The sequence below is a fragment of the Actinophytocola sp. genome, assembly GCF_050699935.1.
Classification (GTDB): Bacteria; Actinomycetota; Actinomycetes; order Mycobacteriales; family Pseudonocardiaceae; genus Actinophytocola.
Genome location: NZ_JBOHGB010000009.1, coordinates 57672 through 101658, shown reverse-complemented (window position 1 = coordinate 101658; position 43987 = coordinate 57672). Strand labels below are relative to the sequence as shown.

Annotated in this window: 38 protein-coding genes, 3 tRNA genes and 1 pseudogene (1 of these 42 running past the window's edge); 28 read left to right on the top strand and 14 right to left on the bottom strand. The window is 71.0% G+C overall.

Features of this window, described 5'->3' with window-relative positions; genetic code table 11:
• Positions 1-92 precede the first annotated feature (92 nt).
• Both ACRDTB_RS06185 and ACRDTB_RS06180 read right to left on the bottom strand, forming a co-directional pair.
• Positions 93-165, bottom strand: a tRNA-Arg gene (locus ACRDTB_RS06185).
• Positions 166-275: 110 nt separating this feature from the next.
• Positions 276-1352: a LacI family DNA-binding transcriptional regulator gene (locus ACRDTB_RS06180; RefSeq protein WP_431428987.1), complete on the bottom strand. Its 1077-nt coding sequence runs from the start codon at positions 1350-1352 to the stop codon at positions 276-278.
• Between the two features lie 97 nt (positions 1353-1449).
• Here ACRDTB_RS06180 and ACRDTB_RS06175 point away from each other — a divergent pair, with 97 nt between their 5' ends.
• The 9 genes from ACRDTB_RS06175 to ACRDTB_RS06135 all read left to right on the top strand — a co-directional run bounded on the left by ACRDTB_RS06175 (position 1450) and on the right by ACRDTB_RS06135 (position 17689).
• Positions 1450-2652, top strand: coding sequence for an MFS transporter (locus ACRDTB_RS06175; RefSeq protein WP_431428986.1), 1203 nt, complete (start codon positions 1450-1452; stop codon positions 2650-2652).
• A 13-nt stretch (positions 2653-2665) separates the two neighbouring features.
• Positions 2666-4651: a cytochrome c oxidase assembly protein gene (locus ACRDTB_RS06170; protein WP_431428985.1), complete on the top strand. Its 1986-nt coding sequence runs from the start codon at positions 2666-2668 to the stop codon at positions 4649-4651.
• Positions 4652-4863: 212 nt separating this feature from the next.
• Positions 4864-5283: a single-stranded DNA-binding protein gene (locus ACRDTB_RS06165; RefSeq protein WP_431428984.1), complete on the top strand. Its 420-nt coding sequence runs from the start codon at positions 4864-4866 to the stop codon at positions 5281-5283.
• Between the two features lie 122 nt (positions 5284-5405).
• Positions 5406-7082, top strand: a complete 1677-nt coding sequence (gene ettA / locus ACRDTB_RS06160) for an energy-dependent translational throttle protein EttA (RefSeq protein WP_431428983.1) — start codon at positions 5406-5408, stop codon at positions 7080-7082.
• 18 nt (positions 7083-7100) lie between these two features.
• Positions 7101-11069, top strand: coding sequence for a hypothetical protein (locus tag ACRDTB_RS06155; RefSeq protein ID WP_431428982.1), 3969 nt, complete (start codon positions 7101-7103; stop codon positions 11067-11069).
• A gap of 120 nt (positions 11070-11189) precedes the next feature.
• Entirely contained in the window at positions 11190-16172 is a 4983-nt protein-coding gene (locus ACRDTB_RS06150; protein WP_431428981.1) for an NAD-glutamate dehydrogenase, read from the top strand.
• Positions 16172-16630, top strand: coding sequence for an acyl-CoA thioesterase (locus ACRDTB_RS06145; RefSeq protein WP_431428980.1), 459 nt, complete (start codon positions 16172-16174; stop codon positions 16628-16630). The genes ACRDTB_RS06150 and ACRDTB_RS06145 overlap by 1 nt, the downstream gene beginning before the upstream one ends.
• Positions 16623-17258 carry a hypothetical protein gene (locus ACRDTB_RS06140; protein ID WP_431428978.1) on the top strand — a complete coding sequence of 212 codons (636 nt, stop codon included), beginning with the start codon at positions 16623-16625 and terminating at the stop codon, positions 17256-17258. The genes ACRDTB_RS06145 and ACRDTB_RS06140 overlap by 8 nt, the downstream gene beginning before the upstream one ends.
• Before the next feature lie 65 nt (positions 17259-17323).
• A complete protein-coding gene (locus ACRDTB_RS06135; RefSeq protein ID WP_431428977.1) occupies positions 17324-17689 on the top strand; it encodes a hypothetical protein in 366 nt (121 codons plus the stop codon).
• Positions 17690-18016: 327 nt separating this feature from the next.
• On the opposite strand, the gene ACRDTB_RS06130 is transcribed toward ACRDTB_RS06135, so the two are convergent.
• Genes ACRDTB_RS06130 through ACRDTB_RS06120 form a run of 3 tightly spaced genes read right to left on the bottom strand, consistent with a single transcriptional unit; the run spans position 18017 to position 21083 of the window.
• A complete protein-coding gene (locus tag ACRDTB_RS06130) occupies positions 18017-19597 on the bottom strand; it encodes a glycoside hydrolase family 13 protein (RefSeq protein ID WP_431428976.1) in 1581 nt (526 codons plus the stop codon).
• Positions 19598-19654: 57 nt separating this feature from the next.
• Positions 19655-20068 carry a globin gene (locus tag ACRDTB_RS06125; protein ID WP_431428975.1) on the bottom strand — a complete coding sequence of 138 codons (414 nt, stop codon included), beginning with the start codon at positions 20066-20068 and terminating at the stop codon, positions 19655-19657.
• Positions 20069-20096: 28 nt separating this feature from the next.
• Positions 20097-21083, bottom strand: coding sequence for a mechanosensitive ion channel family protein (locus ACRDTB_RS06120; RefSeq protein ID WP_431428974.1), 987 nt, complete (start codon positions 21081-21083; stop codon positions 20097-20099).
• A 129-nt stretch (positions 21084-21212) separates the two neighbouring features.
• On the opposite strand from ACRDTB_RS06120, the gene ACRDTB_RS06115 reads away from it, so the two are divergent.
• The 3 genes from ACRDTB_RS06115 to ACRDTB_RS06105 all read left to right on the top strand — a co-directional run bounded on the left by ACRDTB_RS06115 (position 21213) and on the right by ACRDTB_RS06105 (position 23229).
• On the top strand, positions 21213-21854 hold the full coding sequence (locus ACRDTB_RS06115; protein ID WP_431428973.1) for an HNH endonuclease: 642 nt from the start codon (positions 21213-21215) through the stop codon (positions 21852-21854).
• Between the two features lie 639 nt (positions 21855-22493).
• A complete protein-coding gene (gene ctaJ, locus ACRDTB_RS06110; protein ID WP_431428972.1) occupies positions 22494-22745 on the top strand; it encodes an aa3-type cytochrome oxidase subunit CtaJ in 252 nt (83 codons plus the stop codon).
• Positions 22732-23229 carry a DUF5130 family protein gene (locus ACRDTB_RS06105; protein WP_431428971.1) on the top strand — a complete coding sequence of 166 codons (498 nt, stop codon included), beginning with the start codon at positions 22732-22734 and terminating at the stop codon, positions 23227-23229. Before ctaJ ends, ACRDTB_RS06105 begins: the two co-directional genes overlap by 14 nt.
• A 107-nt stretch (positions 23230-23336) precedes the next feature.
• Here ACRDTB_RS06105 and pepN read toward each other — a convergent pair whose 3' ends face one another.
• Positions 23337-25910 (bottom strand): aminopeptidase N, encoded by a 2574-nt coding sequence (gene pepN, locus ACRDTB_RS06100; protein WP_431428970.1) that lies wholly within the window; start codon positions 25908-25910, stop codon positions 23337-23339.
• A gap of 129 nt (positions 25911-26039) precedes the next feature.
• On the opposite strand from pepN, the gene ACRDTB_RS06095 reads away from it, so the two are divergent.
• Positions 26040-26654, top strand: a complete 615-nt coding sequence (locus ACRDTB_RS06095) for a DsbA family oxidoreductase (protein ID WP_431428969.1) — start codon at positions 26040-26042, stop codon at positions 26652-26654.
• Positions 26655-26781: 127 nt separating this feature from the next.
• Entirely contained in the window at positions 26782-28212 is a 1431-nt protein-coding gene (locus tag ACRDTB_RS06090; protein ID WP_431428967.1) for an aldehyde dehydrogenase family protein, read from the top strand.
• Positions 28213-28236: 24 nt separating this feature from the next.
• Here ACRDTB_RS06090 and ACRDTB_RS06085 read toward each other — a convergent pair whose 3' ends face one another.
• Positions 28237-29163, bottom strand: coding sequence for a 2-phosphosulfolactate phosphatase (locus ACRDTB_RS06085; protein WP_431428966.1), 927 nt, complete (start codon positions 29161-29163; stop codon positions 28237-28239).
• A gap of 33 nt (positions 29164-29196) precedes the next feature.
• Between ACRDTB_RS06085 and ACRDTB_RS06080 the strand changes: the two genes are divergently transcribed.
• Together ACRDTB_RS06080 and ACRDTB_RS06075 are read left to right on the top strand one after the other, a co-directional pair.
• Positions 29197-29667, top strand: a complete 471-nt coding sequence (locus ACRDTB_RS06080; RefSeq protein WP_431428965.1) for a ribose-5-phosphate isomerase — start codon at positions 29197-29199, stop codon at positions 29665-29667.
• Positions 29667-30479 (top strand): Fpg/Nei family DNA glycosylase, encoded by an 813-nt coding sequence (locus tag ACRDTB_RS06075; RefSeq protein ID WP_431428964.1) that lies wholly within the window; start codon positions 29667-29669, stop codon positions 30477-30479. The genes ACRDTB_RS06080 and ACRDTB_RS06075 overlap by 1 nt, the downstream gene beginning before the upstream one ends.
• Here ACRDTB_RS06075 and ACRDTB_RS06070 read toward each other — a convergent pair.
• Positions 30476-31249, bottom strand: coding sequence for a hypothetical protein (locus ACRDTB_RS06070; protein WP_431428962.1), 774 nt, complete (start codon positions 31247-31249; stop codon positions 30476-30478). The two genes, ACRDTB_RS06075 and ACRDTB_RS06070, sit on opposite strands and share 4 nt — an antisense overlap.
• A gap of 164 nt (positions 31250-31413) precedes the next feature.
• On the opposite strand from ACRDTB_RS06070, the gene ACRDTB_RS06065 reads away from it, so the two are divergent.
• Entirely contained in the window at positions 31414-31938 is a 525-nt protein-coding gene (locus ACRDTB_RS06065; RefSeq protein WP_431428961.1) for an N-acetyltransferase family protein, read from the top strand.
• On the opposite strand, the gene ACRDTB_RS06060 is transcribed toward ACRDTB_RS06065, so the two are convergent.
• Both ACRDTB_RS06060 and ACRDTB_RS06055 read right to left on the bottom strand, forming a co-directional pair.
• Entirely contained in the window at positions 31935-32330 is a 396-nt protein-coding gene (locus tag ACRDTB_RS06060; protein ID WP_431428960.1) for an acyl-CoA thioesterase, read from the bottom strand. The genes ACRDTB_RS06065 and ACRDTB_RS06060 overlap by 4 nt on opposite strands.
• The gene (locus tag ACRDTB_RS06055) at positions 32327-33112 is read right to left on the bottom strand and encodes an SDR family NAD(P)-dependent oxidoreductase (RefSeq protein WP_431428959.1); all 786 of its coding nucleotides are present in this window, start codon (positions 33110-33112) and stop codon (positions 32327-32329) included. The genes ACRDTB_RS06060 and ACRDTB_RS06055 overlap by 4 nt, the downstream gene beginning before the upstream one ends.
• Before the next feature lie 154 nt (positions 33113-33266).
• On the opposite strand from ACRDTB_RS06055, the gene ACRDTB_RS06050 reads away from it, so the two are divergent.
• Positions 33267-33923: a DUF6875 domain-containing protein gene (locus ACRDTB_RS06050; RefSeq protein WP_431428958.1), complete on the top strand. Its 657-nt coding sequence runs from the start codon at positions 33267-33269 to the stop codon at positions 33921-33923.
• A 299-nt stretch (positions 33924-34222) separates the two neighbouring features.
• Entirely contained in the window at positions 34223-34627 is a 405-nt protein-coding gene (locus ACRDTB_RS06045) for a DNA-binding protein (protein WP_431428957.1), read from the top strand.
• Positions 34628-34633: 6 nt separating this feature from the next.
• Here the strand turns inward: ACRDTB_RS06045 and ACRDTB_RS06040 are convergent, their stop codons facing one another.
• Positions 34634-34855 carry a hypothetical protein gene (locus ACRDTB_RS06040; RefSeq protein WP_431428956.1) on the bottom strand — a complete coding sequence of 74 codons (222 nt, stop codon included), beginning with the start codon at positions 34853-34855 and terminating at the stop codon, positions 34634-34636.
• Positions 34856-35308: 453 nt separating this feature from the next.
• Positions 35309-35382: transfer RNA gene (locus ACRDTB_RS06035), tRNA-Gly, on the bottom strand.
• A gap of 105 nt (positions 35383-35487) precedes the next feature.
• On the opposite strand from ACRDTB_RS06035, the gene ACRDTB_RS06030 reads away from it, so the two are divergent.
• The 5 genes from ACRDTB_RS06030 to clpX all read left to right on the top strand — a co-directional run bounded on the left by ACRDTB_RS06030 (position 35488) and on the right by clpX (position 39972).
• A tRNA-Pro gene (locus tag ACRDTB_RS06030) sits at positions 35488-35564 on the top strand.
• A gap of 112 nt (positions 35565-35676) precedes the next feature.
• Positions 35677-37044, top strand: coding sequence for a trigger factor (gene tig, locus ACRDTB_RS06025; RefSeq protein ID WP_431428955.1), 1368 nt, complete (start codon positions 35677-35679; stop codon positions 37042-37044).
• 131 nt (positions 37045-37175) lie between these two features.
• Entirely contained in the window at positions 37176-37766 is a 591-nt protein-coding gene (locus tag ACRDTB_RS06020; RefSeq protein ID WP_431428989.1) for an ATP-dependent Clp protease proteolytic subunit, read from the top strand.
• Positions 37767-37791: 25 nt separating this feature from the next.
• Positions 37792-38424, top strand: a complete 633-nt coding sequence (locus ACRDTB_RS06015; protein WP_431428954.1) for an ATP-dependent Clp protease proteolytic subunit — start codon at positions 37792-37794, stop codon at positions 38422-38424.
• Between the two features lie 246 nt (positions 38425-38670).
• A complete protein-coding gene (gene clpX, locus ACRDTB_RS06010) occupies positions 38671-39972 on the top strand; it encodes an ATP-dependent Clp protease ATP-binding subunit ClpX (RefSeq protein WP_431428953.1) in 1302 nt (433 codons plus the stop codon).
• Here the strand turns inward: clpX and ACRDTB_RS06005 are convergent.
• Positions 39969-40814, bottom strand: coding sequence for an alpha/beta fold hydrolase (locus ACRDTB_RS06005; protein ID WP_431428951.1), 846 nt, complete (start codon positions 40812-40814; stop codon positions 39969-39971). The genes clpX and ACRDTB_RS06005 overlap by 4 nt on opposite strands.
• Positions 40815-40850: 36 nt before the next feature.
• Between ACRDTB_RS06005 and ACRDTB_RS06000 the strand changes: the two genes are divergently transcribed.
• Positions 40851-41450 carry an RBBP9/YdeN family alpha/beta hydrolase gene (locus tag ACRDTB_RS06000; RefSeq protein ID WP_431428950.1) on the top strand — a complete coding sequence of 200 codons (600 nt, stop codon included), beginning with the start codon at positions 40851-40853 and terminating at the stop codon, positions 41448-41450.
• On the opposite strand, the pseudogene fdhD reads toward ACRDTB_RS06000, so the two are convergent.
• Positions 41437-42181 (bottom strand): annotated as a pseudogene (fdhD, locus tag ACRDTB_RS05995) (formate dehydrogenase accessory sulfurtransferase FdhD); the annotation flags it as partial. The gene ACRDTB_RS06000 and the pseudogene fdhD sit on opposite strands and share 14 nt — an antisense overlap.
• Before the next feature lie 82 nt (positions 42182-42263).
• Between fdhD and ACRDTB_RS05990 the strand changes: the two are divergent.
• From ACRDTB_RS05990 to ACRDTB_RS05980, 3 genes are all read left to right on the top strand, one after another.
• Positions 42264-42833: an ArsR/SmtB family transcription factor gene (locus tag ACRDTB_RS05990; RefSeq protein WP_431428949.1), complete on the top strand. Its 570-nt coding sequence runs from the start codon at positions 42264-42266 to the stop codon at positions 42831-42833.
• Between the two features lie 70 nt (positions 42834-42903).
• Entirely contained in the window at positions 42904-43080 is a 177-nt protein-coding gene (locus ACRDTB_RS05985) for a hypothetical protein (RefSeq protein ID WP_431428948.1), read from the top strand.
• Positions 43077-43987, top strand: partial view of a phytoene desaturase family protein gene (locus tag ACRDTB_RS05980; protein ID WP_431428947.1) — the 5' portion only. Its footprint extends 610 nt past the window's final position; the window shows 911 of its 1521 coding nt (coding positions 1-911); it begins with the start codon at positions 43077-43079; its stop codon lies off the right edge, out of view. Before ACRDTB_RS05985 ends, ACRDTB_RS05980 begins: the two co-directional genes overlap by 4 nt.

Below are 43987 nucleotides of genomic sequence, written 5' to 3'. Positions count from 1 at the left end.
GGCCGACGGGTTCGTAAGTGGTGCGTTTGTGGTCTCTTCGGCCGTTTCGGTTCGGCCGGCCATGGTCAACATGGCGTTGACCTGGGTGTTTGCGCCCCCGGCAGGACTCGAACCTGCGACCCAGAGCTTAGAAGGCTCCTGCTCTGTCCGCTGAGCTACGAGGGCATGGTGGGCCGCGCCTGCCGAGTGGCAGGATGCTGCCCTTGGGTCTGATCGTTCGGGACCGCTCGGTCGTTTCCGAATCGGCTCAGATCGGGGGTGTGATTTGGTCCGGCTCAGTTCTCGGCGTGCCCCGTCGAGCCGCGGACCTGCAGGTCCACCCCAATGGTGACCGGTCTGCCCGGTCTCACCCCATCGAGCATCCGCAGCGCCAGTTCGCCGGCCCGTCTGCCCTTCTCGACAAGATCCTGCCGCACCGTGGTGAGGTCGGCCCAGGACGCGGCGGGAGTGTCATCGAACCCCACGATCGACACCTCCCCGGGCACGGACAGCCCAAGCTCCTCGGCCGCTCGCAGCGCGCCCAGCGCGAGCTCGTCGGACATGCACAGCACCGCGGTCGGCCTCGGCCGTAGCCCGAACAGCCACCTGGCGCCCTCCCTGCCCAACTCCCGGACACTGCCCGGCGCCTCCCAGAGCGGCACCTCACTAGCGACGATACCGTGTTCAGCCAGCCCTTTCAGGTAACCACCGATCCTGTCGAGGGCCACCCGAAAGGTGCCCTGCTCGATCCTTTGTGGACCAACGGGCCCGCGGTGGCCGTCCGCCCGCAGGCCGATGCACAGGATCGCCACTCGCCGGTGACCCAGGGAAGCCACGTGCCGGGCGGCGAGTAGTGCGCCGCCATGATCGTCGACCTGCACGCGGGCCGAACCGGTCAGCTCGGGCTGGTCCACGACCACCAGCGGCAGGTTTCGCTCGGCGACTGCCGCGAGCGCGGGCGCGTCGTCGGGCAGCGAGTAGGCCACCACCACGTCCGTCTGCGCGCGCATCACGTTCTCCGCCCGCGGTCCGCCGTCGCCCACGCCCGGGAGCAGCAGCAATGCCCGGTCCGGACTGTCCACCGTGGACGCCAGGCTGTCGAGCATGATGCACAGCGCGGGATCGGAGAACGCCGAGGACAGCCCGTCGCACAGCATGATCGCCACCGAGCCCGCGCGCTTCGTGGCCAGCGACCGCGCCACCGGGTCCGGGCCGGCGTACCCGAACTCCTTCGCCGTCCGGATGATCCGCTCGCGCAACCGCGCGGAGAGCTGGTCCGGCCGGTTGTAGGCGTTCGACACCGTCGCCCTGGACACCCCGACCTCGCGGGCGATGGTGTCTAGGGTGGGTCGCCGCATCCGGTCCGGACTCACCAGCCAAGCCTAGTTCGTGCCCACTCGCAAATGCGTGGCGACCGCTGAAGCGCTTCAGTTACCCTCGAACTAAGGGGCGAACGGGAGGGAGGCCGGGGTGCTCGCCGGACGGCTGTCGGTGTTCATCGTCTTCGCGCTCAACGGCATGGTGATCGGCTCGTGGGCGCCGCGAATGCCGACCGTCGCCGACCAGATCGACGCGAGCCCGGGGGAGCTGGGGCTCGCCCTGCTCGGCGCCAGTCTCGGCATGATCGCCGCCGCCTCGCTGACCGGCCGCTGGTGCGCCCGCTTCGGCGCCCGCGCGCTGGTGCTCGTGTCCGCCCTGGCCACCGTGGGGATCCTGCCGCTGATGGCCATCGTCACCTCGCCGCTACAACTCGGCATCGCGCTGATCCTGCTCGGCGCGAGCGTCGGCATGCTCGACGTGGCGATGAACGTCGCCGCGGTGACGGTCGTGCGCCGCACGGAGCGGCCGATCATGCCCGTCTTCCACGCGGGGTTCAGCTTCGGTGCGCTTGCCGGCTCGATCGGCGCCGCGTTCGCCGCCGGCCACGGCACCGCGCTGCTCGGCCACTTCCTCGCGATGTCGATCTTCGCGGTCGTGGTGACGCTCGCGGTCATCTGGTTCGTCCCGCGCGAGGAGCCGGCCGCCGACCCCGCCACGCACGCGTCGGCCGACCGCCGGATGCTGCGCCGGCCGGTGCTCTGGCTGCTCGGCGTGATCGCGCTCTGCTCGGCGATCGTCGAGGGCGGCAGCGGCGACTGGTCCGCCCTGTTCGCGGTGCGCGAGCGCGGGATGGACGAGGCGTCCGCGGCCATCACGTTCTCGGTCTTCTGCGTGGCCATGGGCGTGGTCAGGCTGTTCGGCGAGCGGGCGGAACGACGCTTCGGCGCGGACCGGATGCTGGTCGGCGGCGCGCTCGTGGCGGGCATCGGCCTGCTGGCGACGGCCATCGTGCCGAGCGGGCCCCTCGCGTTCGTCGGATTCGGGCTCGCCGGCGGTGGGCTGGCCTTCGCGTTCCCGGTGGCGCTCAACATGGCCGGCGCGGTGGGCCGCCGCGGCGACGGGACCGGCGGCGAGCGCGAGATCGGCTTCGTCACGACCATCGCCTACAGCGGCTTCCTGGTCGGACCGCCCATGCTCGGCGGGATCGCGCAGATCACGAACCTCGAAGTCGCCGTCGGGTTCACCGGTGTCGTCGCCATGCTGATCGTCCCCGCGGCGCTCGCGGCGGCCGCGGCCCGGCGCCGGGAGGAGAACGAGGCACCCGATCGGGTACCGGCCCTGAATCGTCGATGACTACGCTCTCAGCGTGTCCGTCGACAGTGCGCCCAAGCCCGCCCGGACCAGCGCGACGACCGCGGGCATCCTGCCGCTCATCGTCATCGGGATGCTGCTCGCCGCACTGACCGCGGTCGCGCTGCTGTCCATCACGGCGGGCGACGCGAGTGTCGTCAACGTCTACGGCCTGACCGTCGTGCGCGTGCTCGCCGAGATCGGCAGCGTGCTGACCGTCGGTTCGCTGATGTTCGCCGCGTTCATGGTGGCGCCGCAGAAGTCGGGCGTCATCGACGTCAGTGGGTACGCGGCGCTGCGGACGGCGTCGTGGGCGGCCGTCCTCTGGTCCCTCGCGGCGCTCGTGTCGGTGGTCTTCAACGAGGCCGACGCGATCAACAAGCCCGTCTCCGAAGTGTTGCGCTCGGACCTGCTGATCACCCTGTTCAGCGAGCTCGAGCAGCCCAAGGCGTGGTTTCTGACGTCCGTCGTCGCGCTCGTCGTCGCGGTCGGCTGCCGGTTCGCGCTGTCCTGGGGCGTGACCGCGACCCTGTTCGTGGTGGCGGTCTTCGGGATCATGCCGGTGGCCGCGACCGGGCACTCCTCGTCCGGCGGCCAGCACGACCTGGCCACCAACAGCCTGCTGTTCCACCTGGTCGCCGCGTCGCTGTGGGTTGGTGGGCTGGTGGCTCTGCTGGTGTTCGGCCGGCGGGTCACGACCGGCCCGGCGTTGCGGCTCGCCGCCACCCGGTTCTCGGCTACCGCGCTGGTCTGCTGGCTCATCATGGCCGCCTCGGGCGTGATCAACGCGTTGGTGCGGGTGCCCGTCTCCGACCTGTTCACGACGTCGTACGGCCTGCTCGTGGTGGCCAAGGTCGCGGCCCTGGTCGTGCTCGGCTGCTTCGGCTTCGCCCAGCGGCAGAAGGGCGTGCGCGACATCGTCGACGGCGCCACCAGCGGCGCGCTCGTGCGCCTGGCGGCGGTCGAGATCGTGGTCATGTTCCTCACGATCGGCATCGCCTCAGCCCTCGCCAGGACCCCGCCGCCGGGCCTCGACTACGTGCCCGACCCGATCGAGATCCAGCTCGGCTACACGCTCGAGGGCCCGCCCACGCTGCTGCGGCTGCTGACCGAGTGGCGGTTCGACCTCGTCTACGGCACGTTGGCGATCGTCCTCGCGGTGCTCTACCTGCTCGGTGTGCGCCGGCTGCGAGCCCGCGGCGACGCCTGGCCGGTCGGCCGGACCATCGCCTGGCTGCTCGGCTGCCTGACCATCCTGATCGCCACCTCGTCCGGTTTCGGCCGCTACGCGCCGGGCATGTTCAGCATCCACATGGAGACCCACATGATGCTGTCCATGCTGGCGCCGGTTTTCCTGGTGCTCGGCGGAGCGGTGACGCTGGCGCTGCGCGCGTTGCCGGTCGCCGGCCGGACCGGGCCGCCCGGTCCGCGGGAGTGGCTGCTCGCGATCGCGCGGTCGCCGGTGTCGCGGGTGCTCACCCATCCGGTGGTCGCGCTCGTGTTGTTCGTCGGCTCCTTCTACGTGCTGTACTTCTCCGGCTTGTTCGACGCCGCCCTGGAGAAGCACTGGGCACACCTTCTTATGAATGCTCACTTCCTGCTTGTGGGCTACGTCTTCTACTGGCCGGTGATCGGCATCGACCCGACGCCCCGGCGGCTGCCGCACCTGGCCCGGCTCGGCATGGTGTTCGCATCGCTGCCGTTCCACGCCTTCTTCGGCGTGATCCTCATGAGCACGCAGACCGTCATCGGCGAGCGGTTCTACCAGGCGCTGGGCCTGCCGTGGGCCGCCGACCTGCTCGGCGACCAGCAACTCGGCGGCGGCATCGCGTGGGCCGCCGGCGAGCTGCCGCTGGTGATCGTGCTGATCGCGCTGCTCATCCAGTGGGCCCGCGCCGACGATCGGGAGGCCAGGCGCGAGGACCGAAAGGCCGACGCCGAGGGCGACGCCGACCGGGCCGCCTACAACGAGATGCTGCGCAAGCTCTCGGAGCGTTCCTGAGCCGCTGACGACCGGGACACCCGCCCGTGCGGCGCTAGCACCACCCACCGACATTTCCTCCCGCCCGTGGCCTCGTCGCCCGCCGGTTGTCCACAACGAGCCGGTTGTCCACAGCTCGGCCACTCGCCGTCCCACGCGTCGTCCCGCCACGGCACTGTGGTCCATGTCAGCGGCGCCCGGCGCGCCGAGACGTCGACCGAGAGGAACCGGAGATGTTCGAGACGAGCCTGACCGTGGCCGGCAAGGTGGTCACCGAGATCACCCGCCACACCTTCCCCAGCGGTGACCGCAAGACCAGCTTCCGGCTGATGGCCCGGGAGCGCAGGTTCGACCGCGAGGTACAGGACTGGATCGACGGCGACAAGGTCTTCGTCCACGTCAACTGCTGGCGCCGACTCGCCGAAGGGGTGGCCGTGTCGCTGGTCAAGGGCGACAACGTCGTGGTCACCGGGCGGTTCTACGTGCGCGAGTACTTCACCGATAGCGGCGAGCGGCGCATCAGCAACGAGATCGATGCCCGCTCCGTCGGCCCGGACCTGGCCTGGTGCACGGTCTCGGTCGAACGACCGTCGCCGGGGCTGGTCTCCGCGAGTACCGGCGCCGCGACCGAGGAGGTGGTCGCCGCCGCCTGACGCGGGCGGATCCCTTGGGCGGCGGGTATGCGCCCGGTTGACGGCGATCCCGGCAAGATCGTCAGCCTTGTTGCGCCCCACCGCGGTCAGGGCCTGGCACGGGCCGCTCTACGATCGCGGTCATGGCCGAGTTCATCTACACCATGAAAAAGGTGCGCAAGGCGCACGGGGACAAGGTCATCCTCGACGACGTGACCATCATGTTCTACCCCGGAGCGAAGATCGGGGTGGTCGGTCCCAACGGAGCCGGTAAGTCCAGCGTGCTCAAGATCATGGCCGGATTGGACCAGCCCAACAACGGCGAGGCCTACCTGTCCCCCGGGTACACCGTCGGCATTCTGCAGCAGGAGCCGTCGCTCAACGAAGACAAGACCGTCCTCGGCAACGTCGAGGAGGGGGTCGGCGAGATCAAGCAGAAGCTCGACCGCTTCAACGAGATCGCCGAGAAGATGGCGACGGAGTACTCCGATGAGCTCATGGAGGAGATGGGGAAGCTTCAGGAGGATCTCGACCACGCCGACGCATGGGACCTCGACTCCCAGCTCGAGCAGGCGATGGACGCGCTGCGGTGTCCGCCGCGGGAGGCGGACGTCACGGTGCTCTCCGGTGGTGAGCGCCGCCGGGTGGCGCTGTGCAAGCTGCTGCTGTCCAAGCCCGACCTGCTGCTGCTGGACGAGCCCACCAACCACCTGGACGCCGAGAGCGTGCTGTGGCTCGAACAGCACCTCGCCCAGTACTCGGGCGCTGTCCTGGCCGTGACCCACGACCGGTACTTCCTGGACAACCTGTCGCAGTGGATCCTCGAGCTGGACCGCGGGCGCGCCCACCCGTACGAGGGCAACTACTCGACCTACCTGGAGAAGAAGGCCGAGCGGCTCGCGGTGCAGGGCAAGAAGGACCAGAAGCTGCAGAAGCGGCTCAAGGACGAGCTCGCGTGGGTGCGGTCCAACGCCAAGGCGCGCCAGACCAAGTCCCGGGCACGCCTCGAGCGCTACGAGGAGATGGCTGCGGAGGCCGAGCGCACCCGCAAGCTCGACTTCGAGGAGATCCAGATCCCGCCGGGGCCCCGGCTGGGCAACGTCGTGGTCGAGGTCGACAAGCTGCGCAAGGGGTTCGGCGACCGGGTGCTGATCGACGGGCTGTCGTTCGACCTGCCGCGCAACGGGATCATCGGCGTGATCGGGCCGAACGGCGTCGGCAAGACCACGCTGTTCAAGACGATCGTCGGCCTCGAGGAGCCGGACGAGGGCGAGGTCCGGGTCGGCGACACCGTGAAGCTGTCGTACGTGGACCAGGAGCGGGCCGGCATCGACCCGAGGAAGAACGTGTGGGAGGTGGTTTCCGAAGGTCTCGACTACATCCATGTGGGACATGTCGAGATGCCCTCCCGGGCCTACGTCAGCGCGTTCGGCTTCAAGGGTTCCGACCAGCAGAAGCTGGCGGGCGTGCTGTCCGGTGGCGAGCGCAACCGGCTCAACCTGGCGATGACCCTCAAGCAGGGTGGCAACCTGATCCTGCTCGACGAGCCGACGAACGACCTGGACGTGGAGACTCTCGGCTCGCTGGAGAACGCGCTCGAACAGTTCCCCGGGTGCGCCGTGGTCATTTCCCACGACAGGTGGTTCCTTGATCGCGTCGCTACCCATATCCTCGCGTGGGAAGGCACCGAGGAGAATCCCGCCAAGTGGTTCTGGTTCGAGGGCAACTTCGAGGGCTACGAGAAGAACAAGATCGACCGTCTTGGTGAGGAAGCCGCACGTCCCCACCGAGTCACCTACCGCAAGCTGACCCGGGACTAGGTTGGGGGCTCCGAGTAAGTGGCGGCCTGGAACGAACCACCGGCGGCCGGCGGGCTCGGCGAGTGCGCGGCACTCGTCCGCTCGGCCGAGGCGCTGCGCTTCAGTGCACCGGAGCTTGCCGTCCAGCTGGCTCGCCGGGCGCTGATCATCGGCGCCGAGTCGTCGGGAACCGGTGACGTCGGCCAGGCCAAGGTGCTGTCGATGCGGGCGCAGGCGGTGCTCGCCGCCGGGCTCGTCCGGATGAGCCACTACACCGACGCGGTCGAGCCTGGCTTCGCGGCCCTCGCCCTCGCGGAGGTCGAGGGTGTGGCCGACGTGGCCATGTCGGTCCGGCTCGATCTCGCCGCCTGTTCGCGAGAGGTCGGCGAGCCACTGCTGGGCTGCGCGGTGCTGCGGCCCGTACTGGACATGGCGCAGCCGAAGCCCTCGGTGCGCGCCGTCGCGCTCGGCCGGCTCGTGGGCTGCGTCGCACACGTCGGCCGCCGCGACGACATCGAGGACGTCCTCACCGAGGCCGACCGCCTCCTCGCCGCCGACGACGGGCTGAGCCCGGACCTGCTGCGGCTGGAGCGCGCCCGACTTTCGGTGCGGGCGGCGGTGTACCACCGCTGGTACGGCGACACGGAGGACGCGGCCGAAGCCGCCCGCGAGGGCCTCACGCAGCTGAACCGGCTGCGTGGCCTGCGGTCCGAGACAGCGCGGTTGCGTGCACAGCTGGTGCTCGAGCTGGCGTGTGCCCTGCTGGACGAGGGGGCGCTGGAGGAGGCCGCGTCGGTCTCGGAGGCGGTGCTGGCCGAGCCGGTCCGCGCGACGTCCGCGGCCGCGGTGGGCCGGCTGATGCTCGCCGTGTCGACGAGGGTGCACCTGCCGGCGGGCCGGGTGGACCGCGGCCGGGGACTGCTCGACCAGGCGGTGTGGGTGGCCGGGCGGCACGGCCTGGACGGTCTGCAGGCCGACGCGCTGACCGCGGTGTCCCAATTGGACGAGACGGCCGGCCACCCGGTGGCGGCGCTGGAGTCGTTGCACGGTGCCCGGGCGGCCGAGCAACGCCGCCTGCGGGCCGTGTCCCAGGCGGCTCGGCGCGTGCTGATCGAGGCGAATCCGGCGCAGTGGAACGTCAAGGCCGTCAACACGCTGCTGCGCTCGGTCGTCCGCGCGGCGGGCGAGCAGGCCGAACAGCCGGAGTGGCACCTGGCGGCCAGGCGGGTTACGCAGTCGGCGAGGCAGCATGCCGCACGCCGGCCCGCCGCCGTGCGGGCCGAGCCCCGGCCGGCCGCGCAAGCCGAGCCGACCGCGGCGTCGGAACAGACGCTCGGGAGCGAGCCCGAGACCACCTCACGCGCCAGCGGGCAGGCGGCGCGGACGAACCAGCAGCCGGCCGCGGCGCAAGCACGACCACCCGCGGCCGCCGAACGCGCGGACGAACGGGCCGATACGGACGAGGCGACCGGGCTGCTCAACAAGGAAGGGCTGATCCGCCGCCTGCGTTCGGTCCGCAACGGCGAGCGTCCGGTGGCGCTGACCCTCGTCCGGCTGGACGGCGATGCCGGCCCCGACCGGCTCGCCGTCACCCCTCCGGACACGGCGACCGACTTCGAGCTGAGCGAGCTGGCCGGCCGGGTACGCACGATCGTGCCGGACGACGCGGAGCTGGCCCGGTCGGACGGCGCGGAGCTGGCGGTGCTCCTGCCGCACACGACCCGGGACCAGGCGGAGAAGTTCGCCGCGGCCATCGAGTCGGCGTGGCTGCGCACCGAGAACGGCAACAGCATCAGCACGGGCGTCGTCCAGTCCAACCCGGACATTCCCACCGTCGACGCCCGAGCCCTCATCAACGCCGCCCGCCACGCGCTGACCCCGGCGGTGGCCGCCCCGAGCCACCCACGCCCGGCACCGCAGCCGACGGCGCACGACGAGCTGGCGGACCTGGCGGACCTGGACGCGGGCGACACCCTCCGCATCGGCCGAGCGATCATCGGTTCCCTGAGCATCCCCACAGGCAGCGGCGGCAAGCGCCGGGCCCCGGAACCGCCCGCGAGCCCGAGCCCCAACAACCCGAAGCGCCAGGACGACACCGGGACGGCACCCGCCGACGCCCGCGACAACACGGCCCCCGGCAACACGAACGCGACGGACTCCCCGCAGGACGCTCCCCGCCACGATCCACACAAGACGGAAGCCCTGGCCAAGATCTTCGACACCACGCCTACCGACGACGCAACGCCGGCCCCCCGACCCGACGACCGCACGGCCAACCCACCACACGACGCCACACCAGCTAACGCCGCGTCCAACGGCCCCGCGCACGGAGACGTGGACGCGAACGCCGCGCCCAGCGGCTCCGCGCAGGGCGATGCGGACGTGAACGCCGGGTCCGGCGGGTCTGTTGACGGTGTGGCACATCGTGAGGTCGATGCGATGAACCAATCCGTCGAGCGGTATGGCGGCATGGCCGGCCGGGACGTGAACGCCGGGTTCGGCGGGTCTGTTGACGGTGTGGCACATCGTGAGGTCGACGCGATGAACCAACCCGTCGAGCCGTCCGACAGCACGGCCGGCCGGGACGCGAACGTGACACCCCTGTTCGGTGAGTCCGGCGGCGACTCGGAGCGTCGAGGGACGTGGGCGGAGGCGGCTGAGGCTCCGACCAGCACGGCGCATCCCGACACGACCAAGTCGCCCGATTCGTCTGGTGGTGCTACGTTCCGCGAGACGCGCGAACAGAACCACACCGGCGAATCCAAGCCGGGCGACGCCACCGAACCGGCTGATGCGTCGAGCACATACACCTCCTCGACGTACGAGCAGACCAAGGCTGAGCTGTCGCGCCTGATGTCCGCCTTAGCCACCGGCTCCGTGCACGCGCCGCCGGACGCCACGGACGCCTCGCCGACCTTCGCGTCGACTCCGCTTCCCGCGCCGGCACACCCGGTCGAAGATCGCATGCGCAACGGCACGGCGGTCCCGCGCCAGTCGATCCCCACCCCACCCGACCCGGACGAGATCCCCGAGCCGCCACGCCGCCCGGACATCCCCGACCCGGACGAGCCGGAGCCCATCCCGCCCGCGCCGCCGGACCCCGGCCCACCACCGCCCGACGAGCCGGGCCCCCTCACCCCACCGAGCGCCGGCCGCCGCGTGAGCAGGCTCGCCGCCGCCTTCGGCGCGGGCCCCGACCGAGCCGGGAGCGCACCCCACAGCAGCACCACATTCGGTGGTGGCACGGGCACTTCCGCCGATCAGACCGGCGGGCCAGGCCGTCCGGCGGCCGGCGACACGAGCATCCACACCGAGGCCGCGGACCGCCCGCCGAACACCAGCAACCAAGCCGGCACACCGGACCAAGCGCCGGCAACGGGCGGGACCAACCACACCGCGCCAGCCATCGATGCGCCAGCCAGCTCGTTCGAACGGGACGTCCCGACGGGCCGGGCGCCGACCGCCGGCTCCGCTGACGGAGCCGCACGGGTCGGCGATGCGCTTCCGGCCGGTGCCGAGCGCGTCACCTCGACCGCCGGCGCCGAACGCGCCACCACGCCTGCCGACGCCGAACGGGCGGCTGTGGGCGGGGCGGCCGGCAGGGCTGAGCGGGCCACCGATTCGGGCCGCGTGGACTACTCCGGCGGGCGCGTCGACGCACTGAATCCAACTGGCGACCAGGGAGCCGGGAACGGGGCAGCCAGGGGCCGACGATCGGGTGGGCGGCGGTCCGAGCGGTCCTCGGACTCCACCACGATCGCCGGACTACTGGCCGAGGCGCTCGCCGCATACCAGGAGACCGCCGACGAGCCCTCGCCGAACCAGCGTGCGTCGAACGTGCCTGAGCCGACGCGGTCGACGTCGAACCAGGTCGAGCCGGTACGGCCGGCGACCATGCGGCCCGAGACGAACCAGACCGAGCGCCGGGAATCGGACGACGAGTTCGGGCGGCTCTTCGACTGGCGATACCAGTCGCCGGCCAGCGGGCGGCACCGATCGCCCGAATAAAGGCAGGACCGGTCGTTACCCTTGGTCCGACTCCGAATGCCCGTGACGGGATTCGTGATCAGATTAAGGTGTTTCCTGCATGTGGCACACCGACGTGCCGCCAATCGTGGAGTCGTGTAGATGACCTCGACCGGAACCCGCACCCACACGGGCTCGACCGCCGGCCTCAGAGCTGGTTCCCGCGAGGGGCCGGACAGCCCGGAGCAGGTTCGAGACGACCTCATCGAGCTTGCCGCCGCGGCCGCCGATGACCTCGCCGACCTGATCCGCCTCTACTACCGTCACATCCCGCCCGAGGAGATCATCGACCACGAGCCGGCCGACCTCGTCGGGACCGTGCGCTCGCATCGCCGCCTCGCCGAGCAGCGGGTGCCCGGCCGCCCCGCGGTCCGGGTCTTCAACCCCGACGTCGACACCGACGAGTGGTCGACCGCCGGCACGATCGTCCAGGTCGTCACCGACGACATGCCCTACCTGGTCGAATCCGTCTCCGCCGAGCTCGTCCGCAGCGGGCTGCAGGTCCACCGGGTCGTCCATCCGATCGTCGTCGTGAGCAGGGACGTCGCCGGGGGGCTGCGGGAGGTCCTGCCCAGCGCCGAGGCCGACGACCCGCCGCCGGACGCGCTCGCGGAGAGCTGGATGTCGATCGAGGTCGACCTCATCACCGACGCCGCCCGCGGCCGGGAGATCGTGAGCGGTCTCGAGAGCGTCCTCAACGACGTCCGCGAGGTCGTCGAGGACACCGCCAAGATGGCCGGCACCGCCCTCGCCCTCGCTGACCATCTCGAGGACCGCCCGCCGGTGGACGAGGACCAGGCCCGCGAGGGCGCCGCGCTGCTGCGCTGGCTCGCCGACGGCCACTTCACCTTCCTCGGCTACCGCCACTACGAGCTCGTCCACGACGGCGACAAGCCCGCCCTGCGCACGGTCCTCGCGAGCGGCCTCGGCGTGCTCCGCCAGGACAGCCTCGCCGCCCGCGACCTGACCACCGGCCCGGAGACCGCCACGCACGCGCTGTCGCCGGACCTGCTCGTGCTGACCGAGGCCAGCGCGCCCTCGACGATCGCGCGCAGCGTCTACCCGTACTACGTCGGCGTGAAGACGTTCGACGACGAGGCCAACGTGACCGGCGAGCACCGGTTCCTCGGCATCTTCACGATCACCGCCCTGCACGAGGACGTCCTCGACATCCCGGTGGTCGGCCGCCGCGTGCTGGAGGTGATCCACCGGGCCGGCTTCCCGCTGGACTCCTACACCGGCCAGAGGATGCTCGAGGTCATCCAGAACTGGCCCCGCTCCGAGCTGTTCTCCACCACCGCCGACACGCTGTACCAGACCACCACCGGCGTCATCGCGCTCGCGGACCGCCGGCGGCTGCGCCTGTTCCTGCGCCGTGACCCGTACGGCCGCTTCTACTCCTGCCTGGTCTTCCTGCCCCGCGACCGCTACACGACCTCCTCGCGTCTCGCGATGCAGGAGGTGCTGCTCGACGAGCTCGGCGGCAAGAACCTCGAGTTCTCCACCCGCATCGGCGAGACCTCCCTCGCACAGGTCCACTTCACCGTGCACACGGCCGACCCCGCGCGTGCCGTCGAGGCCGACGTCCCGCACATCCAGGCGCGGATGACCGAGGCCGTCCGCACCTGGGACGACCGCCTCGTCGAGGCCGTGTTCGCCGAGCAACGCGAGCAGGTCGCCGAGGGCGCCGCGCGGCCCGACGGGACGATCACCGTCGGCGCCGAGTCCGCGACCGAGCAGGGCCACCGGTTCGCCAGCGTCTTCCCGGAGGCCTACAAGGAGGATTTCGGCGCCGTCGAGGCGCTCGCGGACCTGCGCCGCCTCGAGGCGCTGCGGTACGACGGCGACATGGACATGTCGTTCTACGTGGCGCCGCACGCCGAACCGGGGGAGCGCCGGTTCAAGCTCTACCTCGCCGGGCACGGGGTCACGCTGTCCCAGGTGCTGCCGGTCCTGCAGCAGATGGGCGTCGAGGTCGTCGACGAGCGCCCGTACGAGCTGCGCCGCGAGGACGGCACGAAGTGGTGGATCTACGACTTCGGCCTGCGCGTCGAGCCGTCCGTGGTCGAGGGCCGCGCCGCCGAGGAGCGCGAGGAGCAGCGCGTCGCGTTCGAGGAGGCGTTCGGCGCGATCTGGCGCGGGGACGCCGAGGCGGACCGCTTCAACTCGCTCGTCCTGCACGCCGGGCTGACCTGGCGGCAGGCCGCCCTGCTCCGCGCGTACGCCCGCTACCTGCGCCAGGCCGGCACGCCGTACTCCACCGAGTACATCGAGGACGCCGTGCTCGGCCACACCGAGGTGGCGACCGCGCTCGTGCGGTTGTTCGAGACGAGGTTCGACACCCGGCTCGCCGCCCGGGAGCGGCAGGAGGCGGTCGACGGCCAGGTCGAGGCCATCACCAGGATGATCGACGAGGTCCACAGCCTCGACGCGGACCGCATCCTGCGCAGCGTCTCGACCCTGGTCTGCGCGACGCTGCGCACCAACCACCGGGTCCGCGACGAGAACGGCGCGCCGCGGCCGTTCCTCGCGATCAAGCTCGACCCGCACGCGGTGCCCGACCTGCCCGAGCCACGGCCGCGGTTCGAGGTCTTCGTGTACTCGCCACGAGTGGAGGGCGTGCACCTGCGGTTCGGCCCGGTCGCCCGCGGTGGCCTGCGCTGGTCGGACCGCCGGGAGGACTTCCGTACCGAGGTGCTCGGCCTGGTCAAGGCGCAGGCGGTCAAGAACGCAGTGATCGTGCCGGTCGGCGCGAAGGGCGGCTTCGTGGTCAAGCGGCCGCCGGTGCCGACGGGCGACCCGGGGCCGGATCGGGAGGCGTGGCTCGCCGAGGGCGTGGCGTGCTACCGGATGTTCGTCTCCGGCCTGCTCGACCTGACCGACGACCTGCGGGCCGGCAGGGTCGTGCCGGCCCCGGACGTGGTCCGCTACGACGACGACGACACCTACCTGGTCGTCGCCGCGGACAAGGGCACCGCGACGTTCTCCGACATCGCCAACGACGTCGCGAAGAGCTACGGCTTCTGGCTCGGCGACGCGTTCGCGAGCGGCGGCTCGGTCGGCTACGACCACAAGGCCATGGGCATCACCGCCCGCGGCGCGTGGGAGAGCGTCAAGCGGCACTTCCGTGAGCTGGGCGTCGACACCCAGACCGAGGAGTTCACCGCGGTCGGCATCGGTGACATGTCCGGCGACGTGTTCGGCAACGGCGTGGTGCTCTCCGAGCACATCCGGCTGGTCGCCGCGTTCGACCACCGGCACGTGTTCATCGACCCGGACCCCGACGCGGCCACCTCCTACGCCGAGCGGCGCCGCATGTTCGAGCTGCCCCGCTCCAGCTGGGACGACTACGACCGCTCGTGCATCAGCGAGGGTGGCGGCGTCTGGCCGCGCACGCTCAAGTCGATCCCGATCAGCGAGCGGGCCCGCGTCGCGCTCGGCCTGCCGGAGGGCACGGACAAGCTGTCGCCGCCGGAGCTGATCAAGCAGATCCTGCTGGCGCCCGTCGACCTGCTGTGGAACGGCGGTATCGGCACCTATGTCAAGGCGAGCACCGAGAGCAACGTCGAGGTCGGCGACAAGGCCAACGACGCGGCCCGGGTCGACGGCGCCGACCTGCGGGTCAAGGTCGTCGGCGAGGGCGGCAACCTCGGGCTGACCCAGCGCGGCCGCATCGAGTTCGCCAAGAACGGCGGCAAGGTCAACTCCGACGCGCTGGACAACTCGGCCGGCGTGGACTGCTCGGACCACGAGGTCAACATCAAGATCCTGCTGGGCCAGCTGGTCACCAACGGCGAGCTGGCCCAGGACCAGCGCAACGAGCTGCTCGAGTCGATGACCGACGAGGTCGGCGACCTCGTGCTCGACGACAACTACCGGCAGAACGCCGTGCTCGGCGTCAGCCGCGCGCACGCGGAGCCGATGCTGACCGTGCTCGCCCGGCTGGTCGCCTTCCTCGAGGAGCGCACGGGTCTGGACCGCGAGCTGGAGGCGCTGCCGTCCTCGCAGCGGTTCAAGGAGATGGACAAGAACGGCGAGGGCCTGACCTCGCCCGAGCTCGCCTCGCTGCTCGCACACGTCAAGCTGGCGCTCAAGGAGGAGGTCCTCGCGAGCGAGCTGCCGGACGCGGACGTGTTCGCCCGCCGGCTGCCCGAGTACTTCCCGACCCGGCTGCGCGAGCAGTTCGCCGAGGCCATCCCGGCGCACCCGCTGCGCCGCCAGATCACCACGACGCTGGTGGTCAACGAGGTCGTCGACGGCGGCGGCGTGTCCTACGCGTACCGGCTCGCCGAGGAGATGAACGCGACCGCCACCGACGCGGTCCGCGCCTTCACGGCCACCACCCGGATCTTCGACCTGCACAGCCTGTGGGACGACATCCGGGCGCTGGACAACATCGTGCCCACCGACGTCGCCGACGAGATGATGCTGGAGAGCCGGCGGCTGCTCGACCGGGCGTCGCGCTGGTTCCTGTCCAACCGCCCGCAGCCGCTCGCGGTCGGCGCGGAGATCAACCGGTTCCACAAGGTGGTCGCCGAGCTCGTCCCGGAGGTCGGCGGCCTGCTGCGAGGAGCCGAGCGGGAGGGCACCGCCAGGCACGCGGAGCAGCTCGTCGACCAGGGGGTGCCGGCCACGCTCGCGGCTCGGATCGCGTCGTTGCTCAACGGCTACTCGCTGCTGGACATCACCGAGGTGTCCGAGCTGGCCGAGCGGGACGCGGGCCTGGACACCGAGCGCAGCCCGTGGGAGACGGCCGAGCTGTACTACGCGCTGTCCGACCACCTCAACATCGACTCGATGCTGACCTCGGTCAGCGCGCTCGAGCGGGGCAACCGGTGGCACGCGCTGGCCCGGCTGGCGCTGCGCGACGACATGTACTGGTCGGTGCGGGCGATCACGCTGGACGTGTTGCGGCAGAGCGATCCGGGGACGTCGGCGGATGTCAAGATCGCGACCTGGGAGCACATCAACGCGTCTCGGCTCGCCCGTGCGCGAATGTCGCTGGAGGAGATCCAGCGGGCCGGCCGGCTCGATCTCGCCACACTGTCGGTCGCGGCCCGGCAGGTGCGCAGTATGGTCCGCTAGTGGGTGTGTTCATAGTCGAGGTCCGGCCGCGCTGGTCGGACATGGACGCGTACGGGCATGTGAACCATGCCAGCACGGTGACCCTGCTCGAAGAGGCCCGGATCGCGCTGCTGTTCGGCGAGGCGGCCCGGCACGGCGCCGTGCAGCTCTCGGCGGGCGTCGTCGTCGTGCGGATCGTCGTGGACTACCACGTGCCGCTGGTCGCCGACGGCGGTGCGGTGCTGGTGGCGGTGTCCCTGCGCGAGATGCGGTACGCCTCCTTCACCCTGGACTACGAGGTCCACAGTGGACCATCAGCTGACGATCCGGTCGCGGTGACCGCGGAGACGAAACTGGTGCCCTACGACGTGACGAGCAACCGGCCGCGGCGGATGTCCGATGTGGAGCGGGACTTCCTCGCCGCGTGGCGGAGCAACAACATCAGTGGGAACGGTATCCGTGGGGGCAGACGTGCCTGAGCTGGAGTTCGCCGACCGCGCCGAGCGCGACGACCTCGGTGCGTTCGTGGCCCGCGCCGTCCGGCTGGACGCCACGTCGGTGGTGCGGCTGCGCGACCGCGAGGGCGGCCGGATCGAGTCGTGGGTGGCGACGCCGTTCGACGTGCTGGCAACCCGGACCGTGCTCGGCGCGGTCGAGCCGGCCGACGTCACGGTGTCCGGCAGCGAGCTGCTCGCCGCGCTGTCGGTGTCGCGTGGGGAGCGGGTCGACCCGGGTCGGGTGCTGGACCTGCAGTGGCGTTCGGCGTTGCCGCCGCAGGCGCACTGGCAGGTCGTCGAGTCCCTGCCGGCGAAGATCGTGAACGACCTCGCGGACCGCGGGCTGGCGGTGGCGCGGGAGAACGTGGGCCCGCAAGGCACCCCGCCCGCGTCGCTGCTCGACCAGACGGTGCTGACCGTGACCGGCGACGGGCTCGAGGTCAAGATCCCGCTGCGGTGCCTGTTCGCCATGTCCGGCATGGGTTTCCTCGGTACCGGCTCGGCCGACGAGCAGGTTCGGGTCACCGCTACGGACGCCTGGCTGCGCATCGACGCCCGGTTCGGCGCGGTGGTCCGCCGACGGCACGCGCTGCTGCCGCTGCTGGTGTAGGTTGCCGAATCCTTACGTCCGCACGTAACGGCGACCGGATCGGGGCTGGAGGGAGTCGGAGGGGCATGAGCGACAGGTACGACCCGGCCGAGCCGGATCCGGCGCGTGGTTTCCTCGACCAGACGGTGCCGCGCGAGGACTACTGGGACGGCCGCGAGCCGGTGGAGGGCCCGGCGCGGCCGCGGCACGTACAGCACCCGACCGAGCCGCAGCCGCTGCCGGACCCGCGCGAGCGCCGCCGGCAGACGATCCGCGGCGCGGCCTGGACCTTCGGTCCGAGCCTCGGCTACCTGGCGGCGACCGCGTTCAGCGACGACTCCGACGAGGCCGCCCCGCCCCCACCGCCGACCCGGGAACCCGAACCGGAACCGGACCTCCAGCCCTTCGACGACCCGAGCACCGGCTTCGGCGAAGCAGGCAGCGGCATCTAGCCACGTACCGGTCTCGCGACTTCAGTGCCTGTGATCGCGAGCATCCCACGTCGAATCCGCGAGTCCCCCGTTCTGGTTCGCGAGTTCCCGTTCCGCCAGGCGCGGTTGTCCACAACCGACTCGCCTGTCCACATGTTGATCTTGTGGTCCGGTTTTGTCGGGGGGTGCCGATAGGCTGGCACGTGAGGGACGCCCCCGGGAATCGGGTGGGGGCTACGTTTCTTACGTTCTGCACGCGCGCGTGCGGGTGGGAGGTTCTTTGGTGCGAGCGTTGCCGGGGTTGAGGTCGCGGGTCCCGGTGTTCTGGGGGCGGGCGGCAGGGCGGGGTCAGGTAAGCCAGGCGGCTGTGTTCGGGGGGAGGTAGTCCTCGTCGAGGGGGCCGCTGGTCAGTAGGACCTCGCCCGGTGGAAGTGGTACCGCCTCGTCCGACGTGTTCAGGGCGCAGACGAGACCGCCTCCCTTGCGACGGAACGCGAAGCAGCCCTCCGGAGCGCCGTACCACTCCAGCGTGCCCCCGGCGAACGCCGGGTGCGTCCGGCGCAGCTCCAGCGCCTCCCGGTACAGCGACAGCGTCGAGTCGGCGTCCTCCAGCTGGCGCTCCACGGTGAGGGCGCCCCACTCCCGCGGCATCGGCAGCCACGTCGTCGTGCCCGGCGAGAACCCGAACGGCGGCAGGTGGCCCTCCCAGGGCAGCGGCACGCGGCAGTTGTCCCGGCCGCGGTCGGTGTGCCCGGACCGCTCCCACACCGGGTCCTGCAGCACCCAGTCCGGCAGCTCGACGTTGGGCAGGCCCAGCTCCGCGCCGTTGTACACGTACACCACGCCCGGCAGCGCCAGCTCAACCAGCGCCATCGCCCGCGCCCCCTGCCGGCCCAGCATCCCGCCGCCGTACCGGGACACCTCGCGCCACACGTCGTGGTTGGACAGCGTCCACGTGGGCGGCGCGCACGCGGCCGCGGCGGTGGCCAGCGACTCCTCGATCGCGATGCGCACCGCGCCGGCGTCGAACGGTGCGAGCACCAGCCGGAAGTTGAAGCCGAGGTGCAGCTCGTCGGGCCGCAGGTACTCGGCGAACCGCTGGTTGTCGGTCACCCACACCTCGCCGACGGTCATGGCGTCCGGGTACTCGTCGACCACCTTGCGGATCATCCGGTGGATGTCGTGCACGCCGTCGTCGTCGAACCGCGGGTCGTAGTACTCGTGGTGGCCGATCACGCTCGCCGCCCGCGGGTCCATGTTCGGCAGTCCGGGCGGCTTGGCCATGCCGTGCGCCACGTCGATGCGGAACCCGTCCACGCCGCGATCCAGCCAGAACCGCAGCGTGTGTTCCAGGTCCGCGCGCACGTCGGGGTGGGCCCAGTTCAGGTCCGGTTGCTGCGGCGAGAACAGGTGCAGGTACCACTGGCCGTTGGGCGCCTGGGTCCACGCCGGCCCGCCGAACACGCTGACCCAGTTGTTCGGCGGCTGCCTCCCGCCGGCCCGGCCGTCGCGGAAGATGTACCGGTCCCGCGCCGACCCGTACGGTCCGGCCGCGAGCGCCTCGGTGAACCACGGGTGCAGGTCGCTGGTGTGGTTGGGCACCAGGTCGATGGTCACCCGCAGGTCGTGGTCGTGGGCGTCGTCGATCAGCCGGTCGAACGCCTCGAGGTCGCCGAAGAGCGGGTCCACGTCGCGCGGGTCGGACACGTCATAGCCGTGGTCGGCCATCGGGGAGCGGTAGAACGGGGTGAGCCACAGCGCGTCCACGCCGAGCAACTCAAGGTAGCCGAGCCGGGAGCGGATTCCGTCGAGGTCGCCGACGCCGTCACCGTTGTGGTCGGCGAAGGACCGCACGTAGACCTGGTAGAAGACCGCGTCGTGCCACCACGCGGTCCCCCGGGCGCCGTCCGAACTCCGCACGAAAGGCATCCTGCCAGCCCGAACCGGTTTCGAGCAGGGCCATGTTTCGTAGACCGAGCGGCGCAGTCACACCCAGCTGTTCATCAGGCTGTTTGCGGCCATCTCGAGGTATGCCCACAGCTGCTCGCGGTGCCTGTCGGACAGGCCCGCCTCGTCGACCGCGATGCGCATGCACCGCAGCCACGCGTCGCGCTCGATCGGGCCGATCTTGAACGGGGCGTGCCGCATCCGCAGCCGGGGGTGGCCGCGTTGGTCGGAGTAGGTGTGCGGACCGCCCCAGTACTGGATCAGGAAGAGCCGCAGCCGCTCCTCGGCCGGGCCCAGGTCCTCCTCCGGGTAGACCGGCCGCAGTACCTCGTCGCCTGCGACCTCGGCATAGAAGCGGGCGATGATGCGGCGGAAAACCTCCTCGCCGCCCACCGCGTCGTAGAAGTTCTCCGCCTGGTCTGCCGTGTTGTCGGGTGTCGCCACGCCTTCCATCCTCGCACTGTCCGTATTCGCGTCGCCGTCACGGTTCGGCCGGCGGGAAGCCCCGCGCGATCGGGCCGCGGATGCCGGCGTCCTCGAACGCTCCCATCACCTTCGCGCGCAGGGACCGCTGCACCGACCACTGGCGGCCGGGCCGTACCTTCACCGTCGCCCGCATCGTGATGCCCTCGCTCGCGGTGACCCGCTCCACGCCCAGCACCTCGGGCGGCTCCAGCAGGTCGTCGGACAGCGGCGGCTCCTCGGCGGCCGCCGCGGTGACCCGCGCGAGGATCTCGGTGGCCTGGCCGACGTCGGCGCCGTAGCCGATCGGCACGTCCACCACGGCCACCGCGAAGCCCTGGCTGGAGTTGCCGACACGGAGGATCTCGCCGTTGCGGACGTACCAGACGGTGCCGTTGACGTCCCGCAGCGTGGTGATCCGCAGCCCGACCGCCTCGACCGTGCCGATGGCCTCGCCGGTGTCCACGACATCGCCGACGCCGTACTGGTCCTCCAGCATCATGAACACGCCGGACAGGAAGTCCTTCACCAGGTTCTGCGCGCCGAACCCGATCGCGACGCCGACGATGCCGGCCGACGCGAGGATCGGCCCCAGGTTCACCCCGAGCTCGCCGAGGATCATCATGAACGCCAGGCCGAACACGATGAACGAGACGATCGACTTGAACACCGAGCCGATGGTCTGCGCGCGTTGGGCGCGGCGTTCGGACAGCAGCGTGCCCAACGCCTGCGGGGCCCGCTCCCGCAACGGGCGCAGCAGGGTGGGGACCCGGCCGCCGGAGGCGCGGGTGAGCCGGTCGATCAGCCGGCGGGCGAGCGAGCGCACGACGAGGGCGCCGAGCACGATGAGCAGGATCGCGGTCGGCTTCGCGATGAGCCAGTGCGACGACGCCGCGAGCCACTCGTTGCCGGTCCAGTTGTAGATCGTGGTGCACCATCCCTCGTCGGACACGCAGTCCGGCGGCTGGAGGGCGAGCGGGTCGACAACGTTCACGGGCCCGACCATATAGGCGGCCTGGCCCGGCCGTTCACCAGATCTTTGTGGACATGAAGACGGACACGTTATCCAACACACGTGCGGAACCGGGGTGATCTGTGGTCTGCTATGCCTGCCGAAACCGGTGGAGGTGGTCGCGTGCCCGACCGACATCCGACTCCGATCGGCGCCGCCCGCGCTGGGTCGGCGCCGCGGACTCAGGCGCGTCCTAGTTCCGGCAAACCGGATCCCGGTTCCGCGGAACGGGCCACCGGGCCGCCCGTCTGGGGGCGGCGTCGGGTGTTGTTGTTGAACACGACCTTCGAGCCACTGACCGCGTTGCCGCTGCGTCGCGCGGTCGTGCTAGTGGTCTGCGGCAAGGCCGAGGTGGTGCACGGCGATCCCAGCGGGCTGGTGCTGCACTCGGCCTCGGACAGCGTCGTGGTCCCGTCGGTGATCCGGCTGAGCTCCTTCGTCCGCGTGCCCTACCGGGCGCGGGTGCCGCTGACCCGGGCCGGCCTCATGCACCGCGACCGCTACCGGTGCGCCTACTGCGGGCACCGCGCGGAGACCATCGACCACGTCGTCCCGCGCAGCCGCAATGGCGAGCACACCTGGCAGAACTGCGTCGCCTGCTGCGTGAAGTGCAACCACCGCAAGGCCGACAAGCTGCTCTCCGAGCTCGGCTGGCGGCTCCGGGTGGTGCCGAGGGCGCCACGCGGGGTGCACTGGCGGCTGCTCGCCGGCCTGGTGGACGCCGACCCACAATGGCTGCCCTACCTGGGGGAGCCCGCCGCCTGATTAGGCAGCGGGCTCCCGTCGTATCGGGGTGTCCGTCAGGAGGCGGTGACGCGCGTGCCCGCCGTGACGCGGGTGCCTCGCGTGACCCTCGTACCGCGCGTGACCCTGGTGCCGGCGGTGACTCGCGTGCCGCGGGTGACCCTCGTGCCCCGCGTGACGCGGGTGCCCGCGGTGACTCGGGTTCCCCTGGTCACACGCGTGCCTCGGGTGACCCTGGTGCCGGCGGTGACTCGCGTGCCACGGGTGACCCTGGTGCCGCGAGTGACGCGGGTGCTCAGGCAGTCCGCGAGCTCGGACTGGTCCAAACGAGTGATGGCCATCAGCGGTGCATTAGTAAAGCTCATGGTCATAGCGGTGCTCCTCGGCGGTGTACGCACGGAGAGTGCGGATGAGGGGTGCGCAAGGGCCGTACGGATGAAAGCTAAGAGCTGGAACTGTAACCGGCAAGACGTCTCCTGTAGCGATGAGCTCGGGGGTGGGGTCTTACGGCCGTTCGCCGGTATGCGTTGGGCCCAATGCCGTAAATCACTCACCGTCGAGCAGCGCACGCCGGCCGCCGGTTTGCGTACTAGGCGCGGCGGCAGGTGACCTTGCGCGCCGGTTGCCGTGACCTCGACGGGGCTGGGTAGTCTGTCGCTCGTGAGCGTCGTGGAGACCATTCTCGTCTACGCGGTGATCCCGCTGGCCATCTATGGCGTGATCGCCCTGCTGACGTTGCGCGACAAGTTCGCGCGGACCCCGAGGTACCGGCCCGGCCAGCCGTGGGACCACCCCGCGGTGTGGTGGACCGCCAACCCGGCGGGCGTGGACGGCCAGTCGGGCGCCGTGCCGACGGGTGGCGCGAAGAGCTCGAAGCGCACGGCCAAGGGAGGCGCTCGTGGCAGCTGGTGAGATCGTCAAGGCCGGCACGCCCGGCCAGGTCATCGACGAGGACCCCGAGCACGGCCACAGCGCGGTCGTCACCACGAGCGGCCGGGTCTCGGTGGCGCAGGAGTACCGGTCCGCCGCGCCCGACCTGCCGTTCAGCTCCGTTCAGCTGGCCCGCCTCGACGAGGCGCTCACGCTGTCCGCGCGCTCGACCGGGCTCGGGTTCAGCGTGTACATCGGAGACCTGGGCGAGGACACCCGCGCCGCGGCCGAGAGCCTGCATGCCGGGTCGGGCGAGCACTCCGCGTCGGCCGTCCTGATCGCCGTGTCGCCCGCGCAGCGCCGCGTCGAGGTCGTCACGGGCGCCGACTCCAGCCGCCGGCTCCCCGACCGCTCCTGCAACCTGGCCGTCATGAGCATGGTCGCCTCGTTCAAGGAGGGCGACCTGATCGGCGGCCTGGTGAGCGGCCTCCGCATGCTCAGCGACCAGGCCGGCAGCAAGCGCTAGCCCGCCTCCCCCTGAGGTCCGACCAACGGAACCTCAGGGGACCGTGACGGCACCCAGCCACAAACAACTGACCATCCGCATGATTCGCCGGAACGCAACGGACACTTTTAATTCCGGGGAGGCGGACTGTCGAAGTCGCGGGCGGCTAGGGCGCGCACGATGCCGGCCCGGCCCTCGGACACGAGCCGGCGCAGGGCCGGCGGGTGGCTCTCGTCGGCGAGCCACGCGTCGGCGGCCTCGACCGTGGCGGCCGCCACCGACCACGACGGGAACAGGCCCGTGGCCACCGGCTGCGCCCGCTCGCTGGAGCGCCGCTGCCACACGCCGGCCACGTCCGCGAAGTACCTCGCCACATAGGGAACCAGCAGCTCCCGCTGGGCTGGGTGCGAGAAGCCCGCGATGATCGACTCGTGGATCGCGTTCGGCAGCTCGTCGTCGTGCACCGCGCGCCGCCACGCGTCGGCCTTGGCCTCCTCGGTCGGCCGCAGCGCCCGCGCCCGCTCCGCCTGCCGGTTGCCGGTTGCCGTCCGGTCCGCGGTCAGCGCCTCGTCGATCTCGTGCTCGGATGCCACCCCGTGCGCGACGAGCGCCTGCAGCAGCCGCCACCGCAGGTCGGTGTCCACGACCAGCCCCGCCAGCGGCGCCGACTCGTCCAGCCAGCCGCGCACGACCGCCACCTGGTCCTCCTCGAGCACCGAGCCGGCCAGCGCGTTGACCAGCGCCAGCTGGTGGTCCGAGCCCGGCTCGACCGACCCCGCCAGCTCCATCAGCCGGTCGGTGAAGGTCCGCCAGCCCCGTGGCGCCCACGCCGGGTCCGCGTACGAGGCGATCGCCGTCTGGGCCTGCAGCAGCAGCCGCTGTACGACGCCGACCTCCGTCTCCGCCGGCAATCCGTGGCACACCAGCGTGACGAAGTCGCGGGCCTTCAGCTCGGCCTCCCGCGTCATCTCCCACGCGGCCGACCAGCACAGCGTCCGTGGCAGCGGCTCGGTGATGTCGCCGATCCGGTCGATCAGCGTGGTCAGCGAGTCCGGGTCCAGCCGCATCGTGCAGTAGCTGAGGTCGTCGTCGTTGATCAGCACGAGCTTGCCGCGCGGCACGCCGATCAGGTCCGCCACCTCGGTCCGCTCGCCCACGACGTCGATCTCGGTGCGATGCGTGCGCACCAGCCTGCCGTCCCGGTCGTCGTACACGCCGACGGCCACCCGGTGCGTGCGCACCTCGCCCGCGCCCGGCTTGGCTCCGCCCTGGTTGATGGCGAACGACGTGAACCGGCCCTCGGCGTCGACCTCGAACGCGGGCCGCAGCGCGTTCAGGCCGGTCGTCTCCAGCCACTGCGCGCTCCACCAGGACAAGTCCCGCCCGGACGCCTCCTCGAGCGCCGCCAGCAGGTCGGCCAGGGTCGCGTTGCCCCACGCGTGCTTGGCGAAGTACACCCGCAGGCCGGACAGGAAGTACTCCTGGCCCACGTAGGCGACGAGCTGCTTGAGCACGCTCGCGCCCTTGGCGTAGGTGATGCCGTCGAAGTTGACCTCGACCGCCTGCAGGTCCGGGATGTCCGCGGCCACCGGGTGCGTGGAGGGCAGCTGGTCCTGCCGGTACGCCCACGACTTCTCGATGTTCGCGAAGCTCGTCCAGGCGTGCTCGTACTCGGTCGCCTCGGACTGGCACAGCACGCTGGCGAACGTCGCGAACGACTCGTTCAGCCACAGGTCGTCCCACCAGCGCATGGTCACGAGGTCGCCGAACCACATGTGCGCCAGCTCGTGCAGCACGGTCTCGCAGCGCCGCTCGTAGGCGTAGCGGGTGACGCGGCTGCGGAAGACGTAGTCCTCGAGGAACGTCACGCAGCCCGCGTTCTCCATCGCGCCCGCGTTGAACTCCGGCACGAAGCACTGGTCGTACTTGCCGAACGGGTAGGGCACGCCGAAGCTGCGGTGGTAGAACTCGAAGCCCTGCTTGGTCTCGGTGAACAGCCGCTCGGCGTCCATGTGCTCGGCGAGCGACGCGCGGCAGTACAGCCCGAGCGGGACGGTCGCGGCGTCGTCGTGGTACTCGTCGCGCCACTCGGCATACGGCCCGGCCACGAGCGCGACCAGATAGGTCGACATCCGCTCGGTCGTCTCGAACGTGTGCCGCACCGCACCGTCCACAATAGACTCGGCAATCGCCGGGCGCCCGTTGGAGATCACCTTCCACGACTCGGGGGCGAGCACCGTGAGCCGGTAGGTGGCCTTGAGGTCGGGCTGGTCGAAGCAGGCGAACATCCGCTTGGCGTCGGCCGGCTCGAACTGCGTGTACAGGTAGACGCCCTTGTCCACGGGGTCGACGAACCGGTGCAGGCCCTCGCCGGAGTTCATGTAGCGGCAGGTCGCCCGGACCGTCAGGGTGTTGTGCTCGGCGAGCGAGGGGAGGGCCAGGCCGTCCTCCTCGCGGTAGCCGGACACGTCCAGCGGCGTGCCGTTCAGCTCGGCGGACTCGACGGACTCGGAGACCAGGTCGATCCAGCTGTCCACGCCCACCTCGCGGCTCGCGAAGGACACCGTGGTGACCGAGGAGAAGGTGCTCTCACCCGGCTGGCCTTGGCCGTTCGTGAGGTCCAGCTCGATGTCGTAGGACCGCACCTCGAGCAGCGCCGCGCGTCCCTGCGCATCGTCGCGGGTCAGGTTGGGTGGAGCCACTGGTCACCTCATGTCGCGTATGGAAGCTGTCGTACATCACGTCGCATCCAAGCACCCCTGCCGTTAGTGTCGCCCGCCAGACGGGTGAGAACGGGAAGAAAGTTCGGTACCGAGGAGGTTGTTGCAGACATGACCGCAGCCACGAAGACCAAGGTCGACTTCTACTTCGATCCGGTGTGCCCGTTCGCATGGATCTCGTCGCGATGGATGCTCGAGGTCGAGAAGCATCGGGACGTCGAGCTGAGGTTCCGCGTGATGAGCCTCTCGGTGCTCAACGAGGGACGGGACCTGCCCGAGGACTACAAGAAGGGCATGGAGCAGGCGTGGGGCCCGGTGCGCGTGCTGATCGCCGCCGCCGAGGCACACGGCGAGGAGGTGCTGCGCGACCTCTACACCGCCATGGGGACCCGCATCCACAACAAGCGGCACACCGACCGCGACGCCATCATCCGGGAGGCGCTCGCGGAGGTGGGCCTGCCCGCCGAGCTGGCCGAGGCCGCGACGAGCACCCAGTACGACGACGCCCTGCGCAAGAGCCACCACGAGGGCATGGACCCGGTCGGCCTGGACGTCGGCACGCCCACGATCCACGTCGACGGTGTCGCGTTCTTCGGCCCGGTGCTCAACTCGATCCCGCGCGGCGAGGACGCGGTGAAGATCTTCGACGGCGCCGTCGCGCTCGCGAGCTTCCCGAACTTCTTCGAACTCAAGCGCACCCGCACCGGAGAACTCAGCTTCGACTGACGAACACAGTTCGAAGGCAGGCGCGAGCGGGCTCACGGCACGAGTTGAGCTTCGAACCGTGTTCGGTCTCCGCGTATGTGACAGGCTGGAGGCCGACCCCGTCTTCAGCGTCACATCCGGAGGACACATGGCCGCGCCGACCCAGGTTCGCACCGCCCACTTCATCGCCGGCGAGTTCGTCGGTGACGTCGGTGCCGGAGAGCGGATCGACGTCGTGAACCCGGCGACCGAGGAGGTCATCGCGTCGGTGCCGGCGGGCACCCCGGGCGACGCCGACGCCGCGGTGCGGGCCGCGGCAGCCGCGTTCCCCGGCTGGGCCGCGACGCCGCTCGCGGACCGGGTCGCCGCCGTCCGCCGCATCAACGACGGGCTGAAGTCCCGCGCGAGCGAGCTCGCCGCGACGATCACCGCCGAGGTCGGCTCACCGATCGGGTTCGCCACGAAGGTTCAGGTGCCCAACCCGATCGGCATCACCGACGGCGTGCTGGCCGAGATCGAGGCGGGCGCGCTGGAGCCGGTGACGGTCGGCAACTCGACGGTCGTGCGCGAGCCGGTCGGGGTGGTCGCCGCGATCACGCCGTGGAACTTCCCATTGCAGCAGATGGTCGCCAAGGTGACCCCGGCGCTGGCGGCCGGCGACACGGTGGTGCTCAAGCCGAGCGAGGTGGCGCCGCTGACCGCGGGACTGCTCGCGGAGATCGTCGCCGGCGCGGGCCTGCCGGCGGGCGTGTTCAACCTGGTGCACGGCACCGGTCCGGTCGTCGGCGAGGCGCTGGCCGCGCACCCGCTGGTCGACATGGTGTCGTTCACCGGGTCCACGCGAGCCGGCCGCCGGGTGGCCGCGGTGGGCGCGGAGACGATCAAGAAGGTGGCGCTGGAGCTTGGCGGCAAGTCCGCGTCGGTGGTCCTCGACGACGCCGACCTGGTGCGCGCGGCCAAGATCACCGTCGCGAACTGCTTCATGAACAACGGGCAGGCGTGCAGCGCGCTGACCCGGCTGCTGGTGCCGGCGGACCGGCACGACGAGGTTGTCGAGGCCGCGGCCGCGGCGGCGTCGAAGTACGTGCCGGGCGACCCCACGCTGGAGACGACCCGGATCGGCCCGGCGGTGTCCGCGGCGCAGCGCGACCGGGTGGTCGGCTACATCCACCGGGGCGTCGAGGAGGGCGCGACGCTCGCGCTCGGCGGCCCGGAGCCGGTCGACGGTCCCGGCTACTTCGTGCGTCCGACGGTGTTCGGCGGCGTGCGCGAGGACATGACGATCGCGCAGGAGGAGATCTTCGGCCCGGTGCTGTCGATCCTGTCCTATGTGGACGACGAGGACGCGGTGCGGATCGCGAACGGCACCCAGTACGGCCTCGCGGCGGGTGTCTTCGGCGGCGACGCCGACCGGGCGTACGCGGTGGCCGGCCGGCTGCGGGCGGGTCAGGTGGACGTGAACGGCGGGCTGTTCAACACGAAGGCGCCGTTCGGTGGCGTCAAGCAGTCGGGCAACGGCCGGGAGTTCGGACGGTACGGCCTGGAGGAGTTCACGGAGCTCAAGTCGATCCAGCGCTGAGCTCCTCGCGCTGGGCACCTTCGCTCAGCGCGCTACCAGGACGCCGTCGGTGAGCAGGGGAACGACGGAGCTGGCGTCGACCTGAGCGGCGAGGCGGACGTCCTCTGCCACCCCCGCCGCGATCAACTCCAACCCCGACACCGAGGTGGCGAGCAACTCCCCGACCCGCCCGGCCACGGCCCGGTAGGTCACCGCCGCCACCTCTGCCTCCGCCGACACCTGCCACGGCCGCGCTCCCGCCCTCGCCGGTACCGCCGCGGCGCTGGTCTCGCCCCGCGTGCCCGCTCCCGCACCGGTCCCGCGCCGCAGGCGGATGATCGCGTCCGCGATCGCCCCGGCGCCCAGGATCTCCTCGATCCCCGGCCGAAGGCGCCTATCCGGGGTGTCCCGCCACCGCTCGCCGACCGGCACGATGCCGATCGGGGCGTCGCCGGCGCTCTGCACCGCCGCGGCGGCGACCGCCGAGGCGTTCCGCAGGCACCCGGCCAGCACCGTGGCACCGGTCGAGGCCGCCGCGGCGCACAGGGTGGCCCCGTTCGGTGACGAGATCGCCAGGAACGTCCCCGCCGGCAACTCGACCAGCGACGACGGCCGCAACGTCCACTCCCGCGCCGCCCCGTCCGCGACCGGCGTCGACCAACCGCCGACCCGTCCACCCCGCTCGTCCACGTGCCGGTCCGCCGGTCCGTCGGCTGGCGTGTGGCCCTCGATCGACGTGAGGCCGCTGTGCGTCAGCACCGCCCCCGCCGCCCGTGCCGCCTCGGCCGCTCGTTCGTCGCGCCAGGGCAGGGGCAGCACCCGGCCGCCGCGGCCCAGGGCGATGTCGACCGTCGTGGAGAACACCAGCACGTCGACGACGATCAGCACCGCGCAGTGTGGGCCCAGCGCCGCCACACCGTCGCGGTCCCACTCCAGTCGCAGGTCGAAGGTGTCCTGTGCGTACACGGTCACCGGACGATCTTGCCACGCTGGCAGAATGCCGTCGTGCGCGTTTACCTGGGATCCGATCATGCGGGCTTCGAGCTGAAGGCACACCTCGCCGAGCACCTCACGTCGGCCGGTCACGAGGTGATCGACGTCGGCCCCGCGGCCTACGACGCCGACGACGACTACCCGCCCTACTGCGTCGAGACGGCACGCCGCGTGGTCGCGGATCCCGGCAGCCTCGGCGTGGTCATCGGCGGCTCCGGGAACGGCGAGCAGATCGCGGCCAACAAGGTCGCCGGCTGCCGCGCCGCGCTCGCCTACAACGTCGAGACCGCCACGCTCGCCCGCGAGCACAACGACGCCCAGGTCGTCGGCATCGGCGCGCGCATGCACAGCCCGGGCGAGGCGGTCGAGATCGTCAGCACGTTCCTCGCCACCCCGTTCTCCGGCAACGAGAGGCACGCCCGGCGGATCCGCATGCTCGACGAGTACGAGCGCACCGGCGAGCCACCGAGGCTGCCCGGCTAGTGCCAGAAGGACACACGCTGCACCGGCTCGCCCGGCTGCACAAGAAGCTCTTCACCGGCCGGCCGGTCGAGGTCACCAGCCCGCAGGGTCGCTTCACGACCGCCGCGTCCGTTGTGGACGGTCGAGTGCTGCGCCGGGCCGAGGCGTACGGCAAGCATCTCTTCCACGTATACGGCCCGGACGCGATCGTCCATGTCCACCTCGGACTGATCGGCACGTTCCGCGAGCAGCCGCTGCCCGTCACGACGCCGGTCGGCCAGGTGCGGATGCGGATGGTCGGCGAGACGCACTTCACCGACCTGCGCGGGCCGACGATCTGCGACCTCGTCGACACCGCGCGGATGAACGACGTGCTGGCCAGGCTCGGGCCGGACCCGTTACGCCGCACCGCGGATCCAGACCGCGCCTGGGCACGGCTGTCCCGCTCGCGGCTGCCGATCGCCGTCCTCCTGCTCGACCAGGGCGTGCTCGCCGGCGTCGGGAACGTCTATCGCGCCGAGGTCCTGTTCCGGCACGGGGTCGACCCGATGCTGCCCGGCAAGCGGCTCGACCGTGCACTGTGGACGGACATGTGGGCGGACCTCGTCGTCCTGATGCGTAAGGGGGTGCGCACCGGCCGGATCGACACGGTCCGCGACGAGCACCTGCCCGAGGTCACCGGCCGCCCGCCACGCCAGGACCGGCACGGCGGCGAGGTCTACGTCTACCGCCGGCACGGCCTGCCCTGCCTGCTGTGCGGCACCGAGGTCGCGACCACCGAGCTCGCCGGCCGCAACCTCTACTGGTGCCCCACGTGCCAGGCGCCCGGCTAGAAGCCGCCGAAGTCCCCGCCGAAGCCACCCATGTCGCCACCGAAGTCGCCACCCATGTCGCCGCCCATGTCGCCGCCGTCACCAGCGTCACCGGCGTCGCCGCCCTCCATGGCTTCCTGCTGGCCCGCGTCGTAGCCGGCCTCCCAGGCGGCCGCGTCCGGGATGCCGTACATGCCGGAGAACATGGCGCTGAACAGGAACATCGACCCGACACCCCACGCGCCGGCGACCAGGGCGGGGCGCCACCACGGCTCGCTGTACCAGCCCTGCGGCACCGGCCGCCCGGCCACGCGGCCGCCGGGGTAGTAGTGCGTCGTGCGGTCGCCCGGTTCCGGCGAGGCCTCGTAGTCGTGGCCCTCGACGGTGACGCGGCGGTCCTCGCTGACCTTGCCGGCGCGCTCCCGCTCGGGGTCGGCCGGCAGCTCCGGACCCGGGTCCAGGTCCATCGCGGTGCGCGCCGCGCGTACGTAGTAGAGGCCCTCCAGCGCGGTCTTCGTGACCAGGCGGCACTGCTCGGCCGTGTTCGCCTGCTCCATCTGCGAGCCCGCGGCGGTGTAGCGCTCCGAGGCGTCGGCCAGCGCCTGCTTGGACGCCTCGTCGGTGCCGATCAGGTTCATCACCTGGCCACCGAGCCGCTCGACCCAGCGGCGGGCCTCGGCCTTCGCGTCCTCCAGCTGCTGCTGCCTGGCATTGGCCTGGTTCCGCGCGAACGTCGTGCCGAGCACGACCACGGCCAGGATCAACACGATGATCACGATGACGGTGACCATGGCACCCCTTCCGAAATACACCTTTCGTCACGACAACGGGCACGCTACGCCGGGAGTTCCTGGCTGGGGAAGCGAACCACGCCCGTCCAGGCGCGAATGGTTCCACTGTGACACTGCGCCGACAGGTGGTCACTCACCGGTAGACAACCGTATTCTTGTCCCCCATGAGGGTGGACCTGCCGGTGCTGGTGCGCGAGGCCACCGCGGCGGACGCGGCGTCGATCGGAGAGGTGCACGCGGAGGCGTTCCGGGTGGCGCACCGCGACCTGTTCGAGGCGGACTGGCTGCGCACGCTCGTCGAGCAGCGGCGCACCCTGTGGTCACACCGGATGGTCGGCCGAGCACACGCGCGGAACACGGTGCTGGTCGCCGAGCGCGGGAGCAACGTCGTCGCGTTCGTCCATTTCGGTCCGCACAGCGAAGGCTCGCCGGACGGGGAGATCTTCGACTGCTTCGCGCATCCCGACGTGTGGGGTCGCCGGGTGGCGGCGGCGGTGCTGGACAAGGCGTGGGAGTTGTTGCGGGAGGCCAGGTTCCGGCGCGTTCGCCTGTGGACGATGGCCGGCGCGAACCGGGCGCGGCACTTCTACGAGTCGTTCGGGTTCACCGAGACCGGCCACACCCGGGAGCGCGACTTCGGGGACGGCCGGCCGGTGCTGGAGGTCGAGTACGCGCGCCGGGCCCGCTAGCTCGACAGCGCCGTGCGGAAGTCGTCGGGCATCGGCGTCTTCTTCAGGGTCTTCGGGTCGACCCACACGTGCCGCACCTCACCGTCCGCGATCAGCCGCTCGCCCACGCGGAAGACGGGCCGCACGATCATGCTCGTGGTACCGAGGTGCTCGATCGGCATCTCGATGTCGAGCTCCTCGTCGAAACGCGCGCCCTCGGCGAACCGCAGCCGTGCCTCGGCCACGACGATGTCGTACCCGCGGTCGACGATCTGCTGGTACGGCCCGATCCTCGCGCGGAAGAGCTCGGTGATCGCGACGTCGTAGAAGAACAGGTACTGCCCGTTGAACACGACGCCCTGCTGGTCGCACTCGCTGTAGCGCACCCGTAGCCGGTGAACGAACGGGCTCATCGGTTGCCCGCGTGCCCGTCGGCGAGCTGGCGCGCGACTCGTTCCGTGCCCCCGAACCGGCCCAGCTTCGCGGCCGTCTGCGGGGCGACGAGGCTGAGCCAGGCGCCCGCGCGGATGACCGGGGCCGCGACGTCGACCTCCGCGCGGTTCGCGCGGATCGCGCGCACCACCCCGTCCGCGACGTCGTCCGGGGTGCGCGCCCGCACACCCGCGGGCAGCTCGCCGCCGCCTTTGTGGAACATGCCGGCGTCGGAGATCGGCCCGGGGTTGACGCAGCTGACGCCGACGCCATGCGGCTCCCAGTCCTGGCGGAGCGCGAGCGCGAACCCCCGCAGGCCGAACTTGGTCGCGTTGTAGAGCGAGCTGACGGGCGTGGCCGACTTCCCGGAGATCGAGGACATGAGGACGATGTGCCCCTGTCCACGGGCGAGCATCCGTTCGCCGAGGCTGCGCGCGAGGTGTATCGGTGCGCGGAGGTTGACGGCGAGCACTCGGTCGATCTCGTCGGCGGAGTACGACTCGAGCTCGCCGACCCCGGGCAGGCCCGCGTTGGCCACGAGCACGTCGACGTCGATGTCCGCGACGCGTGCGACGTCGTCCGCGTCGGACAGGTCCGCGACGACCGCCGTGGCACCAACCTCGGCGGCGACAGGCTCGAGCACGTCCGCGCGGCGGCCGGTCAGGGTCAGCGTGGCGCCCTCGGCACGCAACCGCCGGGCGATGGCCTGGCCCAGCCCGCCGGTCGCACCCGTGAGCAGGACGGACTTCCCGAGAATCTCCATGTGGCCCGAGTCTAGTTCGCCGTGGATCGTTGCCCTATGAGCAACGTCCGACGTTCAGACCTAACGGGACGGCCGACGGCGTGGTATGCCCGGGGTTGCGGCGGTGTCGAGCGGCCCGCCGAGCGCGAGGTCGTCGAGCGAGTGGAGGGGCGCCGTGACCGAGGACCCGTTGCGGATGTACAGCGTGCACGAGGTGCTGGAGCGCGCGGACACGATGCCGGACCTGGTGGCCGCGCTGACGTGGACGCAGGTGTACCTGACCCGGCCGCACCCGGAGATGGGCAGACCAGGGGCGGTGTGCCCGTACGTCCGCGGCGCACTGGACGCCGACACGTTGTGGTTCGGCCAGGTGCGGACCGCCGAGCCGACCGAGGAGGCCGTCGCCGCGGGTCTCGACGCCTTCCGGGCGCCGTTCGTGGCGCGGCAGCCGCACACGAGGTCGACCGGGTCGCAGAAGGCGCTCGTGGTGACGTTCCCGAACCTGCCGGAGGAGAAGACGTGCGAGCTTCTCGGGGACGTGGCGCGGCGGGTCAAGCTGGAGTTCGTGGAGGACGGGCTGCTGCCCGGGCCCGCGTATCCCGGCAACTCCACGCCCAGCGCGCACTCGGCGTTCCCGTCGATGGCGAGCCCGGTACCGCTCGTGGCGATCCGGATGTTGTTCGACACGGACCTCAATTTCCTGAACCGCCCGTACGACCCGCCGGAGCTGCGTGCCCGGTTCGTGTCGTCGTTCCTGCGCCACGTCGGTCCGGAGCTGTCCGCCGCCCGCCGCGTCGCCGCGGAGTCCGCCCTGGCAAGCCTGACGCGGTGACCGAGAGCCTTCGGGTCCAGACCGTCGACCGCCTCGTCACGACCTGGCCGACGCGCGGAGTCTGAAGTAGACGATGGCGTGCGCGTTGTCGGAGGCGGACTTTTCCGGCCCGGGGCGCGCTCTTGCGCGCTCGCGGAGCGCAGTTCCGTCCAAAAAGGACATCCGTTCGGCAGTCGCAGGCGCTGGCCGAGGTCCGTCGCCACCTCCAGCCGGACCGCACGTGGCCGCCTTCCACCGTTCGAGCCACCGACACGTGTGTAGCATTTATGCTACGCTGCTGGGCGAGGAGGTGGAGTGCCATGTCGACTGCTCCGACCACGTACTGGGACGACCTGGTCGAGGATTTGCAGGACCCCGAGTTCCTGCGCGCGTACCTCACGGAGAGCCTCCGGGTCGAGACGGTCGACCGCCTCGTCAACGACCTCGACGACGCCCGGATGGCCCTGGGGCTGTCCAAGGCCGAGCTGGCGCGTGCGATCAGTGCGGAGCCGGCCGTGATTCGTCGCCTGCTGTCGCCTGGGCACCGCAACCCCACGATCGGCACGGTGGCCGAGGTGGCGGCCGCGCTCGGGCTGAGGGTGGCACTGGTTCCGATGGCCGACGACGAACGCGAGCGGGTGGCGGAGACGCTCCGCTCGGGCACGGCGAAGGAGCCGGAGAAGTTGGCGCGAGAGATCGATGGCAAGCGCCCGGTTGGCGTCTGAGCGGCCTCAGGAGATGGAGCGCGGGTTCCGCTTCCGGTACTCCTCACCCAGTGCGCGCACGGCGGCGTAGTCGGCCTGGCTCAGCTCGGTCCGAAACGGCTTGTCGCGGCCGTCGATGACGACGAGCAGTGGCTTGTCCTGGCCTTCGGCTTCGTAGTCGAGGAGGCAGAAGAGCCGGTAATGGCGCCGGCCTGGGCCGCCCTTCCGGACCTCGAACCATCCGGTCATGTCGCCGTGCATCGCCTCCCACGCGCCACCCCCCGACGAACCGCTTCGGAGGAGCCGCCGCGACGGCGTTGAGTACGGCGTTGAACTTGGCGCGCACGCCGAGTGGGCACGCCTTGCGGAGGAATTCCCGCCCTGGCGCTGTCTCGGCGGGATCGTCTTCCGGATGGCGCTTGAAGTACACGATGGCGTGCGCGTCGTCCGAGGACGGGCCTTTCCGGACCTGAGGCCGTGAGGCCCGCCGGCTCTTACGAGAAGGCACGCGGCCACCCTACGGATCCCGTGACACAGACGGCCTGTCGGGCGATGTGTGATGCTGCGTGGGGATGATCCTTCGCGCCACCACCGACGGCGCTTCGGATCACGGCATCGTCGAGATCCGCACGCGGCGAGGGAACGACAAGAATTGATGTCCATGTGGGACGGTCCGCAATGGCTTGACCTGCGGGGGAGGAGTGGAGCGGGTGACGGGAATCGAACCCGCATGACCAGCTTGGAAGGCTGGGGCTCTGCCATTGAGCTACACCCGCGGTGGCGCCTGCCGAAACAGCCTAGCGCGCCGCGATACGCTGTCGTGGCATCCCCTGGACTGGAGGTTCGGCCGGAGGCCGGGCTGGCATAGGACATGTGGGGAGCGGGCTGTAGCGCAGTTTGGTAGCGCATCCGCTTTGGGAGCGGAGGGTCGCAGGTTCAAATCCTGTCAGCCCGACCACCGAGGCGTGCCCCCGCGCGCCCGGGACCTGGCGAGTTCCATAGACTCGCGAGCGACCCCGCGGCGCGGTCTGCCGTGGGCGTGTCAGTCACACCAGCCCTAGGAGATCACGTTGAAGAGCACCGTCGAGCACCTGAGCCCCACGCGGGTCCGGATCAACGTCGAGGTGTCGTTCGACGAGCTCCGGCCGAACTTCGACCGCGCCTACCGCAAGATCGCGAACCAGGTGCGCATCCCGGGCTTTCGGCCCGGCAAGGCGCCCGCTCGCGTCATCGAGCAGCGCATCGGGCGCGCGCCCATCCTCGACGAGGTCGTCAACGAGGCGATCCCGGCCAAGTACTCCGAAGCCGTCACCGAGGGGGAGGTCCGGGTCCTCGGCCGCCCCGAGATCGAGGTCACCAAGCTGGAGGACCGGGAGACCTTGGAGTTCACCGCCGAAGTCGATGTCCGCCCCGACATCGCGGTCCCCGCGTTCGGCGAGCTCGCCGTCACGGTGGACGACGTCGAGCTCACCGACGACGAAGTCGACGAGCAGCTCGACGAGCTGCGGGCCCGCTTCGGCACGCTGACCGGGGTCGACCGGCCCGCCGAGAACGGGGACTTCGTCTCCATCGACCTGAGTGCCACGGTCGACGGCGAGGAGGTCGAGGAGGCCAACACCTCCGGCCTGTCCTACGAGGTCGGCTCCGGCGAGATGATCGAGGGCATCGACGAGGCGATCATCGGCGCCTCGGCCGGCGAGTCGAAGACCTTCACCACCAAGCTGGTCGCCGGCGAGCACGCGGGCCGCGACGCGGAGGTCACCGTCACGGTGAACACCGTCAAGGTCCGCGAGCTGCCCGAGCCGGACGACGAGTTCGCCGGGCTGGCCAGCGAGTTCGACACGATCGACGAGCTGCGCGGCGACCTGCGCGAGCGCCTCTCCCGCGTGAAGCGGATGCAGCAGGGCGTCCAGGCCCGCGACAAGGTCCTCGAAGCCCTCCTCGAGGTCACCGACGTCCCGCTGCCCGACAGCGTCGTCGACTCCGAGGTCGAGGTCCGCGAGCACGACGCGGTGCACTCCTTCGACCACGACGACGCCCGCCTCGAGGAGTTCCTCACCTCCCAGGGCAAGACCCGCGAGGAGTTCGACGCCGAGGTCCGCGAGGACGCCGAGAAGGCCGTCAAGACCCAGCTGGTCCTCGACTCGATCGCCGACGCGGAGAACGTCAACGTCGACGACAACGAGCTCACCGAGCGGATCATCTACCAGGCCCAGCGCTTCGGCATCAGCCCGGACGAGTACGTCCAGCGCGCCCAGCAGTCCGGCCAGCTCGGCGCGATCTTCGCCGACGTCCGGCGCGGCAAGGCACTCGCCTCGGTCGTGCGCCTGGCCACGGTCACCGACGCGTCGGGCAACACGGTGGACCTCGAGGAGCTGTTCGCCCCGCGGTCGGAGCAGGCCGCGGAGGAGCCCGCTTCCGCGAATGCGGACCAGTGACGCTCTGAGCGAACTCGAGCCGTCCAGGGCATGTCGTCATGCCCACCTTCGTTAATGTCGAACGTGAGACAGACCAAGGTCATAACCAGCGAAAGCAGGCAGACGTGACGCAACCACTGCGGACGACGCCCATGATGCGGTCGACGACCGCAGGGCTCACCCTGAACGACTCGGTGTACGAGCGGCTGCTCCGGGAGCGCATCGTGTTCCTCGGGTCGGAGGTGGACGACGACATCGCGAACCGGATCACCGCCCAGCTGCTGCTGCTGGCCGCGGAGGACCAGGAGAAGGAGATCACCTTCTACATCAACTCGCCGGGCGGCTCGGTCACCGCGGGCCTGGCGATCTACGACACGATGCAGCTCATCGAGCCGGACGTGGCGACCTGGGCGATGGGCATGGCCGCCTCGATGGGCCAGTTCCTGCTCTCGTCCGGCACCCCCGGCAAGCGCTACGCCCTGCCGCACGCGCGAATCATGATGCACCAGCCCTCCGGCGGTGTCGGCGGCACCGCGTCCGACATCGCCATCCGCGCCGAGATCCTCGGCAAGTGGAAGCGGGAGATGGCCGAGATCACCGCCGAGCAGACCGGGCAGAGCGTCGAGCGGATCACCACCGACGCCGACCGCGACCGCTGGTTCACCGCGGACGAGGCCCGCGAGTACGGCTTCGTCGACCACGTGGTCACCCGGGTGCAGTCCAACAACGGCAGCCGTGGCTGAGCGCCAGACCTAGGAGACTTGAGAAGTGAGCGACCTTTACGCGCCCCAGTCCCGGTACGTGCTGCCCTCCTTCGTGGAGCGGACCAGCTACGGGGTCAAGGAGTCCAACCCCTACAACAAGCTGTTCGAAGAGCGGATCATCTTCGTCGGTGTGCAGATCGACGACGCGTCGGCGAACGACGTGATGGCGCAGCTGCTCTACCTGGAGTCGGTCGACCCGGACCGCGACATCATCATGTACATCAACTCCCCGGGCGGCTCCTTCACCTCGCTGATGGCGATCTACGACACCATGCAGTTCGCCCGTCCCGACGTGCAGACCTACTGCCTGGGCCAGGCGGCCTCGGCGGCGGCCGTGCTGCTCGCGGCCGGCACCCCGGGCAAGCGCTACGCCCTGCCCAACGCCCGAGTGCTGATCCACCAGCCCGCGATGGAGGGCGTCTACGGCCAGGTGTCGGATCTGGAGATCCAGGCCAACGAGATCCAGCGGGTCCGCCGGCTGATGGAGTCGACCCTGGCGCGGCACACGACCAAGTCGGCCGACGACATTCGAGCCGACATCGAGCGCGACAAGATTCTCACTGCCGACGAGGCGAAGGACTACGGCATCGTCGACGAGGTGTTGTCGTACCGGAAGCTCTCCGCGACCAGGCCGTGAGGCGTCGTCCGAACCCTGATCGGAGGGCGGTCACGGCCCCGTGCGGGCGGGGCACCTGATCGGCCGAATCCGACAACTCGATGGGTAGGTTCTCCCATTGAGTGGGGGTTGGCAGGTACCGTCGAGGGCAACAGGCACACGACCGGGCCTGGAGAGCAGTGCGCGACACTGCACTGGAGGTTCGTTCCGGCCACACAGCCAGGCGTGCTCCACGGAGCATGCCGGAGGGGACAGAGGTCAGCGGTCATGGCGCGTATCGGTGACGGCGGAGACCTGCTGAAGTGCTCTTTCTGTGGGAAGAGCCAGAAGCAGGTGAAGAAACTCATCGCCGGCCCCGGCGTGTACATCTGCGACGAGTGCATCGACCTCTGCAACGAGATCATCGAGGAGGAGCTGGCCGAGGCGGGCGACGTCAAGCTCGACGAGCTGCCCAAGCCGGCCGAGATCGACGACTTCCTCGACCAGTACGTGATCGGCCAGGACGACGCCAAACGCTCGCTCGCGGTCGCGGTCTACAACCACTACAAGCGCATCCAGGCGGGCGACCGGGCCCGGCCGGAGACGCGCGAGGGCCGCGACTCCCGCGAGGAGCCCGTCGAGCTGGCCAAGTCCAACATCCTGCTGCTCGGCCCCACCGGCTGCGGCAAGACCTACCTGGCCCAGACGCTCGCGAAGCTGCTCAACGTGCCGTTCGCGATCGCCGACGCCACCGCGCTGACCGAGGCCGGCTACGTCGGTGAGGACGTCGAGAACATCCTGCTCAAGCTCATCCAAGCGGCCGACTACGACGTCAAGCGGGCCGAGACCGGGATCATCTACATCGACGAGGTCGACAAGATCGCCCGCAAGAGCGAGAACCCGTCGATCACCCGGGACGTGTCCGGCGAGGGCGTGCAGCAGGCGCTGCTGAAGATCCTGGAGGGCACCACCGCGAGCGTGCCGCCGCAGGGCGGCCGCAAGCACCCCCACCAGGAGTTCATCCAGATCGACACGACGAACGTGCTGTTCATCGTGGCCGGCGCGTTCGCGGGGCTGGAGAAGATCATCCAGGACCGGATCGGCAAGCGGGGCCTGGGCTTCGGCGCCGAGATCCGCTCCAAGGCCGAGATCGACACGACCGACTTCTTCGCCGACACCATGCCCGAGGATCTGATCAAGTTCGGTCTGATCCCCGAGTTCATCGGCCGGCTCCCGGTCGTGGCCAGCGTGACGAACCTCGACAAGCCGTCGCTCGTGCAGATCCTCACCGCGCCGCGGAACGCCCTGGTCAAGCAGTACCAGAAGCTCTTCGAGATGGACGGCGTCGAGCTGGAGTTCACCGACACCGCGCTGGAGGCGGTGGCCGACCAGGCCATCCTGCGCGGCACCGGCGCCCGTGGCCTGCGCGCGATCATGGAGGAGGTTCTGCAGCCGGTGATGTACGACATCCCGAGCCGCACCGACGTCGCCAAGGTCGTCGTCACCGAGCAGACCGTCCGCGAGAACGTCAACCCGACGATCGTGGCGCGCCAGCCGTCCCGCCGCGAGCGCCGCGAGAAGTCGGCCTAACCCAGGAACGTCTCCGCGGCCTGCCGGAACTCGGCGGGCCGCTCCACCCATGGGAAGTGGCCGCAGCGGTCGAGCATCACCACGTCGCCCGCGGGGAACAGCCTCGCCAGCGTCATCACCGGGGCGATCCCGGTCGTGCAGTCCTGCGCCCCACCGATCACCAGCACGGGTGCCCGCACCGCCGAGAGCCGCTCGGCGAGGTCCGCGGGCGGGTCGACGCTGAAGTACGCCCGCGCCGCCGGCAGGTAGTAGTGCATGGTCCGCGCGTGGTCCTGCTCGACGGCCGTCCACGCCGCATAGCCGAACGGCGCGCACGCCCGCTGCCACTCGTTGAACTTCGCCGCACTCGTCTCCTCGTCCGACAGGTCCGGCCCGGCCTCGCGCGCCGCTAGTGCCGCGCTGAACTCCGGCTCGACCCGCCGGGCCTCGATGAGCGCGTCCGCGTCCGACGGGACGTCCACGAGGTAGCCCGGCGGCTCCAGCGGCGGCGTGATCAACAGAAGCCGCTCGATCCGCTCCGGGTACTGGGCCGCGTACGAGATCGCCAGCCGAGTGCCAGCCGAGTGCCCGGTGAGCACGAGCCGTTCGAGGCCCAGGTGCTCGCGCAGGGCGTCGATGTCCGCGGCCTGCCGCCAGTACGCCCCCTTCTCCGGCTCGTCCGGCGCCGGTGACAGGCCGACGCCACGCAGGTGCGGCACGATCAGCCGGCGGGGGAGCCCGGCCAGGTCGCCGAGATAGCTCGGGTGGCACGCGGCGCCACCGGCGATCGCGACGAGCGGCGGGCCGTCGCCGTGCACGTCGTAGTGGAGCGACACCTGGTCCGGGGCCGGGAAAGTAGGCACGCCGCACCCTAGCGGTCGTCGGTGCAAGGATGAACCATGCTGCCGTACGTCCTGCTCCTGCACGGGCACACCGGATCCGGCCCGGGGCACTGGCAGAGCTGGCTCGCCGGCGAGCTCGCCAACCTCGGCGGCACCGTCGACGTCCCGCAGCTCACCGACCCCGGCCGGCCCGATCTCGAGGTCTGGCTCGCGGAGCTGCGCCACCACCTCGAGGTCGCCGTGGGCGAGCACGACGAGCGCGTGGTGCTCGCCCATTCCGCGGGAGCCGCGCTCTGGCTGCACCACGCCGCCCGGCTCACCCGCGATCACGCCGAGCGGGCGCTGCGGTTCGACCGCGTGCTGCTCGTCGCCCCGCTCGGTCCGCGCTGGGAGCACCCCGACGTGCACGGCTTCACCCCCGCCCCGCTGGACGCCGCCGGCGTGCGCCGGGCCGCCGGCTGGACCCAGCTCGTGGTCGGCGACGACGACGAGGCCTGCGGGACCGACGACGCCGTGGAGATGGCCGCGCGGCTGAAGGTCGACCTCGACGTCATCCCCGGTGGTGCGCATCTCGACACCGTCGCCGGCTACGGGCCCTGGCCGGCGGTGCTCGGGTGGGTGCGCGACAAGCACACCCGAATGATCACGAACCGATGATCCGCTCGGGCCGCGTGCAGACGTTCATGCTGCTCCCGCGCAGAACGCCGACCAGCGTGACGCCCTGCTCCTCGGCCAGCTCCACCGCGAGCGACGACGGCGCCGAGACCGCGGCGAGCACGGGGATGCCGACCAGCACGGCCTTCTGCACGAGCTCGAACGACGCCCGGCCGGACACCATCAGCACCGTGCCGCCCAGCGGGACCCGGCCGTCCAGCAGCGCCCAGCCGGCGGCCTTGTCGACCGCGTTGTGCCGGCCGACGTCCTCCCGCACGACCAGCGGCTCGCCGTCCACGGCGAAGATGCCGGCCGCGTGCGGGCCGCCCGTGGACTCGAACACCCGCTGCCGCTCGCGCAGCAGGTCGGGAAGGGTCACGAGCGTCTTCGGCAGAACCTTGCAGTCGTCGCCGGCCGGGGAGAACCGGGTCCGCAGCCGGACCGCGTCCAGCGCCGCCTTGCCGCACACCCCGCACGAGGTCGTCAGTAGAAGTCGCGCTCCACGTCGTCCGGTGGCGCGACGCCTTCGCCGAGCGTCGTTGTAGGTGCGGCCCGCCTCGTCCACGCCATCGCGGTAGACGCGCGGTCGACACGTCCCCGGCGGCGCCGAGCACGCCCTCGGTGAGCAGGAAGCCGTGTGCCAGCTCGATGTCGTGGCCTGGCGTGCGCATCGTGACCGCGAGCGGCTTCCCACCGACCCGGAGCTCCAGCGGCTCCTCGGCCACGAGCGCGTCCTACCGGCGACGGGCGCCGTCACAAGGACTCTTTAGAAAGAACTCTTGCTAAAGGAGTGCTTAGCAAGGTAGCTTGTCATGCATGGCCGAAGCACTGCCGAGGATCACCGACCCGAAGGCGCTCCGTGCGCTCGCCCACCCGCTGCGCTGGCAGCTGCTCGAGATCGTGGGCCGGGAGGGCACCGCGACCGCGACGCAGTGCGCACAGGAGACGGGCGAGAGCGTGGCGAACTGCTCCTACCACCTGAACACGCTCGCGAAGTACGGCTACGTGGAGAAGGCCGAGGGCGGTCAGGGGCGGGAGAAGCCGTGGCGGGTCGTGCGGGAGGACTTCCAGCTGCGCGTCGACGAGCTGGAGGGCGACACCGCGAACGCCGCCTGGGCCGCGTCCGGCGCGTTCCTCGACTACGTGCTCAACCAGATCAAGGAGCGGCACCTCACCGCGCACCTGCTGCCGCAGGAGTGGCAGGTGGTGGGCGTCGACAACTCGAAGGTGTTCATGACACCCGAGGAGGTCGAGGAGCTGCGCTCGGCCGTGCGTGACCTGACGGCCAAGTTCCGGGAGCGCCGGGCCGACCCGGCCCTGCGGCCCGACGGCGCGCGCTCCGTGGGCGTCTTCGTGGCCACGACGGTCGCCGACGCCACGGACTGACCGAACCCCGACCGGACGAGGCCACCACCCCCGGTGGCCCGATTCATCCTGCCCTGAAAAGGAGATCGTCATGGACCCGTTCAGCGCCGACATCGTCGCGACCAGCCGCCGCCGGGTGCTGGCGGACGAGGCCGAGGTGTCGCGGACCGCCCGCGCCACCCGCGACAGCGCCGAGGAACCACTGCCGGCACCCCGTCCGAAGGTAGGCACCGCGCGCGCCCGCCGACTTGTAGCGTGGCAAGGGTGACGCAACGCTACGACGTGGTGGTCGTCGGTGGCGGCCACAACGGTCTCGTCGCCGCCGCCTACCTGGCCCGCGCGGGCCGCTCGGTCCTGGTGCTCGAACGGCTCGGCCACGTGGGTGGGGCGGCCGTCAGCGCCACCCCGTTCCCCGGTATGGGTGCGCGGCTGTCCCGGTACTCCTACCTCGTCAGCCTGCTGCCCAGCGCGATCGTCACCGAGCTGGGCCTGCGGGTCTCGCTGCGGTCGCGGGCGGTGTCGTCGTACACGCCCGTCGAGGGATCGGCCGGGCTGCTCGTCGAGCGCGAGCCGGGCGCGCAGACCGCCGCGTCGTTCCGGGCGCTCACCGGGTCGGACGCCGAGTTCGAGAGCTGGTCGCGCTGGTACTCGGGGTTGGCCGCGATGGCGAAGGCGGTGGCGCCGACCATGCTCGAGCCGCTGCCCTCTCGCGACACGCTGCGCTCGCTCGTGGTCGAGGCGGCCGGGGAACCGTTGTGGCGTCAGGTTTTCGAGCGCCCGATCGGCGAGGCGATCGAGGAGACGTTCGCGCACGACGTGGTGCGCGGCGTGGTCGCGACGGACGCGCTGATCGGCACGCACACGTCGTCGCGGTCCGAGACGCTGCTCGCCAACCGGTGCTTCCTCTACCACCTGGTCGGCGACGGCACCGGCGAGTGGCGGGTGCCGGTCGGCGGGATGGGCGCGGTGACCGGCGAGCTGGCGCGCGTCGCGACCGAGGCCGGCGCGACGATCCTGACCGGCGCGTCGGTGACGGCCGTGGACGCGGACGGCGCCGACGCCGAGGTCCGGTACGTCCGCGGTGGCGAGGAGGTCACGGTGGCGGCCGGGCACGTGCTGTCCGGTGTCGCGCCCGCGGTGCTGGACCGCTTGCGGGGCAAGGCATCCGAGCCGCC

Bases quoted from the DNA above. Each gene is read 5' to 3' on its own strand.
- ACRDTB_RS05985 (WP_431428948.1), top strand. From the start codon at position 42,904: ATGGACCCGTTCAGCGCCGACATCGTCGCGACCAGCCGCCGCCGGGTG.
- ACRDTB_RS06135 (WP_431428977.1), top strand. From the start codon at position 17,324: ATGAGCGACAGGTACGACCCGGCCGAGCCGGATCCGGCGCGTGGTTTC.
- ACRDTB_RS06055 (WP_431428959.1), bottom strand. From the start codon at position 33,112: ATGGAGATTCTCGGGAAGTCCGTCCTGCTCACGGGTGCGACCGGCGGG.
- ACRDTB_RS06165 (WP_431428984.1), top strand. From the start codon at position 4,864: ATGTTCGAGACGAGCCTGACCGTGGCCGGCAAGGTGGTCACCGAGATC.
- ACRDTB_RS06150 (WP_431428981.1), top strand. From the start codon at position 11,190: ATGACCTCGACCGGAACCCGCACCCACACGGGCTCGACCGCCGGCCTC.
- ACRDTB_RS06060 (WP_431428960.1), bottom strand. From the start codon at position 32,330: ATGAGCCCGTTCGTTCACCGGCTACGGGTGCGCTACAGCGAGTGCGAC.
- ACRDTB_RS06095 (WP_431428969.1), top strand. From the start codon at position 26,040: ATGACCGCAGCCACGAAGACCAAGGTCGACTTCTACTTCGATCCGGTG.
- ACRDTB_RS06090 (WP_431428967.1), top strand. From the start codon at position 26,782: ATGGCCGCGCCGACCCAGGTTCGCACCGCCCACTTCATCGCCGGCGAG.
- ACRDTB_RS06000 (WP_431428950.1), top strand. From the start codon at position 40,851: ATGCTGCCGTACGTCCTGCTCCTGCACGGGCACACCGGATCCGGCCCG.
- ettA (WP_431428983.1), top strand. From the start codon at position 5,406: ATGGCCGAGTTCATCTACACCATGAAAAAGGTGCGCAAGGCGCACGGG.
- ACRDTB_RS06020 (WP_431428989.1), top strand. From the start codon at position 37,176: ATGATGCGGTCGACGACCGCAGGGCTCACCCTGAACGACTCGGTGTAC.
- ACRDTB_RS05990 (WP_431428949.1), top strand. From the start codon at position 42,264: ATGGCCGAAGCACTGCCGAGGATCACCGACCCGAAGGCGCTCCGTGCG.
- ACRDTB_RS06120 (WP_431428974.1), bottom strand. From the start codon at position 21,083: ATGGTCGGGCCCGTGAACGTTGTCGACCCGCTCGCCCTCCAGCCGCCG.
- ACRDTB_RS06040 (WP_431428956.1), bottom strand. From the start codon at position 34,855: ATGACCGGATGGTTCGAGGTCCGGAAGGGCGGCCCAGGCCGGCGCCAT.
- ACRDTB_RS06045 (WP_431428957.1), top strand. From the start codon at position 34,223: ATGTCGACTGCTCCGACCACGTACTGGGACGACCTGGTCGAGGATTTG.
- ACRDTB_RS06070 (WP_431428962.1), bottom strand. From the start codon at position 31,249: ATGGTCACCGTCATCGTGATCATCGTGTTGATCCTGGCCGTGGTCGTG.
- clpX (WP_431428953.1), top strand. From the start codon at position 38,671: ATGGCGCGTATCGGTGACGGCGGAGACCTGCTGAAGTGCTCTTTCTGT.
- ACRDTB_RS06065 (WP_431428961.1), top strand. From the start codon at position 31,414: ATGAGGGTGGACCTGCCGGTGCTGGTGCGCGAGGCCACCGCGGCGGAC.
- ACRDTB_RS06125 (WP_431428975.1), bottom strand. From the start codon at position 20,068: ATGGAAGGCGTGGCGACACCCGACAACACGGCAGACCAGGCGGAGAAC.
- ACRDTB_RS06130 (WP_431428976.1), bottom strand. From the start codon at position 19,597: ATGCCTTTCGTGCGGAGTTCGGACGGCGCCCGGGGGACCGCGTGGTGG.